Source organism: Streptomyces sp. CNQ085, from assembly GCF_022614595.1.
Classification (GTDB): domain Bacteria; phylum Actinomycetota; class Actinomycetes; order Streptomycetales; family Streptomycetaceae; genus Streptomyces.
This window is the reverse complement of the sequence record NZ_JAJFAU010000001.1, coordinates 73593-123143: the sequence shown is the minus strand read 5'-3', so window position 1 is coordinate 123143 and position 49551 is coordinate 73593. Positions and strand designations below refer to the sequence as shown.

Genomic DNA, 49551 nt, shown 5'->3' with positions numbered 1-49551 from the left:
GCCCCCCCCCCCCCCCCCCCCCCCCCCCCCCCCCCCCCCCCCCCCCCCCCCCCCCCCCCCCCCCCCCCCCCCCCCCCCCCCCCCCCCCCCCGGCGCGGGGAGGGCCGGTATCCCTGCTGCCCGGGCCCGAACCCGTTCACTCGTGCCAGGCGCCCAGTTCCTCCAGCAGCGGCTGGAGCGCGCCGAAGACCTCAGGGGAGGCGGCCACCGTCAGTTCGCCCGTCGGCGGGGAGCCGGGCCGCCCGCCGGTGAGGGCGCCCGCCTCGCGGGCGACCAGATCGCCCGCCGCGAAGTCCCAGGGGTGCAGCCCCCGCTCGTAGAAGCCGTCCAGCCGCCCGCCGCCCACGTCGCACAGGTCGATGGCGGCCGAACCGGAACGGCGGATGTCGCGGACCTTCGGCAGCAGGCGGCGGGCCACCTCGGCCTGGGCTCTGCGGCGCTCGGCGACGTAGTTGAAACCGGTGCCGATCAGCGCCCGCTCCAGCGGCGGCGAGGGCCGGCAGCACACCCGCTCCCCGTTCAGCCAGGCGCCCTCGCCCAGCACCGCGTGGTACGTCTCGCCGCGCGGCGGGACGTGGACCACGCCGACGACCGTCTCGCCCCGGTGCTCGGCGGCGATCGAGACGGCCCAGGCGGGCTGCCCGTAGAGATAGTTCACCGTGCCGTCGATCGGGTCGATCACCCAGCGCACCCCGCTGTCGCCTTCCGCGGAGGCTCCCTCCTCCCCCAGAAAGCCGTCCCCGGGGCGGTGGTCGGACAGGAAACCGGTGATCAGTTTCTCGGAGGCGAGGTCCATCTCGGTGACGACGTCGACGGGGCTGCTCTTGGTCGCGGCCACCCCCAGGTCGGCGGGGCGGCCCTCGCTCAGCAGCGCGCCCGCCCGGCGGGCGGCCTCCAGCGCGAGGCCCAGGAGTTCCCTCCTGAGCGGGTCCGCCACGGCGGCGGTCGCACGGCCGGTCCCCGCTCCGGTCCCGGCGGAGGTTCCCACCGGGTTGTCGGCAGCCCCGTCGGCGGCGTTGTCGGCTGGGGTCCCGGCGGGGCTTGCGGCGTCGGTCACGGTTCTCCTCTGCGGCGTGGGGCGTCGGGGCGTCGGGCGGGTGTCAGGCATACGGGCTGTCGGCACCCGCGGCGGCGGGCTTCGGCGTACGGGCCGGGCAGCAGCCCACCGGGCACACGTCATGGCTGGGCCCCAGCGCGCCCAGCGCGCAGCGCTCGGGGTGCTCACCGCGCTCGGCGGCGGCGCGCTCGGTCACCAGGTCGCGCACGGCCGCGGCGAAGCGCGGGTCGGCGCCGACGGTGGCCGACCGCGCCGCCGGCAGACCCAGCTCCCCGGCCTTGGCCATCGCCTCGGTGTCGAGGTCGTACAGGACCTCCATGTGGTCCGAGACGAACCCGACCGGGATCATCACCGCGGCCGGCGCGCCCCGCTCGTGCAGCGCCTCCAGGTGGTCGCAGACATCCGGCTCCAGCCAGGGGACGTGGGGGGCGCCACTGCGGGACTGGTAGACCAGCTCCCAGGGCCTGTCCACCCCGGTCTCCTCGCGCACCGCGCCGGCGATCACCCGCGCCACGTCCAGGTGCTGAGCGACGTAGGCGCCGCCGTCCGGCCCGGAGGTCTCGGACTGGGAGAGTGGGATGGAGTGGGTGGTGAAGACCAGGTGCGCCCCCGCCCGGACGTCCCCGGGCAGCTCCGCGAGGGCGTTGAGCACCCCGTCGGTCACAGGGCGGACGAAGCCGGGGTGGTTGAAGTAGTGCCGCAGCTTGTCCACCCGCGGCACCGGGAGCCCCTCGGCCTCCAGGGCGGCCAGGGCCTCGGCGAGGTTCTCCCGGTACTGGCGGCAGCCGGAGTACGAGGCGTACGCGCTGGTGGCCAGCACCAGGATCCGGCGGTGGCCGTCAAGGACCATCTCGCGCAGGGTGTCGGCCAGGTACGGCGCCCAGTTCCGGTTGCCCCAGTAGACGGGCAGGTCCAGTCCTTTCGCGGCGAAGTCCTCGCGCAGGGCGGCGAGCAGTTCGCGGTTCTGGGCGTTGATCGGACTGACGCCGCCGAACAGGTAGTAGTGCTGCCCGACCTCCTCCAGCCTCTCCCGCGGGATCCCCCTTCCGCGGGTGACGTTCTCCAGGAACGGCACCACGTCGTCGGGACCCTCCGGTCCTCCGAAGGACAGCAGCAGCAGGGCGTCGTAAGGACGGGCGTCAGTTGCGTCGGGCATGTCTCGATCCTGCCATCCGGCCGCGGGACCCACGGCCCGGACCCGCGGTGGGTCCGGAAACGGCCTGCATGAGTATGATCCCCCTCCGGCCGGCGGGGTCCACCGTCCGCGCGGTACGCCAGCCCTGGGGAGGGCCGTCAGCGATGACCACGCACACAGCACGGCGTACGAGGCGGCCCGCACCGCCGACCTGGCGCAACTGGGCGGGCAACGCCACCGCCCGTCCGCTGCGGACCTCGGCGCCCTCCACGACCGAGGCGCTCGCCGAGGTGGTGCGCCGCGCCGCCGAGGACGGCCTGACGGTCAAGGCCGCCGGCACCGGGCACTCGTTCACGCCCGTGGCCGCCACCGAGGGGGTGCTGATACGCCCCGACCGCCTCACCGGCGTCCGCCGGATCGACCGCCGGGCAGGGACGGTGACGGTGGCCGCCGGGACGCCGCTGAAGCAGCTCAACGAGGAGCTGGCGGCCGAGGGGCTGTCCCTGACCAACATGGGCGACATCATGGAGCAGACCGTCTCCGGCGCGGTCGGCACCGGCACCCACGGCACAGGACGCGACTCCGGTTCGCTCGCCGCCCAGATCCGCGCGCTGGAGATGGTCCTGGCCGACGGGTCGGTCCTGCGGTGCTCGGGGGGCGGGACCGGCGAGAACCGGGACGTCTTCGCGGCGGCCCGCATCGGTCTGGGCGCGCTGGGGGTGATCACCGAGATCACCTTCGCCGTGGAGCCGCTGTTCCTGCTGACCGCGCGCGAGGAGCCCATGCGCCTGGACGCGGTGCTGGAGGACTTCGACCACCTGGTGCGCGGCAACGAGCACTTCGAGTTCTACTGGTTCCCGCACACCGACCGCTGCGTCACCAAGCGCAACAACCGCAGCGACGGTCCGGCCGACCCGCTGCCGCGCCTGGGCGGCTGGCTGGAGGACGAGTTCCTCTCCAACGGCGTCTTCCGGGCCGCCTGCTCGGTGGGCCGTGCCTTTCCCGCCGCCGTCCCCGGCATCGCGTGGATCGCCGGCCGCGCCCCGTCAGCCCGCGCCTACACCGACATCCCCTACAAGGTGTTCACCTCGCCGCGCCGGGTGCGCTTCGTGGAGATGGAGTACGCCCTGCCACGGGCGGCCGCGGTGGAGGCGCTGCGCGAACTGCGTGCGGCGGTCGACCGGTCGGGGCTGCGGGTGAACTTCCCCGTCGAGGTGCGCGTCGCGCCCGCCGACGACATCGCGCTGTCCACGGCCGCGGGCCGCGACACCGCCTACATCGCGACGCACGTGTACCGGGGCACCCCGCACGAGCGGTACTTCACGGCCGCCGAGCAGATCATGGTCGCGCACGGCGGCCGTCCCCACTGGGGGAAGCTGCACAGCCGCGACGCCGGTTACCTGGCCGAGGTCTACCCGCGCTTCACCGAGTTCACCGCACTGCGCGACCGCCTCGACCCGGACCGGGTGTTCGGCAACGACCACCTGCGGCGGGTGCTGGGCGACTGAGCCGGGCGCCGCCCCACCGCCGTCGGTCCGCCGTCAGCCCGCCGCCCCGTCCGTCCCCCTCCGGGCCGGATCGCGCGTATCCTCCTCTCCGCCCCCGCGGGGCGGTTTCCGGCCAAGGTGATGGTTCCGTTTCGGCGGATTCCGTGAAGATCGACACTTTCGATGCCGTCTTTTTACGACCGGCGTGGTGTTCAACCTCCCGGTGCTGTGAGAACTTGGGCGGCGTGCCGACCCAACGGCGTTGCACCAATGGAGTAGTGTGGCGAGCCCTGACCCTGGCCCCGGTCAGCCGGTACCACGGGCAGTCACCACCCAGGTCACTCTCCGTGTTCACCAGGCAACCGTGCCATAGTGACGGATCAGGGCGCGGGCCCGACACGCCGGGCAGGTCGGCAAGGTTGTGGCAGGCTGCGCCCGGGCACGCCACACTCGTCTAGCGGGAGCAGCGACGCACGTGACGTCGGCAGGCACCACCCGGGAGGTTCCCATGCCCGAACTGCGTGTCGTGGCCGTCAGCAACGACGGCACACGGCTGGTGCTCAAGGCTGCCGACAACACGGAGTACACACTCCCGATCGATGAGCGGCTGCGGGCCGCCGTCCGCAACGACCGTGCCAGGCTCGGCCAGATCGAGATCGAGGTCGAGAGCCATCTGCGCCCCCGCGACATCCAGGCCCGCATACGGGCCGGAGCCACCGCCGAGGAGGTCGCCCAGCTCGCCGGCATCCCCGTGGACCGCGTACGGCGGTTCGAGGGACCGGTGCTCGCCGAGCGCGCGTTCATGGCCGAGCGGGCCCGCAAGACGCCGGTGCGCCGCCCCGGCGAGAGCACCGGCCCGCAACTCGGCGAGGCCGTGGCCGAGCGACTGATGCTGCGCGGCGCCGACAGGGACACGGCGCAGTGGGACTCCTGGCGCCGGGACGACGGCACCTGGGAGGTGCTGCTCGTCTACCGGGTGGCCGGCGAGCCGCACTCGGCGAGCTGGACGTACGACCCGCCGCGACGGCTGGTGCAGGCCGTGGACGACGAGGCGCGGGCGCTGATCGGCGAGAGCGACGACACTCCCGAGCCGAGCTTCCCGTTCGTGCCGCGCATCGCGCGGCTGCCGCGCGACCGCTTCGACCGGGCGGAGCGCTCCGACGCCCCCGACTCCGAGCTGCCGGAGGCCGCGGGCCAGGACGGGGGCGGCGAGCGTGACTCGCTGACCAGCCTGCTGGAGGCAGTGCCCAGCTTCCGCGGCGACCTGGTGGTACCGGAGCAGTCCCCCTCGCCCGACAGCGTGCCGGAGGACGAGGCCGAGGAGCCGGAGGCGGTGGAGCCACCCGCTCCCGCGGCGAGCGCCGGGGCGGCCTACGCCGATGTGCTCATGCCGCGCTCGGTGGCGGGTCACCGCGACCGGCTCACGGGCAACACCGACCGCCAGGCCGAGGCGGACGGCGTCCGCCCGGGGCGCCGCGCCGCGGTCCCCAGCTGGGACGAGATCGTCTTCGGCACGCGCCGCAAGAAGCAGGAATAGGCCCGGGGCGGCGGGCCCCGGCCGCCCCGCCGCCCCGGGCGTGTGCGACGCCCCGGTCCTCAGCCCGGTCCTGGGCCCGTGGCCACCGGGCGGGAGGGGTCGGCGGACCACTGCGACCAGGAGCCCGGGTACAGCACGGCGTCGATGCCCGCGATCGCCAGTGCCAGGATCTCGTGGGCCGCGGAGACCCCCGAACCGCAGTAGACGCCGACCTCGGTGTCCGCGTCGATGCCCAGCCCGGCGAAGCGGGCGGCCAGTTCGGCTGCGGGCCGGAAGGCGTAGGGGACTTCCCGGGAAACGTTCCCGGTGGTCGGGGCCGACACGGCGCCCGGGATGTGCCCGGCGACGCGGTCGATCGGCTCGACCTCGCCGCGGTAGCGCTCGCCCGCACGGGCGTCGAGCAGCACCCCGGTGCGGGCCAGGGCCGCCGCACCCTCGGCGTCGAGCACGGGAAGCGAGCCCGGCCGGGGGACGAAGTCGCCCTCGGGCGGCTGCGGCACCTCCCCGGTCAGGGGGCCCTCCCAGGCCGCGAGGCCGCCGTCCAGCACCCGTACGTCCTCGTGCCCGGCCCAGCGCAGCAGCCACCAGGCACGAGCCGCCGCCCAGCCCATACCGCCGTCGTAGACCACCACGGGGTGTCCCCGGCGGACCCCGGCACGGCGCATGGCCGCTCCGAACGCCTCCGGATCCGGGAGCGGGTGACGGCCCGTCCCCTCCTCCACCGGGCCGGCCAGCTCGGTGTCCATGTCGATGTACACGGCTCCGGGCAGGTGCGCCGCCTCGTAGTCCGGGCGCCGGGAGGGGCCGGTCAGCTCCCAGCGGACATCGAGCAGCGTGGGCGGGGTAGGCGGCGAGGAAGGCGATCCGGTGAGTTCGCGCGCGAGTTGGGTAGGAGAGACGATGACTGCCATGGCCGTATCCTCGCGCGGCCGTTCCCGTATGTCCTCACCGCCGTCCGGCCCGGCCCGTCCGTGTCGGGCTGCGGACCGGGAGCGGGAGACCGGGGGCGGTACGCCCGCCGCTCTCCTCCGGAGGACCGCCTCGCCCCTCGGCGGGCGGGCCGGACCCGCACGGGGTACGGATGCCGGATGAGACCATGGGAACCGACAGTACACGGAAGATCACCGGACGACCGCATCGACGACGGTCCCGAGGAGAGAAGTGAACAGATGACCGAGGCAGCGGCACGACACGCTCCGGGCACCCCCTCCTGGCTGAGTCTGCTGGCCCACGACCCGGCGGCGAGCCAGGAGTTCTACCACGAGTTGCTCGGCTGGGAGTACCGGCAGGGCCCGGGGCCGGGGTCGGCCGGTTCGCACTTCCGCGCGCTGCTCGACGGGCGCGAGGTCGCGTGCATCGGTCAGATGCCGCGGGGCAGACAGTGCCTGCCCGCCTGGCTTCCCTACCTGTCCGCCGACGACGCCGACAAGGCGGCGGAGCTGGTGCGGCTGTGCGGTGGGACGGTCGGGGTGGGGCCGCTGGACATGGAGGGGACGATGCGCGTGGCGATCGCGGCGGACCCGGCCGGGGCGTCCTTCGGGATACGGCAGACGGACACGCGGCCCGGAGCCCGCATGGGCGGCGGTCCGGGCACGGTGGTGTGGAACGAGCTGGTCACTCACCGGGCGTCGGCGGTCGAGAAGTTCTACCAGACGGTGTTCGGCCTGGAGAGCGAGCCCGCCGGGGAGCGTCCGGGCGCGGACGGCACCGGCGGTGCGGACGCGGAACCGGACCGCCTGACCCTGACGGCGCACGGCCGGATCATCGGCGGCGTCCGCGGCGTCGGGGACGGACTCCCGCACGACCGCGGCTCGCACTGGCTGATGTACGTCGAGGTGGCCGACACCGACGCGGCGGCGCGCCGGGCGGCCGAACTGGGCGGGCGCGTCCTGCTCCCGCCGCACGACGCCCCGTACGGGCGGACGGCGCGGGTCGCCGACCGTGAGGGCGCGCCCTTCGCGCTGATCCACACGGGCTGCCGGGGTTCGTGAAGCCCCCTTCGGCGGACCTCCCGTGAGGAGGGCTCAGCCGCGGTGCGGGGCGGGGGCGTCCGCACCGTCCACGGGCAGTACGTCCGGGGACAGCGCCCCCGCCCGGGACACGGCGGCGGTGAGTCGGCGCCGGTAGTGGCGGCGGCACAGCACCTCGTAGCCGATGTCCTCCCCGGCGGCGCTCCGCGCGCCGGCGACATCCCCGACGACGATCTGGGCGCCCTCGACGACCATCCGGCCGCCGACCGTGCGGGCGTTGTGGGTGGCGCGGGCGCCGCACCAGCACAACGCCTCGACCTGGAGGGACTCGATCCGGTCGGCCAGCTCGATCAGCCGCTGCGAGCCCGGGAAGAGCCTGGTGCGGAAGTCCGTGGTGATGCCGAAGGCGAAGACGTCGATGCCCAGGTCGTCGACGACGCAGGCAAGCTGGTCGATCTGGCCGGGGGCGAGGAACTGCGCCTCGTCCGCGATCACGTAGTCCGTGCGCCCGCCCGCCGTCAGGTGCTTGACCAGGTGGGCGTGGAAGTCGAAGCCGTCACCGGCCTCGACGGCCTCGGTGACCAGGCCCAGCCGTGAGGAGAGCCGCCCCTCCCCCGCCCGGTCGTCACGGGTGAAGATCATCCCTGACAGTCCCCGCGCCGAGCGGTTGTGCTGGATCTGGAGTGCGAGGGTGCTCTTCCCGCAATCCATCGTTCCGGCGAAGAAGACCAGTTCGGGCATGGGGAGGCGGAACCTTTCGGCGGTCGGCGTGGGTGGTGCGGGCAGTGCGCGCGGCGAACCGGCGCGCGCGGCCGTGGGCGGATCCGGCGGACCTGGCGGCGCCGGGCTATGTGCGGACCTCCAGCAGGGGGACCAGCTGCTCGGCGGGTGTCATCGAGCCGTGCATGCCGATCAGTTCGGACTCGTTGGGCTCGGTCTCGGTGGCGACGACGGCGGCCGTGTCGCTCATCGCGGCCACCACGTCGCCGATCCGGCCGCGCACCCGGTCGTCGACCTCCGGACCGAACCAGCCCAGCTCGATCGCCTCGTCCCGGGTGGCCACCCACGCCCGGTCCGCCAGGACCTCGCGCCAGACGGCGTGGACGTCGCCGGCCGCGCCGGGCACGGCGTACAGATGGCGGGCCCGGCCCTCGCCCCCCAGCCGTGCGACGCCCGCGCGCAGCTCCCAGTCGTGGTCGAAGTCGTAGCGGGCATCCGGGTCCTTCGGGACGTCCACCATGCCGTGGTCGGCGGTGATGTAGAGCGCGGAGCGCGGCGGGAGCTGCTCGGCCAGGCGCTGGGCGAGGCGGTCGACGTACATCAGCCGGCCGCGCCAGTCGTCGGAGTCCACGCCGTGGCGGTGGCCGCTGCCGTCGAGTTCGGCGTAGTACGTGTAGACCAGCGTGCGGCCGGCCGAGCCCAGCCGCTCGGCGGCGAGGTCCATGCGGTCCTCGGCCGACAGCCGGCCCAGGAAGGAACCTCCCGACAGGGCGATCTTCGTGAGCGGGGTGTGCTCGAAGTGCGGGGCGGTGACCTGGCAGGTGGTGACGCCGGCGGCGTCGGCGAGCTGGAAGACGGTGGGGTACGGCTGCCACCGGTACGGGTCGGTCCACGGCTGCCAGCGCAGTTGGTTCATCAACTCCCCGGTGTCCGGGTCGAGCACGGCGTAGCCGGGCAGTCCGTGGGCGCCGGGCACCAGGCCGGTGCCCACGGAGGCGAGCGAGGTGGCGGTGGTGGAGGGGAAGCCCGCGGTGAGGGGCTGTCCGGCGCCGCCGCGGGAAGTGCTCAGCAGGGAGGCCAGGAAGGGGGCCTCGTCGGGGTGGGCGGCCAGCAGTTCCCAGCCCATGCCGTCCACCAGGAAGACGCACACGCGGTCGGCAGGCTCCAGCTCCAGGCCCGAGGACAGTCCGGGCACGCCCTGTCCGGCGGCGACGGCGGGCAGCAGGTCGGCCAGCGAGGCGCCGCCGTAGCGCGGCACGGGCGCGGTGCGCGGGTTCAGGGGGGCCGGGTCGTGGGCGGCCGGGTCGTGCGGGAGGGACTGGACCATCAGCGGGCGCCGGCGGTCGCCGCGGTGGCCTCGGACAGCGCCTGCGCGAAGGCGAGCGCCTGGCGGACGGTGTCCGGTCCGTCGCCGGCCTCGCTGACCCGCAGCGAGAGGTCGTCGGCGGTCAGAGAGCCGGTGTAGCCGTGGTCGGCCTCGCAGTTGGGGTCGCCGCAGTTGGCGGGCTCCATGTCGAGGCGGGAGACGGCGCCCCAGCCGATGGTGAGGACGACCTCGCGCGGCAGGGTGCCGGGGGTGTACGACTCGGGGTTGGCGACGACGCGGCTGAGGACGACCGAGGAGATCCGCTCCAGCTTCACCGACTCGGTGGAGGTGGTGGCGTACGGCGAGGGGGAGGTGCCGTCGGCGGGCTGCTCGTCGGTGTGGCTGACGATGAACCGGGTGTCGGTGAGCACCAGCACCGTGACGTGGCGGCGGACCTCGTTGGAGTCGAAGGTCGTCTCCTGATGGACCACGTACGAGGAGACGGGCTCGCCGCCCACGGCGGTCTCGACCGCCTCGGCCACGAGAGCCGGGTAGTAGCCGCTGCGCTCGATGGCCGTGCGCAGCCCCTGGGTCGTCGTACCGGTCTTCGCCATGCGGCCCATCCTACGGGGACCGGGGCAGGTCAGTACGCGGGCAGGCGTCGGGGGCCGAGGTCGGCCCAGGCGGGGTGGGCCGTGCCGGAGGGCGCGGGCGGTTCGGCGACGCGGACGGCCGCGTCCAGGACGGTCAGCCCGCGGGCGGCGACGACCACCGGCTCCAGGTCGACGGAGACGACCTCGGGATGGTCCTCGACCAGCCGGGAGACGCGCAGCAGCAGCTCCTCCAGGGCGCCGGTGTCCACCGGCTGGGCGCCGCGCCAGCCGAACAGCACGGGCGCGGAGCGGATGGAACGGACCAGCTCGGCCGCGTCCCGGTCGGTGACGGGGACGAGCCGGTGGGCGACATCGCCCAGCAGTTCCGAGGGCGGACCGGCCAGCCCGAAGGAGAGCACCGCGCCGATGGCGGGGTCGACGGTGGCCTTCACCACGGTGTCCACGCCGCGGGGCGCCATGGCCTGGATGACGGGCCGCAGCTCGGCGGGCTCGCCCAGTTGCTCGGTCATCCTGGCGTAGGCGCGCCGCAGTCCGGCCTCGCTGCCGATGTCCAGCCGTACGCCCCCCAGGTCGGGGCGGTGGCGCAGGTGGGGGGCGGTGGTCTTCAGGGCCACGGGGTAGCCCAGCCTCTTCGCGGCGACGCGGGCGGCGCGGGCGGCGGGCGCGGGCAGGACGGGCTGCACCGACACGCCGTAGTGCCCCAGCAGTCCGGCCGTCTCCTCACCGCTCAGGGGGGTGCTGCGGAGTGTGCCGCGGTCCGGTTCGCGTACCCGGGTCAGCAGGGCGGCGGCGGCCGCCTCGTCGATGTCGTCGTACTCGGGCACCCTGCCGGGTTCGGCCGACTCCCGCCGCCACTGCGCGTAGCGGACCGCCTCCGACAGGGCGCCCACGGCGCGCTCGGGGGCGGGGTAGGCGGGCAGGCGGTGTTCGGCGAGGGCGGCGTCCAGGCCCTCGATGGCCAGATGGACCACGACCACCGGCTTGGCCGGGGCGTTCGCGGCTCCCGCGGTGTCCGGGGAGCCGTCCCCATCACCGTCCCCACCGGCGTCGTCCCCACCGGCGTCCGCGGTGCCTGCCGACTCGCGCAGCGCCCGGGCCAGCGACTCGGCCAGCAGGGCCGCGTCCCCCGCACCGTGGCTGCCGTCCACCCAGGGGATGGCGGTGACCACGACGGCGTCGGTGGCCGGATCGGCGAGGGCGGCCGCCAGGGTCCGTCCGAAGTCCCCGGGGGTGGCCTCGGTGGTCAGGTCGGTGACGGGCTGCGGGCGCAGACCCCGGGCCAGGCAGGTGTCGTAGGTGAGCAGGCACAGCGACTCGGCGTTGCCCAGGATGCCCACCCGCGGGCCGGCGGGCAGCGGCTGGGTGGCCAGCAGCACACCGGCGTCGACGAGTTCGGTGACGGTGTCGACGCGGATGACCCCGGCCTGCCGCAGCAGCGAGGAGACCGTGGCGTCGGGGGTGCGGCCGGCCGGGACGGCGTGGCCGGGCGGCGGGGCGCTGGCGTTGTGGCGGGCGCCCTTGACCACGACGATCGGCTTGCGGGCGGCGGTGCGCCGGGCCAGGCGGTTGAACTTCCTGGGGTTGCCGAAGGACTCCAGGTACATCAGGACGACATCGGTATCGGTGTCGTCGTCCCAGTACTGGAGCACGTCGTTGCCGGAGACGTCGGCGCGGTTGCCGGCCGAGACGAAGGTGGAGACGCCGCCGACCCCCCGGCCGCGGCGGTGCAGCCCGGCGAGCACGGCGATGCCGATGGCCCCGGACTGGGTGAACAGTCCGACGCGGCCGCGTTCGGGCGTCTCGGGCGAGAGGGTGGCGTTGAGCCGGACGTCCGGGGCGGTGTTGATCAGTCCGAGGGCGTTGGGCCCGATGATCCGCATCCCGTACGAGCGGGCCCGCCGCACCAGTTCGCGCTGCGCGTCGCGGCCGAAGTCGGCGGAGAGGACCACCAGCCCCTGCACGCCCCGCCTCCCGCACTCGTCGACCACTCCGGGCACCTCCCGGGCGGGGACGGCGACGACGGCGAGGTCAACGGGCTCGGGGATGTCGCGCACCGAGCGGTGGGCGGGCACCGAGTCGATCTCGGCACGTCCCTCCTCCAGCGCGCGGTTGACGGCGTGGACTCGGCCGGTGAAGCCGGCCGCGCGCAGGCTCTCCAGGACCGTGCGCCCGGCCCCGCCCGGGCTGCGGCTGGCGCCGATGACGGCGACCACGCCGGGGGAGAGCAGCCGCTGCACGGAACGGCCCTCGGCCCGCTGCTCGCGGGCCCGCATGACCGCCAGGGACTGCTCGGTCGGTGTGATGCCGAAGGTGAGGTGGACCGTGCCGTCCTCGAAGCTGCGCTTCTGGGAGTAGCCGGCGTCCGTGAAGACCTTGACCATCTTCGTGTTGGCGGGCAGCACCTCGGCGACGAAGCGGCGCACCCCGCGCTCACGGGCGCAGGCGGCGATGTGCTCCAGCAGGGCGGAGCCGACCCCGCGGCCCTGATGGTCGTCGCGGACGAGGAAGGCGACCTCGGCCTCGTCCGCGGGCGGGGAGGCGGGACGGCCGGTGGCGTCTATGCGGTCGTATCGGACGGTGGCGATGAACTCGCCGCCGACGATGGCGGCCAGGCCGACCCGGTCGACGTAGTCATGGTGGGTGAAGCGGCGCACGTCCCGGTCGGAGAGACGGGGGTAGGGGGCGAAGAAGCGGTAGTACTTCGACTGGTCGGAGACCTGCTCGTAGAACCTGACCAGGCGCTCGGCGTCCTCGGCCGTGATGGGGCGGACCCGGGCCGTGCCGCCGTCGCGCAGCACCACGTCGGCTTCCCAGTGGGCGGGGTAGGCAGGCTCGCTCGGCGTCCGCATGGGGCTCAGCCTAGTCACCGGCCCCTGGATCGCGGAGGCGTCGGCTCCCTTTCCCGGGCGTCCGTCTGTGCGAAGCTGGGCCGGGCCGGGCCGGGCTGAGCCCCGGGCCCGCCGATCCGACCCGTTTCGACCTCGAAGGGCAACACCATGGCAGAGCGCCGTGTCACCGTCGGCTGGCCCGAGGGCCTGCACGCCCGCCCCGCCGCGGTCTTCGTCCGCGCCGCGGCCTCCTCGGGCGTCCCTGTCACCGTGGCCGGACCGGGCGGCGAACCGGTCAACGCCGCCTCGGTGCTCTCGGTGCTGGGACTGGGAGTGGAGGGCGGCCAGGAGATCGTGCTGGCCTCCGGCGCCGATGGCGCCGACGCCGCTCTGGACCGGCTGGCGAAGCTGGTCTCCGAGGGGCTGGACGAGCTGCCCGGAGCCGTCTGAGCCACCCGGCCCGGAGGGGCCGGCCGGGCCCGCGTGCGGCACTGGACACGGACCCGGCACGAGAACGCGACGGAAACCACCGGCGGGCGACCGCCGGAAAGGCTGTGGAGCGGGCGCCCACAGCCTTTTCCTCAACCGGAACCGGAGCATTCCGGGCAGGCGTTCCCCGCGTATTCTCCGCGTATTCCCGCTCTGTGTACACAATTCCTGTTACAAATTGTCACACGATGTGTTTACGGCGTGTTTCGTGCTCCTCACCGGTACTTTCCGGCGGTCTTCACGCGCGGCCAGCGGCCGCTGCTCGCGGCGCACCGCTACGGAGCGCTCCACGTGCTCGCTCGCCAGGGCGCGCGCCCGTTCCGCGTCGCCGCGCGCGACGGCGTCCACGACGGCGCCGCGCTCACGCCACACGGTGACCGCGCGCAACGGCGGTTCCACGGCGTACACCCAGGTGATCTTGCGGCGCAGCTGTGTGAGCAGCGAGGCCAGACTGGGACTGCCCGACGCCCGGGCCAGCGTCTCGTGGTACCAGTCCTCCAGAGGCCTCAGATCGGCCAGCCTGCCGCTCTCCGCGTGCTGCAGGCCCAGGCGGACCAGTCCGCGCAGGACCCTCAGCTGCGCCTCGGTGCGCCGCCGGGCGGCCCGCGCGGCGCCCAGCGGCTCCAGCAGGGCCCGGATGTCGAGCAGGTCGGCGGCCTCCTGCTCGGTGGGCCGGGCGACGCAGGCTCCCGCGTGGCGGCGGGAGGTGACAAAGCCCTCCGCCTCCAGCGTCCGCAGAGCCTCGCGCACCGGGACGCGCGAGACGCCGTAGCGCCTGGCGAGAAGCTCCTCGGCGAGCCGGGACCCGGGCGGGAAAACCCCGGAGACGATGTCGTCACGGACCGCGCTGCACACCATGTGCGCGGAAATGCGCATGGGCCGACCTCCGCCGCCGTCTCCATTTTCCAGAAGTACCGCAGAGTCGAACTGTATTCCACCGCCACGCTTTTTCCGATGCCCACCGGGAAACAGGCGTGAAAACATCCGCCGCGCGACCTCGCGGGTCGCGCGGCGGATGTCGGCGCGTAATCGGCGTGTCTGACCGACCCCGCCCCGCGGAGCGGGGTCGGTCAGACGTCTCAGACGTCGACGCCCTTGCCGGCCAGGTAGGTGATCGGGTTGAAGTCCGAGCCGTAGTAGGCGCCGTCGCGGGCCTCGAAGTGCAGGTGCGGGCCGGTGCTGTTGCCGGTGGAGCCGACCGCGCCGATCCGCTGGCCGCCACCGACCTTCTGGCCTGCCGAGACCTTCGTGGCGGACAGGTGGGCGTACTGGGTGTACTTGCCGTCGTCGTGGCGAATGACGACCTGGTTGCCGTACGCGCCGCCCCAGCCGACCGTCACCACGGTCCCCGGACCGACGGACCGCACCGGGGTGCCGGTTGCGGCGGGGAAGTCGATGCCGCTGTGCTTGCCGGAGGACCATGAGGCGCCGGCCTGCTTGTAGGTGGTGGTGGTGTCCACTCCCGCGACCGGGTCGACGTAGCCGCTGGCCGAACGGCGCTCGGCGGAGCGGTCGGCACGCTCGTTCGCGCGCTTCTCGGCGGCCTTCGCGGCGGCGGCCTCGCGCTTCTCGGCGGCCTTCTCCTCCGCGGCCTTCGCGGCGGCGGCCTCGCGCTTCTCGGCGGCCTTCTCGGCAGCGTCGGCGACACGCTGCTGGGCCTGGGCCTGGGCCTTGACGTCGTCGGCGATCGTGTCACCGACGGCCATGGCCTGGACGAAGCCCAGGGCGTAGGCCCCCGAGCCCTCGTCCGGAGCGGCGATCGCGGGAGTGGCGGCGGCGCCGACCACGCCGGTGACGGTCAGGGCGGCGGCTCCGGCCAGACCCACGCGGGTGCGCATGGAGCGGCTGGAGAGGTGGTGCTTCTCGGTGAGGCTCTCGGTGAGCCCGGTGAGCTTTCCGGTCAGCTTCTCGGCGAGCTGCGCGGCGGCACGGGTGAACGCCATGGGTGGCGTGCTCCTTTCCTTCCTTCTCGCCTACCGGGTTAGCTGTCGGGTTCGGAGCAGGAAGGTCTCCTACGGGCGTACGGCCCGATTCACCCCAGGTGCCTCGGAAGAGGACCGCTCCCGCGCGTGAGGGGCGGGAGGGTGGGTCCCCGGCTCCCCCGTTCGGGGGACTCGGCGATCGCTGCCGTCGGCCGCGGTCGCGGTCGCTTCTGACGGCCAGCGAGATCGACGCTAAACGGACAGAATTGAGCGAGCAAGCAAAAAACGCCTTCTGTAGGTCATGCCACATGAAGCGCCCACCGGAACGACCTAAAACCGGACATACGGAAGGCCCTTGGTGGGGCAACCCCACCAAGGGCCTTCCGTTGCCAGTGCCGCGTCGGCCAGGGTTTGCCCGGTGGCGAGGCTCCCCCGGGTGCGTGCCATCGCCAGGCGGCCGGAAGCCGCGTGCAGTCGTCCTGCCCGGGCTTTCGGCCAGGGCGGCGAGCGGGGTGAACCCTGGCCGGCACGGCCCTGGCCGCCGCAGGGCGGCCGGGAGTCACTGGTCCGTGACGACCGTCACCTTCCCGATACCCAGGTCACGCACCGTGTCGGCGATCTGTGACGCGTCTCCCACCAGCACCGTCACCAGACGGTCCGCGGGGAAGGCCGCCACGGCCGCCGACGTCGCCTCCACCGTGCCGGTCCCGGCGAGGCGGGCGTACAGCTTCGCCTGGTAGTCGTCGGGAAGGTGCTGCTCCACCTGGTCGGCGAGGGTGCCGGCCACGGCCGCCGACGTCTCGTAGCGCAGCGGGGCCACCCCCACCAGGTTCTGCACGGCCGTGTCACGCTCGGCGTCGGTGAGACCCTCCTCCGCCAGGGTGCGCAGCACGCGCCACAGATCCTCCAGTGCGGGACCCGTCACATCGGTGGCCACCGAGCCGTTGACCGCCAGCATCGAGGCGCCGGTGCCCTCGGGAGAGGAGCGCAGCACCTGGGCGAAGGCCCGTACGCCGTAGGTGTAGCCCTTCTCCTCACGCAGTACCCGGTCCAGGCGGGAGGTGAGCGTGCCGCCCAGGCAGTACGTACCGAGCACCTGGGCGGGCCAGACCCGGTCGTGCCGGTCGGGGCCGATCCGGCCGATGAGCAGCTGGGTCTGCACCGCTCCGGGCCGGTCCACGACGATCACCCGGCCGGTGTCGTCCGCGGTGATCGGCGGGACCGGTCGGGGCCCGGCGACCGCGCCCTTCCAGCCGCCGAGGGTCTCGGTCAGCGCCTTGTCCAGGTCCACTCCGGTGAAATCGCCCACCACCACGGCCGTGGCCGTCGAGGGCCTCACATGCTCCGCGTAGAAGGCGCGCACCGCCTCGGCGTCGATGTTTCTGATGGTCTCCTCGGCTCCCTGGCGGGGGCGCGAGAGCCGGGAGTCGGCCGGGAACAGCTCCTTCGACAGCGCGATGGCCGCCCGGCGGGCGGGGTTGGCCAGCTCGTGCGGGATCTCGTCCAGGCGATTGCGCACCAGCCTCTCGACCTCGCCCTCGGGGAAGGCGGGGGCGCGCAGCGCGTCGGCGAGCAGGCCCAGCGCCCTGGTCAGGCGGGAGGCCGGGACCTCCAGGGAGACCCGTACGCCGGGGTGGTCGGCGTGCGCGTCCAGGGTGGCGCCGCACCGCTCCAGCTCCGCGGCGAACTCCTCGGCGCTGTGCCGGTCGGTGCCCTCGCTCAGCGCCCGGGCCATGATCCCGGCCACGCCCTCCCGGTCACGGGGCTCGGCCTCCAGCGGCGCGACGAGGTTGACCTCGACGGCCACGACCTTCTGACCGGGGCGGTGGCAGCGCAGCACGGTCAGCCCGTTGGGCAGCTCGCCGCGCTCGGGGGCGGGGAACGCCCACGGCCTGGGCTCGCCGCCACGGGGCTGGGGGTGGAACTCCATCGACATTCCGTTCTGGGCCGTGGCGTCGCTCACTGGGCGGCCTCCTGGTCGTGGGTGTCGGCGGCGGTACCGGTCCCGGAGACGGTGGCGCCCTCGGAGACATCGGCCGCGGTGTCGGGGGCGGTCGCCTGGGTGGGTTCGTAGATCAGTACCGCGCGGTTGTCGGGGCGCAGCCGGGCCGCGGCCACCTCGCGCACCTCGTCGGCGGTGACCTGGAGCACGCGCTCCACCGCCGTCAGGGCGAGCTGGGGGTCGCCGAACAGCACCGCGTAGCGGCACAGCTCATCGGCACGGCCGCCGACCGTGGCCAGCCGGTCCAGCCACTCGCGCTCCAGCAGCGCCTGGGCGCGCTCCATCTCCGCCGGGGTCGGCCCCTCCTCGGCGAAGCGGGCCAGCTCCTCGTCGACCGCCCGCTCGATGTCGGCGATCTCTGCGTCGCCGGAGGCCTTCACGTCCAGCCACCCCATCGAGGGCGCCCCCGCCAGTCGCAGCATGCCGAAGCCGGCGGTGACGGCGGTGCGGTCGCGGCGGACCAGACGGGTCTGCAGGCGGGAGGACTCGCCGCCGCCGAGCACCGTCAGCGCCAGGTCGGCGGCGTCCGCCTCGCGGGTACCGTCGTGCGGCAGCCGGTAGGCGGCCATCATCGCCCGGGACGGCACCTCCTCGTGGAGGACCTGCTTGACCTCCTCGCCGATGACCTCCGGCAGAGAGCCGTCGCGCGGCGGACGCTTGCCCTCGTGGGAGGGGATGGAGCCGAAGTACATCTCGGCCCAGGCGAGGGTGCGCTCCGGGTCGATGTCGCCGACGACCGCCAGCACGGCGTTGTTCGGCGCGTAGTAGGTGCGGAAGAAGTCCCGCGCGTCCTCCAGCGAGGCGGCGTCCAGATCCGCCATGGAGCCGATCGGGGTGTGGTGGTAGGGATGGCCCTCCGGGTAGACCATCGCCGTCAGCCTCTCGAACGCCGTGCCGTAGGGCACGTTGTCGTACCGCTGGCGGCGCTCGTTCTTCACCACGTCGCGCTGGTTCTCCATGGACTCCTCGTCCAGGGCGGCCAGCAGCGACCCCATGCGGTCGGCCTCCAGCCACAGCGCCAGCTCCAGCTGGTGGGCGGGCATCGTCTCGAAGTAGTTGGTGCGCTCGAAGCTGGTGGTGCCGTTGAGCGAGCCGCCCGCCCCCTGCACCAGTTCGAAATGACCGTTCCCCTTCACCTGTGCCGATCCCTGGAACATCAGGTGCTCGAAGAGGTGCGCCAGACCCGTGCGCCCGGCGACCTCGTGGCGCGATCCGACGTCGTACCAGAGGCAGACCGCGGCGACCGGGGTCTGGTGGTCCTCGGAGAGCACCACGCGCAGGCCGTTGGCCAGCCGGTGCTCGGTCGCCGTCAGGCCGCCGGCGGTGGGCGGAGGGGAGGCCGTGTGAGCCATGGGCAGAGAGTCCCTTCGATCGCGATCGCGGACCGCGTCCTGACAACGCGTGTGTGGTCACTGTATGCAAGCGGCCGGACAAAGCGCGAAGTTCCCGTACGGTTCGGGGCGGGGGCCGGACCGTCGGTGCCGAGGTCCACAATGGTGCCCGTCCGTCCCTGCCCCGCACGGGACACAGTCCGCAGTACGCAAGAAGGAGTCGCAGCCGCGATGGCCCGCCGCAGCACGAAGACCCCGCCACCCGGGGGAGAGTTCGAGGAGCGTGTCCTCGACATCGACGTCGTCGACGAGATGCAGGGCTCCTTCCTGGAGTACGCCTACTCGGTCATCTACTCGCGCGCCCTGCCCGACGCACGCGACGGGCTCAAGCCGGTCCACCGGCGGATTCTCTACCAGATGCACGAGATGGGGCTGCGGCCGGAGCGCGGATACGTCAAGTGCGCGCGCGTGGTCGGCGAGGTGATGGGCAAACTCCACCCGCACGGCGACAGCCCCATCTACGACGCACTGGTGCGTCTGGCCCAGTCCTTCTCCATGCGGCTGCCGCTGGTGGACGGGCACGGCAACTTCGGCTCGCTGGGCAACGACGACCCGCCCGCCGCCATGCGGTACACCGAGTGCCGCTCCGCCCCGGCGGCCGGGCTGATGGTCGAGTCGATCGACGAGGACACCGTCGACTTCACGCCCAACTACGACGGCAGCGAGTCCGAGCCTGCCGTACTGCCCTCGGCCTATCCGAACCTGCTGGTCAACGGCGCCTCCGGCATCGCGGTCGGGATGGCCACCAACATGCCCCCGCACAACCTGGGCGAGGTGATCGCCGCCGCCCGGCACCTGATCAAGCACCCGGGCGCGGACCTGGAGACGCTGATGCGTTTCGTGCCGGGCCCGGACCTGCCCACCGGTGGCCGGATCGTCGGGCTGCAGGGCATCAAGGACGCCTACGCCAAGGGGCGCGGCACCTTCAAGATCCGCGCCACGGTCTCCGTGGAGGACGTGACCGCGCGGCGCAAGGGCCTGGTCGTCACCGAGCTGCCCTTCAACGTCGGCCCGGAGAAGGTCATCTCCAAGATCAAGGACCTGGTCAACGGCAAGAAGGTCCAGGGCATCGCCGACGTCAAGGATCTCACCGACCGCGAGCACGGGCTGCGGCTGGTCATCGAGATCAAGAACGGCTTCAACCCCGAGGCCGTGCTGGAGCAGCTCTACAAGCTGACGCCGATGGAGGAGTCCTTCGGCATCAACAACGTGGCCCTGGTCGACGGCCAGCCGCTGACGCTGGGCCTGAAGGAGCTGCTGGAGGTCTACGTCGACCACCGCTTCACCGTGGTGCGGCGGCGCAGCGAGTTCCGGCGCGGCAAGCGGCGCGACCGGCTGCACCTGGTCGAGGGCCTGCTGGTGGCACTGGTCGACATCGACGAGGTCATCCGGATCATCCGCTCCAGCGAGAACGCCGCGCAGGCCAAGGAGTCGCTGATCGACCGGTTCGGCCTGTCCGAGGTGCAGACGCAGTACATCCTCGACACCCCGCTGCGCAGGCTGACGAAATTCGACCGCGTCGAGCTGGACTCCGAGCGCGACCGGCTGAACGCCGAGATCGAGGAGCTGACCCGCATCCTGGAGTCCGACGCGGAGCTGCGCAAGCTGGTCTCCTCGGAGCTGTCCGCGGTCGCCAGGAAGTACGGCACTCCGCGCCGCACCGAGCTGCTGTCCTCGGCGGACACTCCGGCGGCGGCCGTGCCGCTCCAGGTGGCGGACGACCCGTGCCGGGTGCTGCTGTCCTCCACCGGTCTGCTGGCCCGCACCGCGGGCGGGGAGCCGGTCCTCGACTCCTCCGCCACACGCCGCAAGCACGACGTGGTGGTATCGGCCGTTCCCGCGACGGCCCGGGGCGAAGTGGGGGCTGTGACCTCCGCGGGACGCCTGCTGCGGATCTCGGTCATCGACCTGCCGCAGCTTCCGGAGAACTCCGCGCCGAACCTGGCGGGCGGCGCCCGGTTCACGGAGTTCCTCTCCCTGAAGGAGGGCGAGGAGCTGGCGTGCCTCACCACCCTGGACGAGTCCTCACCGGGGCTGGCGCTGGGCACGGAGCAGGGCGTGGTCAAACGGGTGGTGCCCGACTACCCGTCCAACAAGGGGGAACTGGAGGTCATCACCCTCAAGGAGGGTGACCGGATCGTCGGCGCGGTGGAGCTGCGTACCGGCGAGGAGGACCTGGTCTTCATCACCGACGAGGCTCAGCTGCTGCGCTTCCCCGCCGGGCAGGTCAGGCCGCAGGGGCGGCCGGCCGGCGGCGTCGCGGGCGTCAAGCTGGGTCAGGGGGCGAAGGTGATCTCCTTCACCGCCGTCGACCCGGCCGCCGACGCGGTGGTCTTCACGGTCGCGGGCTCGCACGGCACGCCGGCCGACGGGGTGGAGACGGCCAAACTGACGCCGTTCGACCAGTATCCGCGCAAGGGCCGGGCCACGGGCGGGGTACGCTGCCAGCGCTTCCTCAAGGGTGAGGACCATCTGGCCTTCGCCTGGGCCGGAGCCGTCCCCGCTCGCGCGGCGGACGCCAAGGGCTCGCCGGTGGACCTGCCGGAGCCGGACCCGCGCCGCGACGGCTCGGGCACCCCGCTGGCCAAGCCCGTCTCGGTGGTCGCCGGACCGGTGTGACGTGTTCGGGTGCGGCGTCCCGGGCCCCGCGGTACGGGCCGGGCCGCCGCCCCGCGGGGCGGCGTGCTCAGGGCCGTACGTAGCGCAGGACGCCCCACATGCTGTCGGGGCCGGCCTCCTCGGGCGAGCCGACGGCCACACAGGAGGCCAGCTCCCCGCGCACCGCTTCGGCGTCGATGCCGGAGCCGATCAGCACGAGCCGCGTCAGGCGCGGCTCGCCGCTCCCCCACGGCCCGGGGTTGAAGCGCAGGAAGCGGCCGACCGCGTGCAGCCCGTACTTCTCCCGGTGACCGGGCACACCGAAGTGGACGAACCCCTTGATCCGGTACAGGCCTTCGGACCTGTCGTCCAGGAAATCCATGAGCCGACGCGGGTCCACCGGCCCGCCGGTGGTGAACTCCACGCTCTGGTAGGCGGCGTGGAGGTGCTCGTCGTGCCCCTCGCCGCATCCGTGCCCGGCTTCGCGCATCTCGGCCCACACGTCCTCGAAGGAGAGCTGCCGCATGCCCTGTGTCCCGTCGTCGCGGGGACGCGGATCGAAGAGCAGTTCCGGGTCGACACGTCCGTGCAGGGCGCGTACGACGGGCACGCCCCGGCCCATCCTCCGCAGCTCTCCGGTCAGGGCGGACAGCTCCTCCTCCCCGGCCCGGTCCGCCTTGTTGAGCACCACCAGATCGGCCATCGCCACATGCCGTTCGAGCTCCGGATGCCTGGCCCGGGTGCCCTCGAACTCCGCGGCGTCGACAACCTCCACCAGCCCGCCGTAGACGATGTTCTCCTCGTCGCTGGAGAGGATCATGCGAATCAGGGTCTCCGGCTCCGCGAGGCCGCTGGCCTCCACCACGATGACGTCGATACGGGCCGAGGGCCGTGCGAGGCGCTCCAGCATGGTGTCCAGGTCACTGGTGTCGACGGCGCAGCACAGACAGCCGTTGCCCAGGGAGATCATCGAGTCGACCTGTCCGGCCACCGACATGGCGTCGATCTCGATGCTGCCGAAGTCGTTGACGATCACACCGATGCGGGTGCCGCCGCTGTGGGCGAGGAGATGGTTGAGGAGGGTGGTCTTCCCCGATCCGAGGAAGCCGGCGAGGACGACGACCGGGATCCGCTTCCTGACCAAGCTCGTGCCTCCATCGTGCGGGTGGCGGCCGTACCGGAACGGCTGCCGATGCTAGCCGACGACCTCCCCGTCCCCGACCCCGCCCATGTGTGCGGGCATGCCAGGCCGCGCCTGCCCAGGACCGCCCGGCACCGGCCGGGGCCGGGCGGGGCCGGGCGGGGCCGGGCGGGGCCGGCCACCGTCCGCCGGCGGGAATCCCCGGACGGGAGCGGTTAGGCTCCCCTGTGTGAGCACCTGTTCGACCGCCTCCCGAGTTCTGGCCGAACCGCCGGCAGCCACCGCCGCGACCGCCCCGACGTGGCTGCTGGTCGAACAGCCCGGCCCGTGGGGGGCCAGGGCCCTCACCGGCAGCCGCCTCGATCCGGTACTCGGCCGCGCGCTGGAGCGGGCCGCCGACGGCACCGGCGTGCGGGTCGCGCTGATCCGCCGCCCCGGCCGTCACCCGGACCGCCACGGGCCCACGCTCCGCCGTGTCTATCTCGCCCACACCCTCCCCGGCCGGTCCTGGGTGCGCACCGCTCTGCTCACCGGCCCGGACGAGCTGCGCGGCCTCGGCGCTGAGGCCATGGCCCGGCTCGGCGCGGGCGACCACGGCGGGCTGTGGGAGCCGTACCGCGGCGATCCCCTGGCTCTGGTGTGCACCAACGGCAGGCGCGACCGCTGCTGCGCCGTACTGGGCCGCCCGCTGGCCGAGGAGCTGGCGGCCTCCGGCGCCTGCGAGGTGTGGGAGGCCACCCACATCGGCGGCCACCGCTTCGCCCCCACCCTGCTGGCACTGCCGTACGGCTACGCGTACGGCAGGCTGGGAGGCCACGCCGTCAAGGGCGTGCTGGACGGGTTGCGGCGCGGCCGGATCGTCACCGACGGATGCCGGGGCCGTTCCGCCTGGGGGCGGCCGGGCCAGGCCGCCGATCTGGCGGTCCGCGAGCTGACGGGCGAGGCGCGCGCGGACGCCCTGGCGGTCACCGGGACCGCGGGGGCCGCCCCGCGGTGGAACGTCACGGTGGCCCACACCGACGGCCGCTCCTGGCGCGTGACGGTCACCGAGGACACCGAGGTCCCACCCGTGATCGCGAGCTGCGGCGCCACCCCCGCCGTACAGCCCCGCGTGACGGCCGTGGGCGTGACTCCGCTCTGATACCCCGGGGCCGGGACGTGCTCCGGTCACCGGGTCCGGCCCGCCCTCCCCGGGACCTCCGCGCCCGCCGCGCGGCACGGATCGCGGCCGCATCCGCCGGGCCCGCGGGCCGCCCCGTGCCCGTTGCGGTGCGGTCGCGTGTGCCGGGCGTACGCCCGGGCCAGCAGACAGACAGCGGTGAGCTGCGCGAGCCCGGCGGCCGTATCCACCGTGACGGGGCCGCCCGGTGTCCGGGCCACCACCGCGGGCGCGGCGGTGACCGCGACCAGATAGGCCAGATGACAGACGAGGAGGGCGGCCACGGCAGACAGCAGGAGACGGCGGCGCGTTCCCCGGCAGGCGGTCCCGCGGGCACGAGCGGCGGAAGCCGGCACCGTACCGGGGCCGGGCGGCCGGGGGAAGGGCGCCGCGGTGGCTCCGCGATCCTTCTCCCAGCCGGAGGCGAGGGGGTCGTACCAGGGGTCGTCGATCCGCATGCCCCAGAATGGGCAGGGTCCCGGGCCCGATGGAGGGGCGTTCCGGACTTTTCACCCTTCCGGGGGAGGGTTCATCCGTCCGGCACCAAAAGAACCGCGCCCGCCCCCGGGCAGGCCGGGGGCGGGCGCGGCGAAGGCGGTACGAGGCCTGCCCCGGAGCGGCTCGGATCAGACGTCGATCCTGGACCGGTCGAGCGTGGCGGCGGAGGTGGTGATGAACTCCTTGCGCGGCGCGACCTCGTTGCCCATCAGCAGGTCGAAGGTCTTCTCCGCGGCCTCCAGATCGCTGATGTTGATGCGGCGCAGAGTGCGGTGACGCGGATCCATCGTGGTCTCCGCGAGCTGGTCGGCGTCCATCTCGCCCAGGCCCTTGTATCGCTGGATGGAGTCCTTGAAGCGGATCCCCTTGCCCTGCAGCTCCAGCAGGGTCTGGCGCAGCTCGTTGTCGGAGTAGGTGTAGATGTACTTCGCCCGGCCCCGCCGGGGATTGATCAACTCGATCCGGTGCAGCGGCGGCACCGCCGAGAAGACCCTGCCCTGCTCGACCATCGGCCGCATGTAGCGCTGGAAGAGGGTCAGCAGCAGACAGCGGATGTGCGCGCCGTCGACATCGGCGTCGGCCAGGAAGATGACCTTGCCGTAACGGGCCTGGTCGATGTCGAACGTCCGGCCGGATCCCGCCCCTATGACCTGGATGATCGCACCGCACTCGGCGTTCTTCAGCATGTCGGAGACGGACGACTTCTGGACGTTGAGGATCTTGCCGCGGATCGGCAGCAGTGCCTGGAACTCGGAGTTCCGGGCGAGCTTGGCGGTGCCCAGTGCGGAGTCGCCCTCGACGATGAACAGCTCGCTGCGCTCGACGTCGTCGCTGCGGCAGTCGGCGAGCTTGGCCGGCAGGGCGGAGGACTCCAGTGCGGTCTTGCGGCGCTGGGCCTCCTTGTGCTGGCGGGCGGCGATACGGGTGCGGGCCGCGGCCACGGCCTTCTCCAGCACCGAGCGGGCCTGCTGCCTGTCGTCGCGCTTGGTGGAGGTCAAGAACGCCTTGAGCTCCCTGGAGACCACCTGGGCGACGATCCGGGAGGCGGCCGAGGTGCCCAGCACCTCCTTGGTCTGGCCCTCGAACTGCGGCTCGGCCAGCCGCACGGTGACCACCGCCGTCATGCCTTCCAGGGCGTCGTCCTTGACGACATCGTCCTCGGCGACGCGCAGCAGCTTGGTGGAGCGCAGCACCTCGTTCACCGTGCGGGCGACCGCGCGCTCGAAGCCGGCGACGTGGGTGCCGCCCTTGGGGGTGGCGATGATGTTGACGAACGACCTGACCGTGGTGTCGTAGCCGGTCCCCCAGCGCAGCGCGATGTCAACGCCGAGCTCGCGGGTGACCTCGGTGGGGATCATATGGCCGCGCTCGTCCAGGACGGGGACGGTCTCCTTGAAGGTGCCCTGGCCCGTCAGGCGCAGCACGTCGCACAGCGGCCGGTCCGGTGCGAGGTACTCGCAGAACTCACTGATGCCGCCGTCGTAGTGGAAGACCTCCTTCGCGGGCGGCGCGCCGTCGAGCCCGCGCTCGTCGCGGACGACGATCGTCAGACCGGGCACCAGGAAGGCCGTCTGGCGTGCGCGGGCGTGCAGGTTGTCCAGGGAGAGCCTGGCGTCCTTGAGGAAGATCTGCCGGTCGGCCCAGTACCGCACCCGGGTGCCGGTACTGGCCTTGGGGATCTTCCTGTCCTTGCGCAGGCCGCTCGTGGGGTCGAAGGGGGCGTCCGGACCGGACTCGGTGAAGATGCCCGGAACACCGCGCCGGAAGCTGACCGCGTGCGTGCGACCGTCGCGGTCGACCTCGACGTCGAGGCGGGCGGACAGGGCGTTGACAACGGACGCGCCGACGCCGTGCAGGCCGCCGGAGGCCGCGTAGGAGCCGCCGCCGAACTTTCCGCCGGCGTGCAGCTTGGTCATCACGACCTCGACGCCCGACAGTCCCGTCTTGGGCTCGATATCGACGGGGATGCCGCGGCCGTTGTCCTGCACCTCGACGGAACCGTCCTCCCGGAGGACGACCTCGATGTGGTCGCAGTGACCTCCGAGCGCCTCGTCGACCGAGTTGTCGATGATCTCCCAGAGGCAGTGCATCAGGCCGCGACTGTCGGTGGAGCCGATGTACATGCCGGGCCGCTTGCGCACCGCCTCCAGCCCTTCGAGGACGAGCAGGTGCCGCGCGGTGTAGTTGGAACCGTCACGGTCCGCGCCCGTGAGCAGGGCGGTGGACGGCATGGGGTTTCCCCTGCCGGAGGCCAGGGGAGTCTCGGCGGTCACGCGGTTCGCTCCTCGCTGAATTTCGCTGGGGATGGCTGTCTTGCGGGTCAGAGGGTACCGAGGCCATGGAGAGCCCAGGTGAAGCCACCCAGGAGAAGGCCCATGCTAAACCAGCATCGTCCAAGCGTTCGATAATTCGCTCGGGTGACGTGTACATCACGTTCCCTTCCGGGCATGAACCATCTAGGCTCCGGGCACGTCCTCTGGAACGACACCGGCGAGGCCGGCGCCGGAGGAGACAACCGAACACACAACACGAAGACGGCAAAGATCAACACATCTCTGTAATCGGCTCATTCGCCGCCAACCGGCAACATGTCAGCCACCTCACACAGAGATTTTCGAGGAAAAGCCACGAGCGGGAACGTTTTCGGCCTGGTTGGATGTTGACCCTGGTACGACAGCTCGTCGAGCTAGAGAAGAGGCGACGTGACTACTGTTCTGACCCCCGCGAGCCCGCTGACGGCCGCTGACCGCTGCGACCGCTGCGGTGCCCAGGCATACCTGCGTGTTGTGCTCGTCAGCGGTGGAGAGCTGCTGTTCTGCGCCCACCACGGCCGCAAGTTCGAGCCGGAACTCAAGAAGATCGCTGCGGAGATACAGGACGAGACCGAGCGGCTCAACGCCACCCCCTCGACGGCGGGTGACGGCGAGCACTGACCTGCTGAGCGGCGGCAAACGCGTCCCCATCCGACGAGCTCGGACCGGCCCAGGGCCGGACGCCACGGGCGGGCGCCCCTCACGGGGCGACCGCCCGTTTGCCGTATCCGGGCACGAGCGGGTGCGGCGGACGGCGGTGTGCCCCGGGGGCACGGAGAATCCCGCATGCCGGGAAACAGGCACACAGGGCCTCCCTGGACCTGCGATCGCCCCCCGCCTCACCCCAGGGTGAGCCATGCGGGCGACTTCCGCATCCGGAGAACGGCTCACACCCGCACGTGCCGCGGGGCCAGACCCCGCAGTGGGGTCCGACCCCGCGGCACGTGCGGCCGGGCCTGGCGGAGGCTAGTCGAGGTAGTCCCGCAGGACCTGGGAACGGGAGGGGTGACGCAGCTTCGACATCGTCTTGGACTCGATCTGGCGGATCCGCTCGCGGGTCACGCCGTAGACCTTGCCGATCTCGTCCAGCGTCTTGGGCTGGCCGTCGGTGAGACCGAAGCGCATCGAGACCACGCCGGCCTCGCGCTCGCTGAGCGTGTCGAGCACGGAGTGGAGCTGCTCCTGCAGGAGCGTGAAGCTGACCGCGTCGGCCGGGACGACCGCCTCGGAGTCCTCGATGAGGTCGCCGAACTCGCTGTCACCGTCCTCGCCCAGCGGGGTGTGCAAGGAGATCGGCTCACGACCGTACTTCTGGACCTCGACGACCTTCTCCGGGGTCATGTCGAGTTCCTTGGCCAGCTCCTCCGGCGTGGGCTCACGGCCCAGGTCCTGGAGCATCTGGCGCTGGACGCGCGCGAGCTTGTTGATCACCTCGACCATGTGCACCGGGATGCGGATGGTGCGGGCCTGGTCGGCCATGGCCCGGGTGATGGCCTGACGGATCCACCAGGTCGCGTAGGTCGAGAACTTGTAGCCCTTGGTGTAGTCGAACTTCTCGACCGCGCGGATCAGGCCCAGGTTGCCCTCCTGGATCAGGTCCAAGAAGAGCATGCCCCGGCCGGTGTAGCGCTTGGCCAGGGAGACCACCAGGCGGAGGTTGGCCTCCAGGAGGTGGTTCTTGGCCCGGCGGCCGTCCTCGGCGATGATCTCCAGCTCGCGCTTGAGCCTGGGGGCGATCTTGTCGCTGTTGGCGAGTTTGTCCTCGGCGAAGAGACCGGCCTCGATGCGCTTGGCCAGCTCGACCTCCTGCTCGGCGTTGAGCAGGGGGACCTTGCCGATCTGCTTGAGGTAGTCCTTGACCGGGTCAGCGGTGGCACCCGCGGCGGCGACCTGCTGGGCAGGGGCGTCGTCCTCGTCGTCGTCGGACAGGACGAAACCCTCGTTCTCGTTCTTGGGCTCCGCCGCGGCCTCCTCTGCGGCCTTGCCGCCCTTGACCGGAGGCTCTTCGATGATGTCCTCGTCACCCTCGAGCAGCTCGTCGACGTCCGCCTTCTTGGCCACGGCCTTCTTGACGTCCGTCTTCTTGGCCGCGGTCTTCCTGGCCGCGGTCTTCCTGGCGGGCGCCTTCTTGGCGGCGGTCTTCCTGGCGGGCTTCGCCGCGCCCTCCTCGGCGGCTCCCTTCGCACCCTCGGCGGGGTCCTCCGGGGCGGCGGCCGGAGCCGCCTTCCTGGCGGCGGTCTTCCTGGCGGCGACCGTCTTGGTCGCGGTGCGCTTGGCCGGGGCCTTCGCTGCGACGCTCTTCCGTGTGCGCTTGGGAGCCTCCGCGGCACTCACCATCAGCGTCACACCCTCCTCGTCGAGGATCTGGTTGAGACTGCGCAGGACGTTCTTCCACTGGGTCGGCGGAATCTGGTCGGCCTCGAAGGCCCGACGCACATCGTCGCCGGCGATCTGCCCCTCAGCCTTTCCCCGCTCAATGAGCGCCATCACAGACGCGGACTCGGCGATCTCCGCAGGGAGCGTACGGGATGTGCTGGCCGACACGAACAACCTCTCGGAACGATGGAAACGGCTTCGGCCCCGCCCACGGGGGCATGGGACCTGCAAGCCCCGGCGGGGATGACCGGCGGCTCGGGCGGAGCGGCGGAGGGGATACAGCGCCGGATGAGGCGCCCGTATTCCCCCGGTAGCTGCCACCTCTTGAGTCATCGCGCTGCCACGCGAAGCGTTACGCCCGGCCGGAGTGTCCCGGGTCACATGACATAGGCGGACGGAAACCCTCATACGCCGACTTATCGCCGATCCGTGGCCCGGGTTACCGGAGCGGGCCGACCGGCCGGAAGAACATCGCCGGATCCCGCCCGACGGGATCCGGCGACACCGTGCGGGTGCTGCCAGTACCGGAGATCAGTGTTCGCGGGGCGCCGGCACCACATGGTCGGAGGCGCCGCCGACCGCCGGAGCCGCTGCGGAGGTCTGGGCCTCGGAGGGTGCGGCGGAGGCGCCTGCGGCGGGAGCGCCGGGCGTCGCGGAGACGGCTGCCTCGGAGGGAACGGCGAGCAACTGACGCACCGCGTTCTCCGCGGCGACCGCCTCCCCTGAGGCGACGGCTTCGGCGATCCTGCGGTGGTGTGCCAGCGATGCCTCGGTGGGGTGCTCGCATCCGGCGGCAGGCGCCCCGGACACCTGGAGGGCCGCACCGACGATGCCTGAGAGGTGCTCCAACATCCGGTTGCCGGCGGCCTGCAGAAGCAGGGCGTGGAACTCGGCGTCGGCCCGGGAGAAGGTCAGACCGTCTCCCTGGGCGAGTGTGCGGCCCATGATCTCGACCATGTCCGCGAGGCGCTGCTGCACCTCGTCGCGGCTGTGGTCCGCGGCGAGACGGGCGGCCAGCGGCTCGATCGCCCAGCGCAGCTCACACAGTTCGCGGCGCTGATCGTCGCGCTGTGGACCGAAGGCACGCCATTCGATGATGTCGGGGTCGAGAAGGTTCCAGTCACTGACCGGGCGGACCCGCGTTCCGACATTGGGGCGGGCACTGACCAGGCCCTTGGCCTCGAGGACCCGGAGCGACTCGCGGACGACGGTGCGCGATACCTCGAAGCGCTGGCCGATCTCCTCAGGAACGAGGGGGCGGTCGGCGCCGAGGTCTCCGGAGACGATCATCTGTCCCAGTTGCTGTACGAGTTGACCGTGCAGCCCGCGCCCCCGGTTTCCGGCGGCGCGTCGCCCGGTCCTGGCCATGTCCGCTTCGCCGCCATCCCACGCGGGGACGGTGGTGGCACGGATCGCGCCGGTCGACTCGGCGTAGGCGTAACGGTCCGGCCCGCCCGAACCCGTGAGGCCGGAGTCGGCGGAGCGAGCCGAGGTCATCATGGTGTGCGCAAGGGTAGTCACGCATCCTTTGTCGGCGGTGCTCCGGACGGCCTTGAGGGCTTTGGTGAAAAGCACACGAAAGGGTGATCAGCGGCCTCCTCGCGATTGACGCCTTATCGGAAAGCAACGATCTTCTGATCAGGCACGCGCGATGGACAGAGCGCGCCTGCGGCGAAACGGGGCCACTCAGGGCTCGGGACCCGCTGGTGGAAGACGTGCCGACCCGCCTGCGCACCACGGGCCTGCCGGAGCGGAGTGCCGTCCCGGTGGAGAGTCGGGGCCTCGCCCCTCCCTCATATCTCCGGCCGCAGCATCGGCGGGTTCAGCACCGTGGCACCACCGGCCCGGAACAACTGTGCGGGTCGACCACCCTGACGAGTTGTCGTACCGCCGGTCGGCACCAGGAAGCCGGGAGTGCCAGTGACCTTGCGATGAAAGTTCCTCGGGTCCAGTGCGACGCCCCACACCGCTTCGTAGACCCGCCGCAACTCCCCCACGGTGAACTCCGGCGGGCAGAAAGCGGTGGCGAGCGAGGAGTACTCGATCTTCGACCGGGCCCGCTCGACTCCGTCCGCGAGGATCCTGGAGTGGTCGAAGGCCAGCGGTACGGGCCGCTCACCACTTTCAGTCCTTCGGTCCGAGCCGTCTCCGGAGGGCAGCAGAGTGTCCACCGGTGCCCAGCGGACGCTGTCGGCGTCGCCGCCGGCCGTGGGGGCGGGCAGGCCGGGGGCCAGAACCAGGTGAGCGACGCTGACCACCCGCATCCGCGGATCTCGCCCCGGATCGCCATAGGTGGCGAGTTGCTCAAGATGGGCGCCGGTGTGCCGGTCGTCCGGCCCCTGTACGTGCAGCCCCGTCTCCTCGGTGAGTTCACGGGCGGCCGCGGCCCCGAGATCCTCGTCGATACGCACGAAGCCTCCGGGCAGTGCCCACCGCCCCTGGTACGGAGGTTCGCCCCGGCGTACGACCAGCGCACACAAGGCGTGCCTTCGCACGGTGAGCACGACCAGGTCGACGGTGACGGCGAAGGGGGGAAAGGCCGACGGGTCGTAGGGCATGACGTGATCATAGTCGTCTGCCTGACGATAAACAGAGGCTTGCGCCGCTCCGCCGTCAACCCTGGACCGCCGCGGTCCCGCGCCCGCGTGCGGCCCGTTGCCTCCGCAGGCACTGCCTCAGCGGTTCGGGGTCGAGTCCGCTGTTGCACGCGCTGTGGAGCAGCCGCGCGAAGACGTATTCCGGATCCAGATCCAGAGCCCGGCCCAGCGCCACACGCGCGTCGGATTCGTCCCCGCCGGACCAGGCGACCCAACCGGCCAGAGTCAGCGGCGCCGCGGCGTGCTCGGCGTAGGCCCCGACGCACCGCCTGGCCAGTGCACGCCACAGCCTCAACGCGGGGGCGGCCTCCTCGCCCTCCATCCACTCCGCGGCCCGGTCCCGGGTGACCCGGTCCTGGAGACCGAGGACCACGGTGGCGGCCTCCTCGTGGGACAGAAGGCGATCGTCCCGGGTGTCGGCCCCGGCCGCTCCCTCCCTCCTGCCCGCAGTCGGCGCGTTCCGGTAGCGGTCGAGCAGCCGGCCGGCGAGCGCCAGGGTCTCGGTGCGCACCGTCTCGCGGTCAGCCTCGCCCAGCATCCGGGGCACCAGGGCCGCGCCCGCGATGCCGAATGCCTGTTCCTGCGGGCCGGCGGTCGGCGGGCCAAGCGGTGCGAGCCTGGCCGTCATCTCCTTCAGAGTGCCTTTCACCCGCAGCCCGGCGTACGCGGCCGCGGCAGCGATGGCAGAGGTGCCGGGGACGCCCAGCGGTGTGCCCTCGGCCGGACAGCACCGGGTGTCGGGACAGCAGTACGACCAGTAGCGGCCACCGGAGACGCACAGCGCCTCGTACACCGGCATGTCCAGCGCCCCGCAGGCGGTCCGCAGCCGCTGGGCGAGAGGCCGGAGCCGTTCCATGACGGCCCGGCCTCCCTCGCCGTCGGCCGGATCGCGGCACAGGAAGACGAGCGCCGCGTCGGGTCGGTCGCCGCGCGGGGCGCCGCTGCCGCGCAGGCAGTCGGCCATTTGTTCGGCCAGCTCGGGCCAATCCTCCTCCTTCGTGGGGATGCCCACGCGGAGCCGGCCGCCGAAGCGACCGCTCGGGCCGTGGAGACCGACCAGGACGACGGAGTCGTCGGGGTGGTAGCCGAGCAGATAGGGAAGGGAGTCGATCAGCTCGGCCGGACCGCGCAGGGTGACCTGGGCGGCGGGGGACGGCTGCCGGGTGAACTCGCTGTGCTGTGTCATGCCCCGACAGTGACGCGGCGGACGGGGCTCCGCGCGGCTCTGTCCACAGGTAACACCAATAGACATATATGCTGATACACCGGTGATCACATTGACTGTATGGACGTCCGGTTCTCCACAGGCGGTTCGCACGGTGTCGGTGCCATCGGGTTGCATGGAGGCATGAGCGAGGAGAATCTGCGCGCCGCCGCCGACGCCGTACTGGCCCGTCTCGTCGGTGACGCGACCGGTACGGCGAGGCTGCGCACCGACCAGTGGCGAGCCGTCGAGTCCCTGGTGGTGGAGCGTCGTCGGACCTTGGTGGTGCAGCGCACGGGCTGGGGCAAGTCAGCGGTGTACTTCGTGGCGACCGCACTGCTGCGTGAGCGCGGCGAGGGACCGACGGTGATCGTCTCCCCGCTTCTGGCGCTGATGCGCAACCAGGTCGAGGCCGCGGAGCGGGCAGGCGTCCGCGCCCGGACGATCAACTCCGCGAACACCGAGGAGTGGGACACGGTCCACGCCGAGGTGGCCGCGGGCGAGGTCGATGTGCTGCTCGTCAGCCCGGAGCGCCTGAACAACCCCGACTTCCGCGATCAGGTCCTGCCGGAACTGGCCGCCACGACCGGACTGCTGGTGGTCGACGAGGCACACTGCATCTCCGACTGGGGCCACGACTTCCGACCCGACTACCGGCGGCTGCGGACGATGCTCGCCGAGCTTCCCCCCGGCGTCCCGGTACTGGCCACCACCGCGACGGCCAACGCCCGGGTGACGGCCGACGTGGCCGAACAACTGGGCACCGGTGGGACGGGGGCGGACGCGCTGGTGCTGCGCGGCCCGCTGGACCGGGAGAGCCTCAGCCTCGGAGTGCTGCGCCTGCCGGACGCGGCACACCGGCTGGCCTGGCTCGACGGCCACCTCCACAGGCTGCCGGGCTCCGGCATCGTCTACACGCTGACGGTCTCGGCGGCCGAGGAGGTGGCGGCGTTCCTGCGGCAGCGGGGTCACACGGTCGCCTCCTACACCGGGCGGACGGAGAACGCGGACCGGGAGGCGGCCGAGGCGGACCTGCTGGGCAACAGGGTCAAGGCGCTGGTGGCCACCTCCGCGCTGGGCATGGGCTTCGACAAACCGGATCTGGGCTTCGTCGTCCACCTCGGTTCCCCCTCCTCCCCCATCGCCTACTACCAGCAGGTGGGCCGGGCCGGGCGCGGCGTGGAGCACGCCGAGGTCCTGCTGCTGCCCGGCCCGGAGGACGAGGCGATCTGGCGGTACTTCGCCTCTCTGGCCTTTCCCCCCGAAGAGCAGGTGCGCCGCACCCTGGACGTGCTGGCGTCGGCCGACCGGCCGCTGTCGCTGCCCGCCCTGGAACCGCTGGTGGAACTGCGCCGCTCGCGGCTGGAGACGATGCTCAAGGTGCTCGACGTGGACGGGGCGGTACGGCGGGTGCGCGGCGGCTGGGTCTCCACGGGAGAGCCCTGGTCCTACGACACCGAGCGGTACGCGTGGGTGGCGCGGCAGCGGGAGGCCGAGCAGCATGCGATGAAGGGGTACGCAGCAGCCTCCGGGTGCCGGATGGAGTTCCTGCGGCGGCAACTGGACGACCCGGAGGCGGCGCCCTGCGGCCGGTGCGACAATTGTGCGGGCCCGCGGTTCGGCACCGATGTCGATTCGGCGGCGCTGGAGGCCGCCCGGGGAGAACTGAAGCGCCCCGGTGTGGAGGTGGAGCCCCGCAGGATGTGGCCGACAGGGCTGCCCGCGATCGGGCTGGACCTCAAGGGCCGTGTCCCTCCGGGCGAACAGGCGGCTCCCGGCAGGGCGCTGGGCCGCCTGTCCGACATCGGATGGGGCAACCGGCTGCGCCCGCTGCTGGAGCCGCCTTCGCAGGACGGGCCGGTGCCTGACGACGTGGCCGCTGCCGTGGTCTCCGTACTCGCCGACTGGGCGCGGGGGCCGGGCGGCTGGGCCTCAGAGGAGGAGGACATGCCGGCCCGCCCGGTGGGAGTGGTGACGATCGACTCGCGGAGTCGGCCGCAACTGGTCAGGTCTCTCGGGGAGCGGATCGCGGCGGTCGGCCGGATACCGCTGCTGGGCACCGTGGAGTACGCCGACGGGGCGCCGGGCCATGCCCCGCGTAGTAACAGCGCGCAGCGACTACGGGCCCTGCACGGTGCGCTGACCGTTCCCGTGCCGCTGGAGAAGGCGGTCGAGGCGGCAGGTGGCCCGGTACTGCTGGTGGACGACTTCACGGAGACCGGCTGGACCTTGGCAGTGGCCGCGCGGCTGCTACGCCGGGCCGGGGCCCAGGGGGTGATGCCACTGGTGCTGGCCGTGCGGGGCTGAACCGCAGCCCGCCCGCCGACCCGCCGTGGGAGGCTTCGGCGTGATCAGGGCGACTTGGTGTTCCATTGCCGCAACTGTGTTCACCCGTGAGAATTGGTGCGATGCCACGGAGGGAGGACCATGACCGTCGGCTTCGTCTCACCGCCGCCCGCCGAGACCCCGTCCCGCGCCGGACGCGTTCTCGAACCCGCCGAGTGGGCCGCCGCCAGGATCCCTCTGCTGCGCAGCCCACGCGAACTGGTCACAGGTCTGCATGCCCGCCACCGGCCCGGACCGGCCACCTCCGTCGTCGCGGTGATCGATCCGGACGAGCGGATCGTCGCCAGCGCATCGTTCTCCCGGGCCAACTCCGCTCCGGACGGCTGGGAGTGCCGCAACGTCCTGCTGTCCCAGCTGCGCAGGATCGTCCCGCACGACCTGCGCCGCCGCAGGCCCTCCCGGACCGCCGTCCTGCTGCGCTGCGGGGAGGACGGCCCGGGCCGGAGGGACGAGGACGGCGCGTGGATGTGGGGGCTGCGCGACGCCTGCATACTGCACGGCCTGCGGTGTGGGGCGTACATCACGCTGACCCGTACCGGCTGGCAGGTTCTCGGCGAGGACCGCGGGGGACGGCGGCCGTACGTCGGCGGCCCCGTCGCCTGGAGCGCATGGCCGGAAGACGGCGGCCCGGAAGACGGCCCGGAAGACGGAGCCCCGGAGAAGAGCCGCCCGGGGGGAGGGAGTTCCGGACCCTCTGGGACACGGCGGAGCACCACGGCCCGCTGACCCGCCAGGTGGCGGACCAGCGGGCCACGGGCCGGAACCTCCGGTTCAGAGCAGAGTGCGCAGCCGACCGGGATCGCCGCAGACGACCAGCCGCGCCCCCGTCCTGGCGAGAGCGGCGGGCAGCGCCTGGGCAGCCTGATCGTCCGTCCCGCCGTTGACCGCGAGCACGACGACCGGACGGCCGAGGGCGCGCTCCGCGGCCGACGCGTGGGCGTAGAAGACATCCTCGCCCTCGGCCTGCTGGCGCCAGTAGGCGTCCTCGCCGAAGGTGAGTTCGTGCTGCGCCCAGGGATGGTGCTCACCTGTGGTGAGCACCAGGACATCGGCGGGCGAACGGCCCTCGTCGAGCAGCCTGTCGACGGTCTCGTCCGCGACCTCGACCGCGGTGGCATCGGTGGCCTCGACGAGCTGGATCTGCGGTGCGGCCTTCCCCGGGGCCGCCTTCACATCCGCCGCGTCCGCCACGGGACGCGAGGGTCCGGCGTTACGCGTCGGCGCCGGCCTCCCGGGAACGGGACGGCTGCGGTCGGCCCGCTGCGGCGTCGGCCGGGGGCCGGGGACGGGTGCGGAGGGGCGGGGAACCTGCGGGGCCCGGGCGGTACCCGTGGCGTCGCGGGGGCCGGGGACATTCGGGTGAATCTTGGGCTCCTCGGAGCTGTGCGGCATGGGGTGTTGTCTATCAAACGCCGGTGCGGGACACGCCAGCGGGTTCGGAAAAAGATTCGGTTTCGAGTCAGAAGAGGCCGATCTGCTCGGTCCGCTCGACACGCATCCGTTTCAGGTGCCGCCAGCGCGGCAGTGCGTCCAGATACGACCACGACAACCGGTGGTGGGGAGTGGGCCCCAGCTCCTCGAGGGCGGCACGGTGGACGGGCGAGGGATAGCCGGCGTTGCGGTCGAAGCCGAACTCGCGGTGTTCAGAGCCCAGTTCGGCCATACGAGCGTCCCGGTACACCTTGGCGATCACGGACGCGGCGGCGACCGGGACACATGACAGGTCGCCCTTGACCACCGTGCGGACCCTCCAGGGAGCCCCCAGGTAGTCGTGCCTGCCGTCGAGGATCACGGCGTCGGGACGGACCGGCAGCGCCTCCAGCGCGCGTACGGCGGCGAGCCGCAGCGCGGCCGTCATGCCCAGCTCGTCGATCTCCTCCGCAGAGGAGTGCCCGAGCGCGTGGGCCGTGACCCAGTCGGTGAGCGACCCGGCGAGTTCGGCGCGGCGGGCCGGTCCGATGAGCTTGGAGTCCGTCAGCCCCTCGGGCGCCCTGCGCAGTCCGGTGACGGCCGCGCAGACGGTGACGGGCCCCGCCCAGGCCCCCCGGCCGACCTCGTCGACTCCGGCGACGACCTTCGCTCCGGTGGTGGCCCGCAGGGAACGTTCGACGCGGTGAGTGGGAGGCTCGTACGGCATGACGTCAGCCAGGGTACGCCCCACCGCCCGCGGGATGTTCCCCGGGGCCGGAGGGCACAGTCCCGCCCCACCGCCACGGCCCGGCACGGTACCGACGATGCCCTGCCAGGGCGCAGGCGTCGAGGCTCGGGCAGAGCGCCCGGGGCCTCACCGGAGCCTGCCGGGACGCCCGCGCGCCCCGGACATCCCGTACGTCTCCCCGGACTCCCCCGCGTAGGGTCCGGCATACGACTCGGGGGTGCACCAGCGCTCGAACGGCCGGTCCAGGTGGTAGCGCCCGTCCGTGCCCAGTTCCAGAGCCCGCACCTCCCCGTTGCCCGGATTGGACAGCGACTCGAACTCCGCGACCGTCCAGTGCAACCACCTCATGCAGAACAGCCGCATGGTCAGCCCGTGCGTCACCAGCAGCACGTTCGGCGGATGGTCGGAGGATTCGAAACTGCGCCACAGACTCTCCAGGAAGGCCCCGACCCGGTCGTAGACGTCCGCACCCGACTCCCCCTGCGCGAACCGGTAGAAGAAGTGCCCGTAGGCGTCGCGCGCCGCCTTCTGCCGCCGTACGTCCTCGCGGTCCTGCCAGTTGCCCCAGTCCTGTTCGCGCAGCCGGGGCTCCTCGCGCATCCGCACTCGCGTCGGGTCCAGGCGCAGCGCGCGGAGGGTCTGGTGGGTGCGGCGGTACGGCGAGACGTAGGCCGAGATCCGCTCGTCCCCGAAGAGTTCCCGCAGCCGCTCCCCCGCCGCCTCGGCCTGCCGGAATCCGCGTTCGGTAAGGCTCAGGGCATGGTCGGGCACCCGCTCGTAGACCGAGTCGTCGAAGTTCCCCTCCGACTCGCCGTGCCGGACCAGAACGATGCGCCGGGGTCGTGCCATGCCCCCACCCTAGGCGCGCGGAGGCCCCACAGCCCAACCACAGCCCAACCACAGCCCGGTCGCGGCCCTCGCGGCAACGCCCGACCGGCACCGGCACCGGCACCGGCATCAGACCGTCCAGGACGGCTCGAGATCGATCACGTCCCCGCCGACCGACGCGACATCCGCCCCCAGCTGGGCACGGAGCGCCAGCCGCTCGATCCGCTCCGTGCGGTACTTGCCGTGCTCCGCCGCCGAGTCCCACATCGACAGCACCAGGAACTCGTCCTCGGCCTGTGCCTGCGCGAAGACCCCCCGTAGCATCCCGGGCGACCCGGCCATCGCCGGGTTCCACACCTTCTCCTGCATCAGGGTGTAGTGCTCGATACGCTCGCGGCGCACCCGGCAGTGGGCGACACGCAGCAGGTCCGCGTCCGTGAACCGGGGTCGGAAACCCACCTTCACGTCGAAGCGGTACTCGAAGAGCCGGACCTGGACGTCCTTGTAGGTGCCGTTCTGCGACGCTGCCAGCCGGTCGTGGGAGCGTGCCATGAACGAGTCGTAGAAGGCCCGGCTCTCCCAGAAGCCGAACAGGTGCGCCACGCCCGGCCGGGACCGGCTCCAGCCCCCGCCCTGCGCCCGGAAGCCCGGTTCGCCGAGCAGACCGGCCCACTTCCGCTGCCCCCGCTCGAAGCCCCGTCGATCGACCACCGTGCAGCGCATCCACTTGACCAGCACCGCGCCATCGTACGGCCATACCGGTGACCGGCCGCACGGCATGTCACGGGCCTCGGAAGGCTCTCCCCCGAAGCCGCGCCGGAGATCCTCGACGAGCGGCTCGACGATCCGCGCCCGCCGAGCGTTCCTCCCACATGGCCCGGACCGCGCGCGATCCGGATGCCGTGGACAAACCACCGGACAGGCAGGAGAGTTGATGTGCTGTCATGGCGACCGCACCGCACCGGCCCCGGGTCGGGTGCGGTCGTGTACCGCAGTAGCTCAGTTCCTAGGAAGGGGAGCCCGGTGAGCAGTCCCAACAAGGGGGTGGAGAAGGTCGAGGTGGCGGTCAGGTGGGACCCCAGCCCCTCCGATTCCTCGCCCCACGACCTCGACATCATCGCCGCGACCTACACCGCGGAGGACCCGCACGGCGAGCCCGCGTACGTCGTGCACTTCGACAGCCGCTCGCCCGACGGCACCATCGACCTCAGCCGGGACAGCCGCACCGGGCTGGGGCTCGGCTACGACGAGATCATGACCCTGGAGCTCAGCCGGCTGGCCTCCTCCTACGTCCGGGTGGTCGTGGGCGTGGCGGTCCAGCAGCACAGCGGGCGCTGGACGTTCGGCGACATAGCGCGCACCGGCGTCCGGATCAGGGAGGGGTACGTCGAGCTGGCCGAGCACGACTTCTCGGGCGTGTCCGGTGCGACGGCCGCCACCGTCGCGGAGTTCACCCGCAACGGCACGGGCGCCTGGGAGTTCCGCGAGCATCTGCGCGGGTTCGACACCGACCCGGAGTCCTTCACCCGCCTCATGGGCGGCGCTCCCGTCTGACGGCCCGCCCGTCTCGCCGTCCCGCCGTGCGGCGGGGTGGGGTGGGGTGGGGAGACACCGGGCGGCCCGGAGGGCGCCGACCCGCTCCGGTCGGCGCCCTCCGGTCGTCCCGCGATGCCGCGGCGGGGCTCCGCCGCGGCATCGCGGGTCAGCTGCAGCCGCTGGTGGAGCCGCAGCCCTCGCACAGGTAGCAGCTGCCCGCGCGGCGCATCTTGGTGCCACAGGAGAAGCACAGCGGCGCGTCGGCGTTGAGACCGAGCTGCATCTCCACCAGTTCGGTGGAGCTGTGCGCCTCCTTCGGCGCCGGAACCGGCGCCTGCGGCTCGGGGGAGCTGCTCACCGTCTTGGGCGGCTCCACCTGGCGCGGGGCCGACTGGGCCAGGCTCTCGACGTCCAGCTCGTCGTCGGCGGGCTCGTAGGAGCCGGTCTCCAGGTGGCGCTGGCGCTCCTCGGCGGAGTGGATGCCGAGGGCCGAGCGGGTCTCGAAGGGCAGGAAGTCCAGCGCCAGACGGCGGAAGATGTAGTCGACGATCGACTGCGCCATCCGCACGTCCGGGTCATCGGTCATACCGGCCGGCTCGAAGCGCATGTTGGTGAACTTCGAGACGTAGGTCTCCAGCGGCACGCCGTACTGCAGGCCCACCGAGACGGCGATCGAGAAGGCATCCATCATGCCCGCGAGGGTCGACCCCTGCTTGGACATCTTCAGGAAGACCTCGCCCAGCCCGTCGTCCGGGTAGGAGTTGGCGGTCATGTAGCCCTCGGCACCGCCGACGGTGAAGGAGGTGGTGATACCGGGCCTGCCCTTGGGCAGACGCTTGCGCACCGGGCGGTACTCGACGACCTTCTCGGCCCTGGACTGCCGTTCCTCGCCCTTGCCCTCCCTCTTCTTGGCGGAGAGCGGCTGGCCGACCTTGCAGTTGTCGCGGTAGATCGCCAGCGCCTTCAGGCCGAGCTTCCAGCCCTCGAAGTAGATCTCCTCGACCTCCTCGACGGTGGCCGACTCGGGCATGTTCACCGTCTTGGAGATCGCGCCGGACAGGAACGGCTGGGCGGCGGCCATCATCCGCACGTGCCCCATCGGTGAGATGGAGCGCTCGCCCATGGCGCAGTCGAAGACCTCGTAGTGCTCCGGACGCAGCCCCGGGGCGTCGATGACGTTGCCGTGCTCGGCGATGTGCTCGACGATCGCCTCGACCTGCTCGGGCTGGTAGCCGAGCCGCTTGAGTGCCTTGGGGACGGTGTTGTTGACGATCTGCATCGAGCCGCCGCCGACCAGCTTCTTGAACTTGACCAGGGCCAGGTCGGGCTCGATGCCGGTAGTGTCGCAGTCCATCATCAGACCGATGGTGCCGGTGGGAGCCAGCACGGATGCCTGGGCGTTGCGGAATCCGTTCTTCTTGCCCAGCCGGAGCACGTCCTGCCACGCCTCGGTGGCCGCGGCCCACACCGGGGTGTCCAGGTCGTCCATGCGCTTGGCGCCGGTGTTGGCGTCGGCGTGCTGCCTCATGACGCGCTGGTGGGCGTCGGCGTTGCGGGCGTAGCCCTCGTACGCGCCGACGACCGCGGCCAGTTCGGCGGAGCGGCGGTAGGAGGTGCCGGTCATCAGGGAGGTGACCGCACCGGCCAGGGCGCGTCCGCCGTCGGAGTCGTAGGCGTGGCCGGTGGCCATCAGCAGGGCTCCGAGGTTGGCGTAGCCGATGCCCAGCTGGCGGAAGGCGCGGGTGGTCTCACCGATCTTCTCGGTGGGGAAGTCGGCGAAGCAGATGGAGATGTCCATCGCGGTGATGACCAGCTCGACGATCTTCGCGAAGCGCTCGGCGTCGAAGGACTGGATGCCGGCGTCGTCGTCGCGCAGGAACTTCATCAGGTTCAGCGAGGCCAGGTTGCACGAGGAGTTGTCCAGGTGCATGTACTCGCTGCACGGGTTGGAGGCGGTGATGCGGCCGCTCTCCGGCGAAGTGTGCCAGTGGTTGATGATGTCGTCGTACTGGATGCCGGGGTCGGCGCAGGCCCAGGCGGCCTCGGCCATCTTGCGGAACAGCGCCTTGGCGTCGACCTCCTCGATGGCCTCGCCGGTCATCCGGGCGCGCAGGCCGAACTTCGACCCCTCCTCGACGGCCTTCATGAAGGCGTCGTTGACGCGGACGGAGTTGTTGGCGTTCTGGTACTGGACGGAGGTGATGTCGTCGCCGCCCAGGTCCATGTCGAAGCCCGCGTCGCGCAGGGCGCGGATCTTCTCCTCCTCCTTGACCTTGGTCTCGATGAACGCCTCGACGTCGGGGTGGTCCACGTCCAGGACGACCATCTTGGCCGCGCGGCGGGTGGCGCCGCCGGACTTGATCGTCCCGGCGGAGGCGTCGGCGCCGCGCATGAAGGAGACCGGGCCCGAGGCATTGCCGCCGGAGGAGAGCAGTTCCTTGGAGGAGCGGATGCGCGAGAGGTTCAGGCCCGCGCCGGAACCTCCCTTGAAGATCATCCCCTCTTCCTTGTACCACTCCAGGATCGACTCCATGGAGTCGTCGACGGAGAGGATGAAGCAGGCGGAGACCTGCTGGGGCTGGGCGGTGCCGACGTTGAACCACACCGGGGAGTTGAACGAGAACACCTGGTGGAGCACGGCGTGGGCCAGCTCGTGCTCGAAGATCTCGGCGTCGGCCGGGGAGGCGAAGTAGCCGTGCTTCTCACCGGCGGCGCGGTAGGTCTTGACCACGCGGTCGATCAGCTGCTTCAGGCTGGTCTCGCGCTGGGGGGTACCGACCGCGCCGCGGAAGTACTTGCTGGTGACGATGTTGACCGCGTTCACCGACCAGAAGTCGGGGAACTCCACGCCGCGCTGCTCGAAGTTGACCGAGCCGTCGCGCCAGTTGGTCATGACGACGTCACGGCGCTCCCAGACCACCTCGTCGTACGGGTGCACCCCGGGGGTGGTGTGGATGCGCTCGATCCGCAGACCCTTGGCGGCCTTGGTCCCCTTGGACCGGGCCCCTCGTGCCGGGTCGCTCGTCGTCTCTGTCATTCCGCCTCCCTGTACAGGCATAACGCCCTGACACACCCCGCACTTCCCGGGGTGTGGTGTTCGTTTCGATGGCCGGAGCACGACGCGCTCCGGTCCGGTCCGTGTGGGGCCGCTCAGTCTCCGGCGGCCAGTGGCGCGGGCGGAGCGGCGGGGCTTTCGCCGCCTCCGCCGTCGCTTCCGTCTCCGGTCCTCCCGGGACCGCTGCGGCCCCCGGCTCCCGCGGCCGTGGTTCTGCCCGGCGCAGCGTCGCCTCCGCCGGCACGGTCACCGCCCGCCGGCGTCCGTTCCCCGCGCAGCTCGGCGATCGCGGCCTCGAAGTCCTCCAGCGAGTCGAACGCCTGGTACACGGAGGCGAAGCGCAGGTACGCCACGAGGTCCAGTTCGCGCAGCGGACCGAGTATGGCCAGCCCGACATCGTGCGTGGACAGCTCGGCGCTCCCGGTGGCGCGCACCGCCTCCTCGACCCGCTGGCCCAGCTTGGCGAGCGCGTCCTCGGTGACCGGACGCCCCTGGCATGCCTTGCGCACCCCGGCGATCACCTTGTCCCGGCTGAAGGGCTCGGTGACCCCGCTCCGCTTGATGACCATCAACGACGCGTTCTCCACCGTCGTGAAGCGGCGCGAGCAGTGCGGGCACTGGCGGCGTCGGCGGATCGCGGTGCCGTCGTCGGTGGTGCGACTGTCGACGACGCGGCTGTCGGGGTGCCGGCAGAAGGGGCAGTGCATCGCTTCCCACCCTCCTTCACCCTCGATGGCGCAGCATGAGCGGCGCAGCGGAACAGCGTTGGACACACGTTCGGGTACCCAGTGGGCGGACCCCGAAAGCGGCCACCAGCATAGGTGATGCCCGCCGCCCTCCAGGACCAGGGGACCACAACTTCTGGGTGGCCGTCGAATATCTAACCACTACATCTGGTAGCTGCCCGACGAACACGCCATGCATGCCGGAAACGCCGGAGCGGCAAACGCACGAGAGGCTACCGTAGCGATCGCAGGCGATTCGCAGTCCCTACACCGGCCTCATCAATCACGTCAGCTAATCTGTGGAATTTCACTCGAACGTGTGTTTGGCGCAACCTTTCGAAAGCACATACCGTTGTCCAACCAGGGAGAACCGCTCGAGAGGGGCCGACGTGACCACCACAGCAGAGAGCAGCACCATCACCGCACGGGACCGGGCCGACCGTGTGCGGGAGGCAAACGCCGTTTCCGGCGCGCCCGACAGCACGGACGACGGTGCGGAGGCTCTCAGGCCCACCCGCTCCCTGCCCGGCCGCCCACCGGGAATCCGAGCCGACAGCTCCGGGCTGACTGACCGGCAGCGCCGGGTGATCGAGGTGATCCGCGACTCGGTGCAGCGCCGCGGCTACCCGCCGTCGATGCGGGAGATCGGACAGGCCGTCGGCCTGTCCTCCACCTCCTCCGTGGCCCACCAGCTGATGGCCCTGGAGCGCAAGGGCTTCCTGCGGCGCGACCCGCACCGCCCCCGCGCCTACGAGGTGCGCGCCTCGGACGCGCCCACCAGCCAGACCACCGACACCACCGGCAAGCCCGCCGCCTCCTACGTCCCCCTGGTCGGCCGGATCGCCGCCGGAGGCCCGATCCTCGCCGAGGAGTCGGTAGAGGACGTCTTCCCGCTGCCCCGCCAGCTCGTCGGCGACGGCGAGCTGTTCGTGCTCAAGGTCATCGGCGACTCCATGGTCGACGCGGCGATCTGCGACGGCGACTGGGTCACGGTGCGCCGCCAGCCGGTCGCCGAGAACGGCGACATCGTCGCCGCCATGCTGGACGGCGAGGCGACCGTCAAGCGCTTCAGGCGCGAGGACGGGCATGTGTGGCTGATCCCCCACAACGCCGCCTACCAGCCGATCCCCGGCGACGAGGCCACCATTCTCGGCAAGGTCGTCGCTGTGCTGCGGCGCGTCTGACGCGCCACAGCACGGCACCGGCCGCGCGGCGGCCGGAAGGGATCGCCCCGGGATCACTGCGCCGGTCCCGGGGCCCGGCTCTTCCCCGTGCTCCCGGTGTTCCGGCAGGGGTTCACAAACCCGGGAGCGGTCGGGGGCCGGACTCTGCCCACCCGCCGCCCCGTCCTGTCACCCCACTGTGCTGCCCCGCCCTACGCGCTCTCCCTGACCGCGGCGTCGATGGCCGCCAGTGAACGGCGCACCTGGTTGCGGTCGGTGGTGTACCAGAAGTCGGGCATCGAGGCCCGCAGGAAGCTCCCGTAGCGTGCCCGGGCCAGCCGCGAGTCCAGTACCGCGACCACGCCCCGGTCTCCCGTCGCCCGCACCAGACGGCCCGCCCCCTGTGCCATCAGCAGCGCGGCGTGGGTGGCCGCCACCGCCATGAAGCCGTTTCCGCCTGCCTCCTCCACGGCCTTCTGCCGGGCGCTCATCAGCGGATCGTCGGGGCGCGGGAACGGGATGCGGTCCATCACCACCAGCTGGCAGTTCGGGCCCGGCACGTCCACGCCCTGCCACAGCGACAATGTCCCGAACAGGCAGGTCTCGGCATCCGCCGCGAAGCGCCGGATCAGCTCGCCCAGGGTCTCCTCGCCCTGCAGCAGTACGGGTACGTCCAGCCGCCCGCGCACTTCCTCGGCCGCCGCCTGGGCGGCCCGCATCGAGGAGAACAGTCCGAGGGTGCGTCCCCCGGCCGCTTCCACCAGCTCGGTCAGCTCGTCCAGCATGTCGCCGCGGCTGCCCTCCCGGCCGGGCGGTGACAGGTGCTGGGCGACGTAGAGGATGCCCTGCCTGCGGTAGTCGAAGGGCGAGCCGACGTCCAGTCCCCACCACTGCGGGTCCCCGGCGCCCGCCTCCGCCGCGTCGCTCCCGTTCCCCTCGTCCCCGCCGACGGCACCCGCGCCGCCGGCCTCCGTGATCCGTCCCCCGGCGCTCAGCCCCAGGGAGGCGCCCACCCCGTCGAAGTCCCCGCCGAGCTTGAGCGTGGCCGAGGCCAGCACCACCGACCGGTCCTCGAACAGCTTCTCCCTCAGCAGTCCGGAGACCGCCAGCGGTGCGACCCGCAGCGAGGCTCCGTAGCGGTCGTGGCGCTCGTACCAGACGACGTCGTACTCCGAGCCCTGCACGATGCGCTCGGCGACCGCGTGGACGTTCTCCACCGAGGCCTGGGCCTGGCGGCGGACCGCGTCCTCGTCCTGGACGGACCGGTCACGGGTGCTGCCCAGAGCGGTGATGACCGCGCGGGCCGCGTCGCGCAGCGCCGTCAGGGCGTATCCGAGGTCCTCGGGGATCTCCTCCAGCCGGCCCGGCAGCGCCAGCTCCATCAGCCGCTCGAAGCCCTCCGCGGCCGTCTGCAGCCGGTCGGCCTCCTTCTCGTCGACAAGTTTGGCCGCACGGCGCACCGCCCGGTTGACCCCGCCCGGCGTCAGCTCGCCGGTGGCCACCCCGGTGACCCGGGAGACCAGTTCGTGCGCCTCGTCGACGATCAGGACCTCATGGCCGGGGAGCACCGGCGCACCCTCGATGGCGTCGATGGCCAGCAGCGCGTGGTTGGTGACGATCACCTCGGCGAGCTTGGCCCGCTCGCGCGCCGCCTCCGCGAAGCACTCCGCCCCGTAGGCGCAGCGGGTGGCGCCCAGGCACTCCCGCGAGGAGACCGACACCTGGGACCAGGCGCGGTCGGAGACGCCCGGGGTGAGGTCGTCGCGGTCACCGGTCTCGGTCTCGTCCGCCCAGTCCCGCAGCCGCAGCAGGTCCTTGCCCAGCCGGCTGGTGGGGGCCGCGGCCTCGAAAGGGTCGAACAGACCGTCCTCGTCGTCCTGCGGCACCCCCTCGTGGAGGCGGTGCAGGCACAGGTAGTTGGAGCGTCCTTTGAGCATGGCGTACTCGGGACGGCGGCGCAGCAGCGGGTGGAGGGCCTCGACCGTACGCGGCAGGTCGCGTTCGACCAGCTGCCGCTGCAGGGCGAGCGTCGCGGTCGCGATGACCGTGCGTTCCCCGTGCGCCAGGGCGGGCACCAGGTATCCCAGCGACTTGCCGGTCCCGGTGCCCGCCTGGACCAGCAGGTGGACGTTGCTGTCGATGGCCTCGGCCACGGCTTCGGCCATGGCCACCTGGCCGGATCGCTCGGTGCCTCCGACGGCGGCGACGGCGGCGTGGAGGAGGTCGGTGAGGGCGGGCTTGGTCATAGGACCGCCACCTTACGCGGCGGCGCCGACAGCCGTACCCGGTACGGCCCACAGCCCGCCCGGGAAGTCACGGGAGGGGCCGCGGCGTCCGGTCTCGGACCACCACGGCGGCCCGTTTGCCCGGGAGGTCGGTCTCGGCGGCCAGCCGGAAGCCCGCCCGCAGGAAGGCCGCGATGGACGGGGCATTGCGGATGTCGGGCTCGGCGACGACGCGGCCGCAGGCCGGACGCCGGTCCAGGACGAGGTCCGAGACCGCCCGCAGCAGCACCGTGCCGACCCCGCGTCCCCGGTCCGCCGCGCTGCCGATCAGCAGATGCAGCCCGGTGTCGTGCGGGCGCACCGGGTGGTACCGGGCGAGCGGGTCGAGATCGGCGCGGTAGACCTCCCAGTAGCTCATGGGGACGCCGGAGAGCACCCCCAGACACGGTACGCTGCGCCCGTCGCCGCCGGTCTGGGCGCGCAGATGCGCGGCGGTGGTGCCGGCGGGGCCTGCCAGGTGCCAGAAGGCCGCCACCGCGGGGTCGTTCATCCAGGCGGTGATCAGCCGCAGGTCGCGTTCGACGCGGACGGGAACGAGCCGGAAGACACCGGCGGCCGTGATGACCGGCCCCCAGTCGGCGACGCCGTCCAGCAGACCCGCCCGCGCCCGGGGCGGCCCGGAGGGCGGTCGCGGGCCGGGAGCGGCGGCGATCGGCGGGACCGCCGCGCCCGACGGGACGCGTACGGCAGCGGGCGCGGTGGCGACCGTGGACACGGCGGGAGCGGGGCAGGCCTGTGGAACACCGGTGGTCATGGTGGTATCTCCTGTGAGGTTCAGGGCTTCACCAGGGGGTTGGTGACGGTGACATAGACGGACTGGGTGTCCACCGGCCCGGCCAGCTCGTCCAGCCCGTGCAGCCGGGTGAGGAGGTTGGCCTTGCACCGCAGGACCGGGGAGTGAAGCAGGAGGGCGGGCAGCGATGAGCTGGGGGCGCCGTCGCCGGGGCGGTCGGCGTCGGTGAGGAAGCGGCGCAGCGCGGCGAGCAGCAGTTCCTCCTCGGCCAGCCCCTGGGAGCCGAACGCCCCGATCAGACCCAGTACGTTGTTGACGCCCAGGTAGTAGGCGAAGCGCTCGTCGGCGACCTCGTCGGCGACGAAGGTGTCGCTGTCCGCGCCGATGCCCGGCAAGCGCCTCCGGAGCGCCTCCCGGTGGGACTCGCGGAAGTAGTAGCCCTGGTTGTCGCGGTAGCGGCCGCCAACCGGCCAGCCGTCGCCGTCGAGCAGGACCACGGTGTTCTGCTGGTGCGCCTCCAGGGCGATACCCGCCTCGGCGTCCAGCCACAGCACGGGGTGCACGACGGTGTGGAGGTAGCGCAGGAACCACTCGGCGGCGACGGTGGCCACCGGCCGTCCCGTACGGGCCGCGAGCCGGGTGACGACATCGGCCAGCCGGGAGCGGAGCGCGCCGCGGGGATCGCCGGGCCAGGGCCGGGGGGAGGTCAGCCCGGCCAGGCACACGGCGTCGCCGCCGGGCCCGAAGGGGTTGTGCCGGATGACGGTGTCCAGCCCGGCCACCGGCTTCCCGGCGCCGTCGTCGACGGCCAGCCAGGCGGGGTCGCGCACGATGTCGAAACCCGGACGGCCGGGGAAGGCGGCCCGCCAGCGCGCGCCCAGGCCGGTGCGCAGCAGCCGGTGCACCTCCACTCCGCGGCGCAGCTCCTTGCGGAGGTTCTCCCGGCGGGAGTTGGTGATCCGCATGCCCAGCGAGAGCTTGAGCATGGCGGGTACGCCGGGCCGGTGGACGGTGCGCACGGAGGAGGTCGGGTGCCACGGGTCGCCGTGCGGGCCGAGGTCGTGCAGCAGACCGGCCTCGAGCAGAGCCGTGACGGCGGGGCGGTGCCGCACCTCTCGGGCCTGCCAGGGGTGCAGCGGAAGGGGGACCGTCCCCTCGGGCAGACGCAGCCCGGGCCCGGCCAGCTCGGCGGCGATCCGTTCGGCGGGCACGATCCGGCCGCGGTCGGTCCAGGCGGAGTCGGAGGCCAGGACGGAGCGGTCGACGGCCACCCAGTGCAGGGGGAAGGCCCCGCGCAGTTCCGGGGACCAGGCGCGTGCCTCGGCCCCGGTGACGCCCTCGCGGCTCTTGGGCACCGGGTGCAGCGGGTGCCCGAGGATCAGGGACTGCTCGCCGTCCAGGAACGGGTCGGCGGTGGGTGGTGCGTCGGGACGGGCCCGGCGGTCGGCGAGGAAGACGGCGGTACGGCCCACGGAGTCGGCTACCCGGCCGACCAGCTCCGTGCCCTCTCCCCTGGCGGCTCCCGGGGCCGTGGGCCCGCGGTGCGCGGCCTCCCTCGCCAGCAGGGCGGCCAGCGTCACCGCGTCGAGGGGGGCGGTGCCGGGCGCGGCGCCCTCCAGGGCGGGTGGGCCGAAGCGGTGCCAGCCGGCGGCGGACCAGTGGTGGAGCGGCACCCGCAGCACCAGACCGCAGGAGGCCAGCGCGACGCGGAGGACGGCCCCGCCGGGCCGGGGCAGGTCGTTCTCCCGCACCCAGCAGCGCAGCAGGTTCTCGGCGGCCGCGGCGTCGGCGGCCACGAACGGGTCGGAGTGTTCCAGCGGGTCGCCCGCCCTCCGCTCACCGGCGTACTGCCGGGGTACGACGGGCCCGGCGGGCTCCGCGAGTGCGGCATCCGCGGCGGGTGCGGCGGGTGTGGTGGGCCGCCCTCCCGCCGGGTCCGCCGCCTCCTGCGTCGTCATCCCGTCCGGAGCGGGACATGCGTTCACGGAAGTCTCCCTGGGCGTGAGGGCACCGCACCGGTGCGTGGTCGTCCGGTTACCGTGGCACGGCGCTGCCGGCGCAGGCGGCACCATGCCTCCGCCCGTACCAACGACGGCGCCCCCGCCGGATCACGGCCGGGGACGAGATCGCAGCCTCCCGGGCGAGGTCGCGCCGCACGGCGTGTTCTGGGCGGCCTGGGCCGCAGACGGCCGAGCACTGGATCTCCAACGGTGCCGAGACGGGCGGTCCGGGCCGCCTCGCAGGACTTCGCCGTGCTGCGGATGGAGGCCGAGGGCCTCCTGGAGGGCGTCAGCGGGAAGTCCGCCGGCGGGCCCCGAACGAAGACGCGGCATACCGAGGCCCCGCCGCCCCGAGGGGGCGACGGGGCCTCGTGCACAC

The 49551-nt window shown here is 72.6% G+C and carries 38 protein-coding genes and 1 riboswitch; of the genes, 11 read left to right on the top strand and 27 right to left on the bottom strand.

Annotated elements, in window-relative coordinates; genetic code table 11:
- Window positions 1-136: 136 nt before the first annotated feature.
- Window positions 137-937, bottom strand: coding sequence for an inositol monophosphatase family protein (locus LJ221_RS00570; RefSeq protein ID WP_241712745.1), 801 nt, complete (start codon window positions 935-937; stop codon window positions 137-139).
- Window positions 938-1100: 163 nt separating this feature from the next.
- A complete protein-coding gene (locus tag LJ221_RS00565; protein WP_241712671.1) occupies window positions 1101-2213 on the bottom strand; it encodes a ferrochelatase in 1113 nt (370 codons plus the stop codon).
- A gap of 143 nt (window positions 2214-2356) precedes the next feature.
- Between LJ221_RS00565 and LJ221_RS00560 the strand changes: the two genes are divergently transcribed.
- Both LJ221_RS00560 and sepH read left to right on the top strand, forming a co-directional pair.
- The gene (locus tag LJ221_RS00560; protein WP_241712670.1) at window positions 2357-3700 is read left to right on the top strand and encodes a D-arabinono-1,4-lactone oxidase; all 1344 of its coding nucleotides are present in this window, start codon (window positions 2357-2359) and stop codon (window positions 3698-3700) included.
- 454 nt (window positions 3701-4154) lie between these two features.
- The gene (gene sepH / locus LJ221_RS00555) at window positions 4155-5216 is read left to right on the top strand and encodes a septation protein SepH (protein WP_374228334.1); all 1062 of its coding nucleotides are present in this window, start codon (window positions 4155-4157) and stop codon (window positions 5214-5216) included.
- A gap of 59 nt (window positions 5217-5275) precedes the next feature.
- On the opposite strand, the gene LJ221_RS00550 is transcribed toward sepH, so the two are convergent.
- Window positions 5276-6127, bottom strand: coding sequence for a sulfurtransferase (locus tag LJ221_RS00550; protein ID WP_241712666.1), 852 nt, complete (start codon window positions 6125-6127; stop codon window positions 5276-5278).
- Between the two features lie 258 nt (window positions 6128-6385).
- Between LJ221_RS00550 and LJ221_RS00545 the strand changes: the two genes are divergently transcribed.
- Window positions 6386-7207 carry a VOC family protein gene (locus LJ221_RS00545; RefSeq protein ID WP_241712664.1) on the top strand — a complete coding sequence of 274 codons (822 nt, stop codon included), beginning with the start codon at window positions 6386-6388 and terminating at the stop codon, window positions 7205-7207.
- A 33-nt stretch (window positions 7208-7240) separates the two neighbouring features.
- Here the strand turns inward: LJ221_RS00545 and LJ221_RS00540 are convergent, their stop codons facing one another.
- From LJ221_RS00540 to LJ221_RS00525, 4 genes are all read right to left on the bottom strand, one after another.
- Entirely contained in the window at window positions 7241-7927 is a 687-nt protein-coding gene (locus LJ221_RS00540; RefSeq protein WP_241712663.1) for a thymidine kinase, read from the bottom strand.
- Window positions 7928-8033: 106 nt separating this feature from the next.
- Entirely contained in the window at window positions 8034-9233 is a 1200-nt protein-coding gene (locus LJ221_RS00535; RefSeq protein ID WP_241712662.1) for an alkaline phosphatase family protein, read from the bottom strand.
- Complete coding sequence (locus tag LJ221_RS00530; RefSeq protein ID WP_241712661.1) at window positions 9233-9826, bottom strand: DUF5998 family protein; 594 nt, start codon at window positions 9824-9826, stop codon at window positions 9233-9235. The genes LJ221_RS00535 and LJ221_RS00530 overlap by 1 nt, the downstream gene beginning before the upstream one ends.
- A 29-nt stretch (window positions 9827-9855) precedes the next feature.
- On the bottom strand, window positions 9856-12675 hold the full coding sequence (locus LJ221_RS00525; protein ID WP_241712660.1) for a bifunctional GNAT family N-acetyltransferase/acetate--CoA ligase family protein: 2820 nt from the start codon (window positions 12673-12675) through the stop codon (window positions 9856-9858).
- A 147-nt stretch (window positions 12676-12822) separates the two neighbouring features.
- Between LJ221_RS00525 and LJ221_RS00520 the strand changes: the two genes are divergently transcribed.
- The gene (locus tag LJ221_RS00520; RefSeq protein ID WP_241712659.1) at window positions 12823-13104 is read left to right on the top strand and encodes an HPr family phosphocarrier protein; all 282 of its coding nucleotides are present in this window, start codon (window positions 12823-12825) and stop codon (window positions 13102-13104) included.
- A 210-nt stretch (window positions 13105-13314) separates the two neighbouring features.
- On the opposite strand, the gene LJ221_RS00515 is transcribed toward LJ221_RS00520, so the two are convergent.
- The 4 genes from LJ221_RS00515 to LJ221_RS00500 form a co-directional block, all read right to left on the bottom strand.
- The gene (locus tag LJ221_RS00515; protein ID WP_241712658.1) at window positions 13315-14019 is read right to left on the bottom strand and encodes a GntR family transcriptional regulator; all 705 of its coding nucleotides are present in this window, start codon (window positions 14017-14019) and stop codon (window positions 13315-13317) included.
- Between the two features lie 203 nt (window positions 14020-14222).
- A complete protein-coding gene (locus LJ221_RS00510; protein ID WP_374228338.1) occupies window positions 14223-14981 on the bottom strand; it encodes a M23 family metallopeptidase in 759 nt (252 codons plus the stop codon).
- 117 nt (window positions 14982-15098) lie between these two features.
- A riboswitch (cyclic di-AMP (ydaO/yuaA leader) is annotated at window positions 15099-15273 on the bottom strand.
- A 351-nt stretch (window positions 15274-15624) separates the two neighbouring features.
- Window positions 15625-17001 (bottom strand): pitrilysin family protein, encoded by a 1377-nt coding sequence (locus LJ221_RS00505; protein WP_241712744.1) that lies wholly within the window; start codon window positions 16999-17001, stop codon window positions 15625-15627.
- 23 nt (window positions 17002-17024) lie between these two features.
- Window positions 17025-18419 (bottom strand): pitrilysin family protein, encoded by a 1395-nt coding sequence (locus LJ221_RS00500; protein ID WP_241712656.1) that lies wholly within the window; start codon window positions 18417-18419, stop codon window positions 17025-17027.
- A gap of 210 nt (window positions 18420-18629) precedes the next feature.
- On the opposite strand from LJ221_RS00500, the gene LJ221_RS00495 reads away from it, so the two are divergent.
- The gene (locus LJ221_RS00495) at window positions 18630-21077 is read left to right on the top strand and encodes a DNA topoisomerase (ATP-hydrolyzing) subunit A (protein ID WP_241712654.1); all 2448 of its coding nucleotides are present in this window, start codon (window positions 18630-18632) and stop codon (window positions 21075-21077) included.
- A 67-nt stretch (window positions 21078-21144) separates the two neighbouring features.
- On the opposite strand, the gene LJ221_RS00490 is transcribed toward LJ221_RS00495, so the two are convergent.
- On the bottom strand, window positions 21145-22200 hold the full coding sequence (locus LJ221_RS00490) for a GTP-binding protein (protein WP_241712651.1): 1056 nt from the start codon (window positions 22198-22200) through the stop codon (window positions 21145-21147).
- A 226-nt stretch (window positions 22201-22426) separates the two neighbouring features.
- On the opposite strand from LJ221_RS00490, the gene LJ221_RS00480 reads away from it, so the two are divergent.
- Entirely contained in the window at window positions 22427-23338 is a 912-nt protein-coding gene (locus LJ221_RS00480) for a sucrase ferredoxin (protein WP_241712649.1), read from the top strand.
- Window positions 23339-23364: 26 nt separating this feature from the next.
- Here LJ221_RS00480 and LJ221_RS00475 read toward each other — a convergent pair whose 3' ends face one another.
- Both LJ221_RS00475 and LJ221_RS00470 read right to left on the bottom strand, forming a co-directional pair.
- Window positions 23365-23814: a DUF485 domain-containing protein gene (locus tag LJ221_RS00475; RefSeq protein ID WP_241712647.1), complete on the bottom strand. Its 450-nt coding sequence runs from the start codon at window positions 23812-23814 to the stop codon at window positions 23365-23367.
- Between the two features lie 168 nt (window positions 23815-23982).
- Complete coding sequence (locus LJ221_RS00470) at window positions 23983-26085, bottom strand: type IIA DNA topoisomerase subunit B (RefSeq protein ID WP_241712741.1); 2103 nt, start codon at window positions 26083-26085, stop codon at window positions 23983-23985.
- A gap of 471 nt (window positions 26086-26556) precedes the next feature.
- On the opposite strand from LJ221_RS00470, the gene LJ221_RS00465 reads away from it, so the two are divergent.
- Window positions 26557-26787 carry a hypothetical protein gene (locus LJ221_RS00465; RefSeq protein WP_241712645.1) on the top strand — a complete coding sequence of 77 codons (231 nt, stop codon included), beginning with the start codon at window positions 26557-26559 and terminating at the stop codon, window positions 26785-26787.
- A 345-nt stretch (window positions 26788-27132) separates the two neighbouring features.
- Here the strand turns inward: LJ221_RS00465 and LJ221_RS00460 are convergent, their stop codons facing one another.
- The 4 genes from LJ221_RS00460 to LJ221_RS00445 form a co-directional block, all read right to left on the bottom strand.
- Window positions 27133-28716, bottom strand: coding sequence for an RNA polymerase sigma factor (locus LJ221_RS00460; RefSeq protein WP_241712643.1), 1584 nt, complete (start codon window positions 28714-28716; stop codon window positions 27133-27135).
- Between the two features lie 357 nt (window positions 28717-29073).
- Window positions 29074-30117, bottom strand: a complete 1044-nt coding sequence (locus tag LJ221_RS00455; RefSeq protein ID WP_308314689.1) for a FadR/GntR family transcriptional regulator — start codon at window positions 30115-30117, stop codon at window positions 29074-29076.
- Window positions 30118-30335: 218 nt separating this feature from the next.
- Window positions 30336-31100: an NUDIX domain-containing protein gene (locus LJ221_RS00450; RefSeq protein ID WP_241712639.1), complete on the bottom strand. Its 765-nt coding sequence runs from the start codon at window positions 31098-31100 to the stop codon at window positions 30336-30338.
- 55 nt (window positions 31101-31155) lie between these two features.
- Entirely contained in the window at window positions 31156-32325 is a 1170-nt protein-coding gene (locus LJ221_RS00445; RefSeq protein WP_308314687.1) for a DUF4192 domain-containing protein, read from the bottom strand.
- A 162-nt stretch (window positions 32326-32487) separates the two neighbouring features.
- On the opposite strand from LJ221_RS00445, the gene LJ221_RS00440 reads away from it, so the two are divergent.
- Both LJ221_RS00440 and LJ221_RS00435 read left to right on the top strand, forming a co-directional pair.
- The gene (locus tag LJ221_RS00440; protein ID WP_241712638.1) at window positions 32488-34650 is read left to right on the top strand and encodes a RecQ family ATP-dependent DNA helicase; all 2163 of its coding nucleotides are present in this window, start codon (window positions 32488-32490) and stop codon (window positions 34648-34650) included.
- A 120-nt stretch (window positions 34651-34770) separates the two neighbouring features.
- Window positions 34771-35415 (top strand): hypothetical protein, encoded by a 645-nt coding sequence (locus tag LJ221_RS00435; protein ID WP_241712637.1) that lies wholly within the window; start codon window positions 34771-34773, stop codon window positions 35413-35415.
- 45 nt (window positions 35416-35460) lie between these two features.
- On the opposite strand, the gene LJ221_RS00430 is transcribed toward LJ221_RS00435, so the two are convergent.
- The 4 genes from LJ221_RS00430 to LJ221_RS00415 all read right to left on the bottom strand — a co-directional run bounded on the left by LJ221_RS00430 (window position 35461) and on the right by LJ221_RS00415 (window position 38413).
- Window positions 35461-35880 carry a hypothetical protein gene (locus LJ221_RS00430; RefSeq protein WP_308314686.1) on the bottom strand — a complete coding sequence of 140 codons (420 nt, stop codon included), beginning with the start codon at window positions 35878-35880 and terminating at the stop codon, window positions 35461-35463.
- A gap of 268 nt (window positions 35881-36148) precedes the next feature.
- Window positions 36149-36826: a ribonuclease HII gene (locus tag LJ221_RS00425; protein ID WP_241712635.1), complete on the bottom strand. Its 678-nt coding sequence runs from the start codon at window positions 36824-36826 to the stop codon at window positions 36149-36151.
- Between the two features lie 147 nt (window positions 36827-36973).
- A complete protein-coding gene (locus LJ221_RS00420) occupies window positions 36974-37696 on the bottom strand; it encodes a histidine phosphatase family protein (protein WP_241712634.1) in 723 nt (240 codons plus the stop codon).
- Between the two features lie 108 nt (window positions 37697-37804).
- Window positions 37805-38413 (bottom strand): YdbC family protein, encoded by a 609-nt coding sequence (locus LJ221_RS00415; RefSeq protein WP_241712633.1) that lies wholly within the window; start codon window positions 38411-38413, stop codon window positions 37805-37807.
- 285 nt (window positions 38414-38698) lie between these two features.
- Here LJ221_RS00415 and LJ221_RS00410 point away from each other — a divergent pair, with 285 nt between their 5' ends.
- Window positions 38699-39229 (top strand): TerD family protein, encoded by a 531-nt coding sequence (locus LJ221_RS00410; RefSeq protein ID WP_241712632.1) that lies wholly within the window; start codon window positions 38699-38701, stop codon window positions 39227-39229.
- A 148-nt stretch (window positions 39230-39377) separates the two neighbouring features.
- On the opposite strand, the gene LJ221_RS00405 is transcribed toward LJ221_RS00410, so the two are convergent.
- Window positions 39378-42248, bottom strand: coding sequence for a vitamin B12-dependent ribonucleotide reductase (locus LJ221_RS00405; protein ID WP_241712631.1), 2871 nt, complete (start codon window positions 42246-42248; stop codon window positions 39378-39380).
- A gap of 113 nt (window positions 42249-42361) precedes the next feature.
- Window positions 42362-42973 (bottom strand): transcriptional regulator NrdR, encoded by a 612-nt coding sequence (nrdR, locus tag LJ221_RS00400; RefSeq protein ID WP_241712630.1) that lies wholly within the window; start codon window positions 42971-42973, stop codon window positions 42362-42364.
- A gap of 407 nt (window positions 42974-43380) precedes the next feature.
- On the opposite strand from nrdR, the gene lexA reads away from it, so the two are divergent.
- On the top strand, window positions 43381-44175 hold the full coding sequence (lexA, locus tag LJ221_RS00395; protein WP_241712628.1) for a transcriptional repressor LexA: 795 nt from the start codon (window positions 43381-43383) through the stop codon (window positions 44173-44175).
- A 191-nt stretch (window positions 44176-44366) separates the two neighbouring features.
- Here the strand turns inward: lexA and LJ221_RS00390 are convergent, their stop codons facing one another.
- From LJ221_RS00390 to LJ221_RS00380, 3 genes are all read right to left on the bottom strand, one after another.
- Window positions 44367-46400, bottom strand: a complete 2034-nt coding sequence (locus LJ221_RS00390; protein ID WP_241712625.1) for an ATP-dependent DNA helicase — start codon at window positions 46398-46400, stop codon at window positions 44367-44369.
- A 67-nt stretch (window positions 46401-46467) separates the two neighbouring features.
- Window positions 46468-47193: a GNAT family N-acetyltransferase gene (locus LJ221_RS00385; RefSeq protein WP_241712624.1), complete on the bottom strand. Its 726-nt coding sequence runs from the start codon at window positions 47191-47193 to the stop codon at window positions 46468-46470.
- A 20-nt stretch (window positions 47194-47213) separates the two neighbouring features.
- Entirely contained in the window at window positions 47214-49157 is a 1944-nt protein-coding gene (locus LJ221_RS00380) for an IucA/IucC family siderophore biosynthesis protein (RefSeq protein ID WP_374228333.1), read from the bottom strand.
- Between the last annotated feature and the right edge of the window lie 394 nt (window positions 49158-49551).

Coding starts and splice junctions, on each gene's coding strand:
- LJ221_RS00565 (WP_241712671.1), bottom strand. CDS start 2,213: ATGCCCGACGCAACTGACGCCCGTCCTTACGACGCCCTGCTGCTGCTG.
- LJ221_RS00560 (WP_241712670.1), top strand. CDS start 2,357: ATGACCACGCACACAGCACGGCGTACGAGGCGGCCCGCACCGCCGACC.
- LJ221_RS00550 (WP_241712666.1), bottom strand. CDS start 6,127: ATGGCAGTCATCGTCTCTCCTACCCAACTCGCGCGCGAACTCACCGGA.
- LJ221_RS00545 (WP_241712664.1), top strand. CDS start 6,386: ATGACCGAGGCAGCGGCACGACACGCTCCGGGCACCCCCTCCTGGCTG.
- LJ221_RS00540 (WP_241712663.1), bottom strand. CDS start 7,927: ATGCCCGAACTGGTCTTCTTCGCCGGAACGATGGATTGCGGGAAGAGC.
- LJ221_RS00535 (WP_241712662.1), bottom strand. CDS start 9,233: ATGGTCCAGTCCCTCCCGCACGACCCGGCCGCCCACGACCCGGCCCCC.
- LJ221_RS00530 (WP_241712661.1), bottom strand. CDS start 9,826: ATGGCGAAGACCGGTACGACGACCCAGGGGCTGCGCACGGCCATCGAG.
- LJ221_RS00525 (WP_241712660.1), bottom strand. CDS start 12,675: ATGCGGACGCCGAGCGAGCCTGCCTACCCCGCCCACTGGGAAGCCGAC.
- LJ221_RS00520 (WP_241712659.1), top strand. CDS start 12,823: ATGGCAGAGCGCCGTGTCACCGTCGGCTGGCCCGAGGGCCTGCACGCC.
- LJ221_RS00515 (WP_241712658.1), bottom strand. CDS start 14,019: ATGCGCATTTCCGCGCACATGGTGTGCAGCGCGGTCCGTGACGACATC.
- LJ221_RS00510 (WP_374228338.1), bottom strand. CDS start 14,981: ATGCGCACCCGCGTGGGTCTGGCCGGAGCCGCCGCCCTGACCGTCACC.
- LJ221_RS00505 (WP_241712744.1), bottom strand. CDS start 17,001: ATGTCGATGGAGTTCCACCCCCAGCCCCGTGGCGGCGAGCCCAGGCCG.
- LJ221_RS00500 (WP_241712656.1), bottom strand. CDS start 18,419: ATGGCTCACACGGCCTCCCCTCCGCCCACCGCCGGCGGCCTGACGGCG.
- LJ221_RS00495 (WP_241712654.1), top strand. CDS start 18,630: ATGGCCCGCCGCAGCACGAAGACCCCGCCACCCGGGGGAGAGTTCGAG.
- LJ221_RS00475 (WP_241712647.1), bottom strand. CDS start 23,814: ATGCGGATCGACGACCCCTGGTACGACCCCCTCGCCTCCGGCTGGGAG.
- LJ221_RS00470 (WP_241712741.1), bottom strand. CDS start 26,085: ATGCCGTCCACCGCCCTGCTCACGGGCGCGGACCGTGACGGTTCCAAC.
- LJ221_RS00450 (WP_241712639.1), bottom strand. CDS start 31,100: ATGCCCTACGACCCGTCGGCCTTTCCCCCCTTCGCCGTCACCGTCGAC.
- LJ221_RS00445 (WP_308314687.1), bottom strand. CDS start 32,325: ATGACACAGCACAGCGAGTTCACCCGGCAGCCGTCCCCCGCCGCCCAG.
- LJ221_RS00440 (WP_241712638.1), top strand. CDS start 32,488: ATGAGCGAGGAGAATCTGCGCGCCGCCGCCGACGCCGTACTGGCCCGT.
- LJ221_RS00435 (WP_241712637.1), top strand. CDS start 34,771: ATGACCGTCGGCTTCGTCTCACCGCCGCCCGCCGAGACCCCGTCCCGC.
- LJ221_RS00425 (WP_241712635.1), bottom strand. CDS start 36,826: ATGCCGTACGAGCCTCCCACTCACCGCGTCGAACGTTCCCTGCGGGCC.
- LJ221_RS00420 (WP_241712634.1), bottom strand. CDS start 37,696: ATGGCACGACCCCGGCGCATCGTTCTGGTCCGGCACGGCGAGTCGGAG.
- LJ221_RS00405 (WP_241712631.1), bottom strand. CDS start 42,248: ATGACAGAGACGACGAGCGACCCGGCACGAGGGGCCCGGTCCAAGGGG.
- nrdR (WP_241712630.1), bottom strand. CDS start 42,973: ATGCACTGCCCCTTCTGCCGGCACCCCGACAGCCGCGTCGTCGACAGT.
- LJ221_RS00390 (WP_241712625.1), bottom strand. CDS start 46,400: ATGACCAAGCCCGCCCTCACCGACCTCCTCCACGCCGCCGTCGCCGCC.
- LJ221_RS00385 (WP_241712624.1), bottom strand. CDS start 47,193: ATGACCACCGGTGTTCCACAGGCCTGCCCCGCTCCCGCCGTGTCCACG.